The 57671-nt window shown below is 49.6% G+C and carries 50 protein-coding genes and 1 pseudogene (2 of these 51 cut by a window edge); 30 read left to right on the top strand and 21 right to left on the bottom strand.

Annotated elements, in window-relative coordinates; translation table 11 throughout:
- Positions 1-982: the 3' portion of a class II fumarate hydratase gene (locus tag RIG61_10410; protein ID MEQ9619572.1), read on the top strand. 425 nt of this gene lie to the left of the window's left edge; 982 of the gene's 1407 nt are visible here — the last part of the coding sequence; its start codon lies beyond the left edge, outside the window; its stop codon occupies positions 980-982.
- Between the two features lie 100 nt (positions 983-1082).
- Positions 1083-1868, top strand: a complete 786-nt coding sequence (locus RIG61_10405; protein ID MEQ9619571.1) for a glucose 1-dehydrogenase — start codon at positions 1083-1085, stop codon at positions 1866-1868.
- Between the two features lie 6 nt (positions 1869-1874).
- On the opposite strand, the gene RIG61_10400 is transcribed toward RIG61_10405, so the two are convergent.
- A complete protein-coding gene (locus RIG61_10400) occupies positions 1875-2564 on the bottom strand; it encodes a DUF4336 domain-containing protein (protein ID MEQ9619570.1) in 690 nt (229 codons plus the stop codon).
- Between the two features lie 44 nt (positions 2565-2608).
- Positions 2609-3202 carry a CDP-alcohol phosphatidyltransferase family protein gene (locus RIG61_10395; GenBank protein MEQ9619569.1) on the bottom strand — a complete coding sequence of 198 codons (594 nt, stop codon included), beginning with the start codon at positions 3200-3202 and terminating at the stop codon, positions 2609-2611.
- A 376-nt stretch (positions 3203-3578) separates the two neighbouring features.
- Here RIG61_10395 and RIG61_10390 point away from each other — a divergent pair, with 376 nt between their 5' ends.
- From RIG61_10390 to RIG61_10380, 3 genes are all read left to right on the top strand, one after another.
- The gene (locus tag RIG61_10390) at positions 3579-4016 is read left to right on the top strand and encodes a hypothetical protein (protein MEQ9619568.1); all 438 of its coding nucleotides are present in this window, start codon (positions 3579-3581) and stop codon (positions 4014-4016) included.
- Positions 4017-4260: 244 nt separating this feature from the next.
- A complete protein-coding gene (locus RIG61_10385; protein MEQ9619567.1) occupies positions 4261-4542 on the top strand; it encodes a hypothetical protein in 282 nt (93 codons plus the stop codon).
- A gap of 65 nt (positions 4543-4607) precedes the next feature.
- The gene (locus RIG61_10380) at positions 4608-5018 is read left to right on the top strand and encodes a cupredoxin domain-containing protein (protein MEQ9619566.1); all 411 of its coding nucleotides are present in this window, start codon (positions 4608-4610) and stop codon (positions 5016-5018) included.
- Positions 5019-5048: 30 nt separating this feature from the next.
- Here RIG61_10380 and RIG61_10375 read toward each other — a convergent pair.
- The 4 genes and pseudogenes from RIG61_10375 to RIG61_10360 form a co-directional block, all read right to left on the bottom strand.
- Positions 5049-5171: pseudogene (locus RIG61_10375) on the bottom strand (hypothetical protein).
- Positions 5172-5421: 250 nt separating this feature from the next.
- Positions 5422-6933 (bottom strand): DUF3943 domain-containing protein, encoded by a 1512-nt coding sequence (locus RIG61_10370; GenBank protein ID MEQ9619565.1) that lies wholly within the window; start codon positions 6931-6933, stop codon positions 5422-5424.
- 175 nt (positions 6934-7108) lie between these two features.
- Positions 7109-8623, bottom strand: a complete 1515-nt coding sequence (locus RIG61_10365; protein ID MEQ9619564.1) for a DUF3943 domain-containing protein — start codon at positions 8621-8623, stop codon at positions 7109-7111.
- Positions 8624-8705: 82 nt separating this feature from the next.
- Positions 8706-9848, bottom strand: coding sequence for a glycosyltransferase (locus RIG61_10360; protein ID MEQ9619563.1), 1143 nt, complete (start codon positions 9846-9848; stop codon positions 8706-8708).
- 224 nt (positions 9849-10072) lie between these two features.
- Here RIG61_10360 and hisS point away from each other — a divergent pair, with 224 nt between their 5' ends.
- Positions 10073-11332 (top strand): histidine--tRNA ligase, encoded by a 1260-nt coding sequence (gene hisS, locus RIG61_10355; GenBank protein MEQ9619562.1) that lies wholly within the window; start codon positions 10073-10075, stop codon positions 11330-11332.
- A gap of 39 nt (positions 11333-11371) precedes the next feature.
- Here the strand turns inward: hisS and RIG61_10350 are convergent, their stop codons facing one another.
- A complete protein-coding gene (locus RIG61_10350; GenBank protein ID MEQ9619561.1) occupies positions 11372-11899 on the bottom strand; it encodes a hypothetical protein in 528 nt (175 codons plus the stop codon).
- Between the two features lie 351 nt (positions 11900-12250).
- Positions 12251-12685 carry a hypothetical protein gene (locus RIG61_10345; GenBank protein MEQ9619560.1) on the bottom strand — a complete coding sequence of 145 codons (435 nt, stop codon included), beginning with the start codon at positions 12683-12685 and terminating at the stop codon, positions 12251-12253.
- Between the two features lie 357 nt (positions 12686-13042).
- On the opposite strand from RIG61_10345, the gene RIG61_10340 reads away from it, so the two are divergent.
- From RIG61_10340 to RIG61_10330, 3 genes are all read left to right on the top strand, one after another.
- Positions 13043-15520 (top strand): HEAT repeat domain-containing protein, encoded by a 2478-nt coding sequence (locus RIG61_10340; protein MEQ9619559.1) that lies wholly within the window; start codon positions 13043-13045, stop codon positions 15518-15520.
- Between the two features lie 172 nt (positions 15521-15692).
- On the top strand, positions 15693-16946 hold the full coding sequence (locus RIG61_10335) for an MFS transporter (GenBank protein MEQ9619558.1): 1254 nt from the start codon (positions 15693-15695) through the stop codon (positions 16944-16946).
- 90 nt (positions 16947-17036) lie between these two features.
- On the top strand, positions 17037-18512 hold the full coding sequence (locus RIG61_10330) for a hypothetical protein (GenBank protein MEQ9619557.1): 1476 nt from the start codon (positions 17037-17039) through the stop codon (positions 18510-18512).
- Positions 18513-18673: 161 nt separating this feature from the next.
- Here the strand turns inward: RIG61_10330 and RIG61_10325 are convergent, their stop codons facing one another.
- Positions 18674-19669, bottom strand: coding sequence for a zinc-binding dehydrogenase (locus RIG61_10325; protein MEQ9619556.1), 996 nt, complete (start codon positions 19667-19669; stop codon positions 18674-18676).
- A 181-nt stretch (positions 19670-19850) separates the two neighbouring features.
- Here RIG61_10325 and RIG61_10320 point away from each other — a divergent pair, with 181 nt between their 5' ends.
- A complete protein-coding gene (locus tag RIG61_10320) occupies positions 19851-20132 on the top strand; it encodes a twin-arginine translocase TatA/TatE family subunit (protein MEQ9619555.1) in 282 nt (93 codons plus the stop codon).
- Between the two features lie 61 nt (positions 20133-20193).
- A complete protein-coding gene (locus tag RIG61_10315) occupies positions 20194-20793 on the top strand; it encodes a 50S ribosomal protein L11 methyltransferase (protein ID MEQ9619554.1) in 600 nt (199 codons plus the stop codon).
- Positions 20794-20804: 11 nt separating this feature from the next.
- Here the strand turns inward: RIG61_10315 and bamA are convergent, their stop codons facing one another.
- On the bottom strand, positions 20805-22700 hold the full coding sequence (gene bamA / locus RIG61_10310) for an outer membrane protein assembly factor BamA (protein MEQ9619553.1): 1896 nt from the start codon (positions 22698-22700) through the stop codon (positions 20805-20807).
- A gap of 235 nt (positions 22701-22935) precedes the next feature.
- Here bamA and coxB point away from each other — a divergent pair, with 235 nt between their 5' ends.
- The 7 genes from coxB to RIG61_10275 are packed head-to-tail and all read left to right on the top strand — an operon-like array spanning position 22936 to position 29323.
- Positions 22936-23874: a cytochrome c oxidase subunit II gene (gene coxB / locus RIG61_10305; protein ID MEQ9619552.1), complete on the top strand. Its 939-nt coding sequence runs from the start codon at positions 22936-22938 to the stop codon at positions 23872-23874.
- Complete coding sequence (gene ctaD, locus RIG61_10300) at positions 23871-25541, top strand: cytochrome c oxidase subunit I (GenBank protein MEQ9619551.1); 1671 nt, start codon at positions 23871-23873, stop codon at positions 25539-25541. Before coxB ends, ctaD begins: the two co-directional genes overlap by 4 nt.
- 11 nt (positions 25542-25552) lie before the next feature.
- Positions 25553-26104 carry a heme-copper oxidase subunit III gene (locus tag RIG61_10295; GenBank protein MEQ9619550.1) on the top strand — a complete coding sequence of 184 codons (552 nt, stop codon included), beginning with the start codon at positions 25553-25555 and terminating at the stop codon, positions 26102-26104.
- Between the two features lie 33 nt (positions 26105-26137).
- Positions 26138-26995 (top strand): cytochrome c oxidase assembly protein, encoded by an 858-nt coding sequence (locus RIG61_10290; protein ID MEQ9619549.1) that lies wholly within the window; start codon positions 26138-26140, stop codon positions 26993-26995.
- Between the two features lie 55 nt (positions 26996-27050).
- On the top strand, positions 27051-27371 hold the full coding sequence (locus tag RIG61_10285; GenBank protein ID MEQ9619548.1) for a hypothetical protein: 321 nt from the start codon (positions 27051-27053) through the stop codon (positions 27369-27371).
- A complete protein-coding gene (locus RIG61_10280) occupies positions 27346-27855 on the top strand; it encodes a Rieske (2Fe-2S) protein (GenBank protein MEQ9619547.1) in 510 nt (169 codons plus the stop codon). Before RIG61_10285 ends, RIG61_10280 begins: the two co-directional genes overlap by 26 nt.
- Positions 27856-27904: 49 nt before the next feature.
- On the top strand, positions 27905-29323 hold the full coding sequence (locus tag RIG61_10275) for a cytochrome b N-terminal domain-containing protein (protein MEQ9619546.1): 1419 nt from the start codon (positions 27905-27907) through the stop codon (positions 29321-29323).
- Here RIG61_10275 and RIG61_10270 read toward each other — a convergent pair whose 3' ends face one another.
- Together RIG61_10270 and RIG61_10265 are read right to left on the bottom strand one after the other, a co-directional pair.
- Positions 29324-30643 carry an NAD(P)/FAD-dependent oxidoreductase gene (locus RIG61_10270; GenBank protein ID MEQ9619545.1) on the bottom strand — a complete coding sequence of 440 codons (1320 nt, stop codon included), beginning with the start codon at positions 30641-30643 and terminating at the stop codon, positions 29324-29326.
- 168 nt (positions 30644-30811) lie between these two features.
- Positions 30812-32380 (bottom strand): DegQ family serine endoprotease, encoded by a 1569-nt coding sequence (locus RIG61_10265; protein ID MEQ9619544.1) that lies wholly within the window; start codon positions 32378-32380, stop codon positions 30812-30814.
- Positions 32381-32593: 213 nt separating this feature from the next.
- Here RIG61_10265 and RIG61_10260 point away from each other — a divergent pair, with 213 nt between their 5' ends.
- From RIG61_10260 to RIG61_10230, 7 genes are all read left to right on the top strand, one after another.
- Positions 32594-33223, top strand: a complete 630-nt coding sequence (locus RIG61_10260) for a MarC family protein (protein ID MEQ9619543.1) — start codon at positions 32594-32596, stop codon at positions 33221-33223.
- A 225-nt stretch (positions 33224-33448) separates the two neighbouring features.
- The gene (locus tag RIG61_10255) at positions 33449-34021 is read left to right on the top strand and encodes a sigma-70 family RNA polymerase sigma factor (GenBank protein ID MEQ9619542.1); all 573 of its coding nucleotides are present in this window, start codon (positions 33449-33451) and stop codon (positions 34019-34021) included.
- A 1-nt stretch (position 34022) separates the two neighbouring features.
- Positions 34023-34880, top strand: coding sequence for an anti-sigma factor (locus RIG61_10250; protein ID MEQ9619541.1), 858 nt, complete (start codon positions 34023-34025; stop codon positions 34878-34880).
- Between the two features lie 84 nt (positions 34881-34964).
- Positions 34965-36314, top strand: coding sequence for a hypothetical protein (locus RIG61_10245; GenBank protein MEQ9619540.1), 1350 nt, complete (start codon positions 34965-34967; stop codon positions 36312-36314).
- Positions 36315-36401: 87 nt separating this feature from the next.
- The gene (locus tag RIG61_10240; GenBank protein ID MEQ9619539.1) at positions 36402-37193 is read left to right on the top strand and encodes a DUF547 domain-containing protein; all 792 of its coding nucleotides are present in this window, start codon (positions 36402-36404) and stop codon (positions 37191-37193) included.
- 78 nt (positions 37194-37271) lie between these two features.
- Positions 37272-39665, top strand: coding sequence for an NAD(P)-binding domain-containing protein (locus RIG61_10235; GenBank protein MEQ9619538.1), 2394 nt, complete (start codon positions 37272-37274; stop codon positions 39663-39665).
- A 151-nt stretch (positions 39666-39816) separates the two neighbouring features.
- Positions 39817-40512: a glycosyltransferase family 2 protein gene (locus RIG61_10230; GenBank protein ID MEQ9619537.1), complete on the top strand. Its 696-nt coding sequence runs from the start codon at positions 39817-39819 to the stop codon at positions 40510-40512.
- Positions 40513-41227: 715 nt separating this feature from the next.
- Here RIG61_10230 and RIG61_10225 read toward each other — a convergent pair.
- The 3 genes from RIG61_10225 to RIG61_10215 all read right to left on the bottom strand — a co-directional run bounded on the left by RIG61_10225 (position 41228) and on the right by RIG61_10215 (position 45327).
- Positions 41228-42307, bottom strand: a complete 1080-nt coding sequence (locus RIG61_10225) for an HlyD family secretion protein (GenBank protein ID MEQ9619536.1) — start codon at positions 42305-42307, stop codon at positions 41228-41230.
- Between the two features lie 113 nt (positions 42308-42420).
- Positions 42421-42828, bottom strand: coding sequence for a hypothetical protein (locus tag RIG61_10220; protein ID MEQ9619535.1), 408 nt, complete (start codon positions 42826-42828; stop codon positions 42421-42423).
- 243 nt (positions 42829-43071) lie between these two features.
- Entirely contained in the window at positions 43072-45327 is a 2256-nt protein-coding gene (locus RIG61_10215) for an FUSC family protein (GenBank protein MEQ9619534.1), read from the bottom strand.
- Positions 45328-45479: 152 nt separating this feature from the next.
- Here RIG61_10215 and RIG61_10210 point away from each other — a divergent pair, with 152 nt between their 5' ends.
- Positions 45480-46304 (top strand): DUF4396 domain-containing protein, encoded by an 825-nt coding sequence (locus RIG61_10210; protein ID MEQ9619533.1) that lies wholly within the window; start codon positions 45480-45482, stop codon positions 46302-46304.
- 102 nt (positions 46305-46406) lie between these two features.
- Here RIG61_10210 and RIG61_10205 read toward each other — a convergent pair whose 3' ends face one another.
- The gene (locus tag RIG61_10205; protein MEQ9619532.1) at positions 46407-48161 is read right to left on the bottom strand and encodes a hypothetical protein; all 1755 of its coding nucleotides are present in this window, start codon (positions 48159-48161) and stop codon (positions 46407-46409) included.
- Positions 48162-48428: 267 nt separating this feature from the next.
- Between RIG61_10205 and RIG61_10200 the strand changes: the two genes are divergently transcribed.
- Positions 48429-49079, top strand: coding sequence for a hypothetical protein (locus RIG61_10200; protein ID MEQ9619531.1), 651 nt, complete (start codon positions 48429-48431; stop codon positions 49077-49079).
- Entirely contained in the window at positions 49076-50152 is a 1077-nt protein-coding gene (locus RIG61_10195; protein MEQ9619530.1) for a calcium/sodium antiporter, read from the top strand. The genes RIG61_10200 and RIG61_10195 overlap by 4 nt, the downstream gene beginning before the upstream one ends.
- A 7-nt stretch (positions 50153-50159) precedes the next feature.
- On the opposite strand, the gene RIG61_10190 is transcribed toward RIG61_10195, so the two are convergent.
- Positions 50160-50366, bottom strand: a complete 207-nt coding sequence (locus tag RIG61_10190) for a hypothetical protein (protein MEQ9619529.1) — start codon at positions 50364-50366, stop codon at positions 50160-50162.
- A gap of 23 nt (positions 50367-50389) precedes the next feature.
- Positions 50390-51058, bottom strand: a complete 669-nt coding sequence (locus RIG61_10185; GenBank protein MEQ9619528.1) for a PIG-L deacetylase family protein — start codon at positions 51056-51058, stop codon at positions 50390-50392.
- 70 nt (positions 51059-51128) lie between these two features.
- Between RIG61_10185 and gatB the strand changes: the two genes are divergently transcribed.
- On the top strand, positions 51129-52556 hold the full coding sequence (gene gatB, locus RIG61_10180) for an Asp-tRNA(Asn)/Glu-tRNA(Gln) amidotransferase subunit GatB (protein MEQ9619527.1): 1428 nt from the start codon (positions 51129-51131) through the stop codon (positions 52554-52556).
- Positions 52557-52601: 45 nt separating this feature from the next.
- Here the strand turns inward: gatB and RIG61_10175 are convergent, their stop codons facing one another.
- Entirely contained in the window at positions 52602-53708 is a 1107-nt protein-coding gene (locus tag RIG61_10175) for a response regulator (protein MEQ9619526.1), read from the bottom strand.
- Between the two features lie 203 nt (positions 53709-53911).
- Here RIG61_10175 and carA point away from each other — a divergent pair, with 203 nt between their 5' ends.
- Entirely contained in the window at positions 53912-55063 is a 1152-nt protein-coding gene (gene carA / locus RIG61_10170) for a glutamine-hydrolyzing carbamoyl-phosphate synthase small subunit (protein ID MEQ9619525.1), read from the top strand.
- A gap of 111 nt (positions 55064-55174) precedes the next feature.
- Here the strand turns inward: carA and RIG61_10165 are convergent, their stop codons facing one another.
- Positions 55175-56779 carry an indolepyruvate oxidoreductase subunit beta family protein gene (locus RIG61_10165; protein MEQ9619524.1) on the bottom strand — a complete coding sequence of 535 codons (1605 nt, stop codon included), beginning with the start codon at positions 56777-56779 and terminating at the stop codon, positions 55175-55177.
- Between the two features lie 187 nt (positions 56780-56966).
- Positions 56967-57671 carry the final stretch of an indolepyruvate ferredoxin oxidoreductase subunit alpha gene (locus RIG61_10160; protein ID MEQ9619523.1) on the bottom strand. It continues 1425 nt past the right edge of the window, so 705 of the gene's 2130 nt are visible here — the last part of the coding sequence; the start codon falls outside the window, past its right edge; its stop codon occupies positions 56967-56969.

The following is a 57671-nucleotide window of genomic DNA, read 5'->3' as shown; positions in this document are numbered from 1 at the left end:
TAACGACGTGTACCCGACGGCGCTCCACGTCTCGGCAATACTGGCTATTGATTCCACCCTCCTGCCCGGACTCAAAACCCTGGAGAAAGCGCTTTCAGCGAAAGCCCGTCAATTCGACAAGATAGTAAAGATAGGCCGCACACACCTGCAGGACGCGACCCCGGTCAGACTCGGCCAGGAATTCGGCGGATACGCGAGCATGATCAAGCACGGCATCGGCAGGGTACAGCACGCAAGAGAAGAGCTCTCAGAGCTCGCTATCGGGGGCACGGCCGTCGGGACGGGTATCAATACGCACCCCAGGTTTGCCAGGCTCGTAGTAAGAAGGCTCGGCAAAATGGCCGGTGCGAAGCTGAGAGAAGCCGAAAACCATTTCGAGGCTCAGGGCTCTAAAGACGCAATAGTGGAAGCGAGCGGCTCACTCAAGACGCTCGCCGTGAGCCTGATGAAAATAGCTAACGACATAAGGTGGCTCGGTAGCGGGCCTCGCTGCGGAATCGGAGAAATCATTGTACCGGCGGTTCAGCCCGGATCATCTATCATGCCCGGAAAGGTAAATCCGGTCATTCCCGAAGCCGTGTGCCAGGTCGCAGCGCAGGTCATAGGAAACGACCTCACGATAACCATAGGAGGGCAGCTGGGGAATTTCGAGCTCAACGTCATGATGCCCGTTAAAGGCCATAACCTGCTTCAATCTATCGACCTGCTCGGAAGGTCGTCACAGGTATTCGCCGAGAAGTGCATCAAAGGCATCAAGGCGGACAAAAAGCGCTGTGAGGAGATGATCGAAAAGAGCCTCGCGATGTGCACCAGTCTCGCCCCCGTAATCGGATACGACAACGCGGCCAAGATAGCAAAAGAGGCCTATGAGACAGGCAGGACGGTGAGGGAGGTAGCTCTTGAGAAAGAGGTGCTTCCGGCAAAGAAACTGAACGAGCTGCTGGACCCGTGGTCGATGACAGAACCCGGAACCAAAAAGTAAAATCGTCTATTCAATCAACAGACGGAAAAAAGTTAAAGCCCGTTGAGCCCGAATGGATTTCAGCGGGCTTGTGTTATTCTTTTGGCAGAGGAGACACAAAATGAATGTAATGGAATTATTCGACCTCTCCGGCAAAACGGCGGTTGTTACGGGAGGCTACACCGGGATAGGTAGACAGATGGCGCTCGGTCTCGCCGAGGCGGGTGCGGACGTTGTAATTTCCGCGAGAAATCTGGACGGTTGTGTCCAGACCGCCAGGGAAATAAATGAGCTCACCGGCGTCAGAGCGCTCCCTGTAAAATGCGACGTCTCAAAGCCCGGCGACGTGAGAAACATGGTCGGGGAGACCGTCTCGAAGTTCGGCAAGATTGACGTTCTTGTCAATAACGCCGGTATAGCGGTGGGGGCCCTACCTCATGAAATGAGCGACGAGGACTGGGAGAGCATACTGAGCGTGAATCTGACGGGGACGTTTCTCTGCTGCAGAGAAGCCGGCAAGGAGATGATCAAGGCCGGGAGCGGAAAGATTATAAACGTATCCTCCATAATGGGATATCAAACCACCCGCCTTGTGAGCGCCCCTTCCTACGTGGCGTCCAAAGGCGGGGTTATCGCCCTTACCAAGGACCTTGCCGTAAGATGGATCCCCCACAACATAAACGTAAACGCGCTCGCCCCCGGCTGGTTCCCCACGAATATGACCGAGCCCGTTTTAAGCCCCGAGTTCATGGACAAGGGAAAAGAAATGCTTGATTCCATTCCTGCAGGGAGATTCGGAGGCGGGGACGATCTAAAAGGGGCGGTAGTCCTGCTCGCCTCGAGGGCCTCGGATTACATGGTGGGAGAAGTGCTTGTAATTGACGGGGGAGCCACGTCGAGATACTGACACCTACTACCCGAAACACCCAAGCGCCTTTCTGACCGCCTCATAACCGCCCTTCTCAACCATATCCTTGTGAGCGACAAGCACCCGGTCAAAATCCCACGAGAGAATTCTGTCCGCTGATTTTCTCGCCTTCTCCCTGTTTTTAAGGAACAGAAGGCGTGTCAGCCTCGAGACCCGGGGTTCCATATACACATCGTCGATTCGGGCAAAAATCCTTTGAGCGGTCGAGAGGTCATGAGAGAAATTAAAAATCAGATCGGCAAGTATCAACGTAGCGCTTTCAGGGTGAAAAAATACAACCTCGTTCAATAGAGGGATACCGCCGAATAAGAGATGCTCGACCTCGTCTCCCCATCCGTACTCAGTCCCGTCCGAAAGCACACCCGTAAATTTAATATCCCTCCGCTTCTCGGGCAGTCCGGGCGCAGCGTAAAGCTCCGCCTCCGGATAAGCCTTCACATAATCTCCGACATTTAAATGGTGAAACCTGTTGGGGGCAACGAGGTGCTTAACATTTCCAAGAGCGTTCAGCTCTTCACGGAGACTATCCGTTAAACGCACCGGGGAATGGAGAAACAAATCCCCCGATGCAAGCCTTATCACGGTCATGCGGCCCCCGAAGTCGATACCTAGAAGTGTGTGAGAGCTTTGGATGCTCCATATATCTTCGGCCAGTGCCGTAAGTTTTTTATTCAACCAGTTCTTCACCTTCCAGAACAATAGATATAGAGAAGGAGAATTTATGAAAGCCTTCCTTCCCTGTAAACATAAATTATCGATTTCATATGCTCGTCCACCCTTGAGCAAAAAAGCTGAAGAACAAGGGCTTCTACCGACGAGACTGTCAGCACGACAAATGCGATGTAGAAAAGTATCTCGTTGTACCCGAACATGAAAGCGAGAACGACGAATATGTAACCAGCGACACCGGCGGCTTTCGCGGAATAGAGATGGAGGTTTGCTATACGCCTGAATTTTATCCAGCCTACGATAATCGATAAGGCCTCTGCAACTATCCAGAGCGTAACGAGCACCCGGTGATCGAGGAATATTTCAGGCCTGAGTAAAACAATCCAGAAAACAGCCGAAATCACGACCGATGTGTCCGCGATTGAATCGAGCTTGCTTCCGTATTCGGTCACTGTCCCCGTTTTCCGCGCTATAAATCCGTCCAGAGCATCCGTCATGCCGGCTATCAGCAGCCCCGCGCCTACGTACCGAGGCAAATTCAAAAAAGCCGGGACCCACAGGACCGCAACCAGCAGGAGTCTCAGCACGCTCAGCAGGTTGGGAACGGTTTTTAACTCGTCAGGGTTCATTGTATTAACCTTCATCGCCAAAAAGCGTATTTAATTGCTGAAATTGCCCGGTGATTATTTTAATCGACTTTCCGATCGAAAAAAATTCAGTAAATAGAAAGCTGTTCTGCGGGTTTCCGGCGGAAGAGCAGTCTCTTGGCCGCACCGGACGAGAAACCGGGGAATCAGGCGGGATTTGCAGGTGCCAAGGGGCCTAACCTTCTTAAATAATTCTCAAATTTACCGCCCCTGGGAAAATATTAGCAGGTGCACCTCCCATTATTCCTTCGTCACACCTATATGCCTATAATCAAAGAATAATTTTTTTGTGCAATTGCGTACAAAAACCCTTGACATCCGTCTAAAGCTGATTATATTGTTCTTAAATCAAAATAAGTCAGGAGGTTGTACAATGTCTGAAACGACAAAAAAAGTAGCTTCAAAGGTAAAGGAGTTCTCAGAGCCGGCAAAAGAATTTTCCGGACTCGTAAAAGAAAATTATTTAAACGGCCTGGATTTCTCATTTTCGCTCTTTGAGCAGAATGTAAAGGTTTTCAATTCCCAGGTAGAGCATCTTTTTGGTTTAGAAAAAGAGTTTCTATCGAATGTCGGGGAGTTCTACAAGGACTTTCCAAAAGACCTTCCTTTCGCCAAAGACCTTCCGTACGAGGGTGGCGTAGAAAAAGCAACCGAGCAGCTTGACCGCTATATTTCCTACCGCAAAGAACATTTTGACACAGTTAAGTCAATGACCGAAAAATTCACGAAAGATGCGCGCGCGATTGCCCAGGAAAATGCTGAAAAGGCTTTCTCTGCATTCGGTGAATATTTCAAGGTATTCGGTATCTAACCGGGATTTGGAAGCTAAAGCTCCGGTCTTAAATATTCTTAAGAGATGATGGAATTCCAGGCGTGTGAAACCTTCACTCGCCTGGAATATCCCCCCGTTTGACCTCCAGTATCGAGACAGCCTAACCCTTTCACCTCGGAATGAAGATCCCCCCTCTTCAAGAAATTAGCGGCTCCTGTCAAAATCAATTATAATGTAATTTAAATTCATGCAACGGCTACAAATCCAGTTCCGGGGGTAAAACGTGATCCGCCTATTATCAATTACTTTCATAACCTTATTTTTAATCTTTCCTGTCCTGAGCTGCAGCACACTCAAAACCGGCAAGGACATCGCAATAGACAATCCGATTGATGAGTCGAGAAAGAAAAAATCGCTCAGCGAAGCGAGGCAGGAAGTGGAAAAGTCGAGAAGAATACTGGATCAATGTCTCGAAAATAATTCCGGTGACGAATCCAGATGCGAGAGCCAAAAAGCGAGCTACGACAAAGACGTCGAGGACTACGTCTCTCTTCAGACCAACTAATCAGGCGGCATGATAAATTCAGGATAAGCGGCATAAAGCTAAAAAACCGGAGAAGCGGAAAAACCATGAAAACAAAAATTATCATTAGTATTCTGGCTTTATTTTTATCTCACATGCATCCGGCTCTCGGAGCCGACGCCGAACCGCCTCCTCAAGCGGAGAACCGGGACATGGCTGCACAGAAAATAGAGATAGTAGTAGACAGCTATTCATTCACACCCGAGCACATAACCGCTACCGCCGGGATACCCGTTGAGATTACACTGAGGAGCGTTACCTCCCTTATCCCCCACAATTTCACTATAAACGACCCCGATTCCGGGCTCGACATAGATATAGACGTCCCTTCGGGTAAGGACGTAACCGTCACGTTTACTCCGTCAGAAAAAGGAAAATTTCAATTTTACTGTAACAAAAAGGGTATATTCGGCTCTCACATTAAAAAGGGCATGAAAGGATACATCGAAGTTCAATAGAAACTTACGGTGGCCGGTTTAAGTAAAGCCCTATTCTTCCCTGTCAGCCGCAAGCGAGGGAATACCCCCCAATTGCTGAAGTAAGCCTGATCTGTCCCGGTTTATCCGGACTTCGACAATCTTTCCTTCCGCGAAACGGTAGATTGAAATTCCCCTAACCGCAACCCCTTATTTACAGGCTTCATGCCCATGAATGCGTCTTTGTAGGTTAACCGTATGGTCCGTCCGGTTATGGATTTTCATTCTTTCACGGAGAATGTCGCTGTCAATCGACCAATGGAGGAAAGGAACATGGACTTTATTTCAAATATCCTGAAAACGCTTTATGCATCGCCTCGAATATGCTCTGTTTTTCAAAGCTCGCTTTAGCGGAAAATTTTTAGGGCCGCGCCCGGAGTCTGATTCAGAACCTGAGCTGAAAATCCAAAATGAAGTCAACATCGGACACGTCGGTTGTCGGACCCTCCACAGGAAACTGAACCGCGAAACCCGGGCTGTATTTCTTGCCGAATCTTATTCCCGGAGTGATAAATAAATCCGTTTTGTCCGAAGTGTCATCGGTGGTTATAGTGAAACCGTCGAATTCAAAATACACAACAGGGGACGCGGGCATGGGAACGTTTACCGCCACCGCAGCCTGGTAGCCTATCCTGAATTCAAAGTCATCTCCTTCGAAGTTCTTGGCGTTGAATATGAAATCGCTCCCGACGCTCCCCTGCATGCTCAGAGCCCCCCTCCAGAGGCCGAAAGAGATATAGGGAGAAGCCGTTACGGCGCGGAAAAGATAGTCCGGAAAGTCCCTCCTGTATTTTATCACCTGCTTGAGCCTGTCCTGACTGTCTGTAAAAGCGGTCGGGAAAAGCACCTCGACGCCACCCGTGACTGCCGCGTTTTCCGACTCAAACGCAACCCTCTTGACCCCGACTACGAGATTCCCCAATTCGAACCCGTCCCTGACTTTAACATCCCCTTCCTTAACATTATTGACACCGCCGTAGGGAATATCGAGATACACTCCCCACAACTTGCTTTCCGAGGGGAATTCGAGTCTTATCGGATACAGAATAAGCTCCCCGCCCAGATCCTTTTTAAGGTTGATTATCTCAAAGTCGATTCCAACCCTGCCGAGCGGGAGCGGGGGCTCGAAAAAAAGCGGGTACCCGAGCTCTATCGCGCGCTCCTTACTCGTAGAGATAGTAAAAGGACCATGGAACTCGAATGACCCTGACACGGGGTTCAGAATACCGATATTTCTGTTCTTAACGAAAAGCCTCATAGGATTGGCAACGTAAGCCGCAGCCTGCGCCGCCTTACTGTCCTGCTCTATCAGCCACTCGGAAAGCTTTTCCATTGTCCATCCGAGAGGAACACCCAGTGCCGGAGTGACCACGAGATCGACACCCGACGGTTCTATTACGGTTCCCTCAATTGCATACTCGAAAAGGGTGCTCTGAATCACCGAGCCGAGCGCCGAAGCCCAGAAGCTGTGTCCTCTCGCCCTGTAAAACTGATATGAAAGCATCCCGAAAAAAGGATGCAACACCCAGTTTACGGCGAAATCATCCCCGTCGTCCCATACGGGCTTACTCTTCAGGTTATGCCACCATTTCGAGAAAGACGCATCGAAAATTTTCTGATTCTTATCCCTTACGTACCAGAGCCTTCCAGCCCACTGTACCCCGTACCAGATAGTAGTATCGTACATATACTCCTTAAAACCGGCGGGCCTGAGGTCGGGTTCCCGGGAGACGCTGTCTTCATTACCCACCGGAATTACGACATCCTCCGAATCCACAGGCGCGTTCTTATCTTCGGACGAGAAGAGGTAGACAGGCTGGTCCGCGGCCGTTACCGGTCCTGCAGATAATATATAAAATAAAGTCAGCAGGGTAAGAAAAGAAACCCGTGTTTTCAAACCATCCCCCCTTTGGTTTTGAAAAAGAAAGTTACAACCTAATTGCAAGCTTAATATAAAAATCAGGTCATCATCGCTTATCAGCAATACTAACAAAAAAATCCTGAAATCAAAGAAAAATCTCAACAGGGCTTAATAAAGTCAATCCCGAAAGTGTGAGTGGCCTCTCAAAAAATTAGAATCTCACCTGGAAATCAAACAGATAGCTGAACCTGTCGACATCTTTATCCGGACCGGACAGAGGGAACTGCACTACGAATCCGGGGCTGTATTTCCTGCCGAATCTTATGCCTGAAGATGCGAACAGATCGGTCTTTTCGGACGTATCGGCGGTTAGCAGCGAATAGCCGTTAAACTCGGCGAATAACACCGGGGAGGCAACGACAGGGAAGTTCGCGCCGACGGCAGCGCCGTAGTCCAGTCTGAACTCGAAATCATTTCCTTCGAGATTACTCGCATTCAACACCCAGTCAGTGGCCACCATCCCCTGAAAGCTGAATATACCCTTCCACGCAGCTCCCGTAATATAGGGGGTTAACGTCCACGCTCCTTTCAGGTTGACCGGGAAATTCCTTTTAAAAAGCAGCACAGTCTGAAGTCGGTCGATGTTGTCTTTAAAAGCGGTCGGAAGCGTGACGCCCATCCCGCCCGAGAGCGCCGCATTCGACGCCTCATAAAGAAGAAATTTTCCGCCCACGACCAGATTCGAAAACTCGTACCCGTCTTTTATGTTGTCACCGTTTACCACTACTTCGTTAGTGCCCGACTGGGCAATCTGCACATAAACGCCCCACAGCCCGCTTGATGACGGAACGTCTATCCTTACCGAATAGAAAATAAACTGCCCGCCCAGGTCCTTCTTCAGGTTGACGACTTCGAGATCGGCCCTGAATCTGCCAAGCGGTAACGGCTCCTCGAGGAACAACGGATACGCGAGATCGACCGCCTCTTTCTTGCCGGGGGTAAATTCGAGAGGTCCGCTTACAGACATGAATGTTTTCGAAAACGGGTTATAGACACCGATCTGCCTGTCGTGAATGAAATTCCGCATAGGGTTCAGGATATGTCCGAGTATCTTGGCGGGTACGAAGCCGGTGGAAATAAGCCAGTCCGAGGATTCTTCGAGCGCCACACCAATGGGAACCCCCACAGCGGTAGTCGAAATGAGATCGGCGAGGGAAGGGGTCTCCACCAGACCTTCTATTGTATATTCGAACAGGACATTCTGAACCAGCGCCCCCAGCGCAGATCCCCAGAAACCGTGCCCCATTTGCCTGTAGTAAAGGTACTGTATGGAACCTATAATGGGATGCGTTACCCAGTTTGTAAAAAACGAATCACCGTCATCAAATTCAGGCCACTGTGTTATGTTGTCCCACCACTTAGATAACGAGGTATCGAATATTCTGCTGTTCTTGTTCCTTACATAAAAAAACCTTGCGGCCCATACAAAAGCATATGAGATTGCCGTGTCGCGTACAAATTCCTTTGTCCCTAAACGGTACTGCTGCGGATCATCGTATGTAAACCCGTTGTTTTCACCGGCGTTTTCCATTTCTTCGTAATCAGTATTTTCCGCCAGTGTGTAGTTGTTAAAAAGGTCTTCCGTCCTGAAATCCTCCTGTGCGGACGCCTGCGCCGAGAGTATAAAAAATAAGACTATACAGAAGAACCTGTTTATAATCCTCAACTAAAAACCCTTTATCTAAAATTTTTAATATAGATGGAAACCGAGCAGAAAAGATACCCTAAAAATTATATAATCAAAACATTTATGGGAGGTTAAGTAATTTTTTGGCTCTCTCCTCCCATGTGTATCCTCGAACGTCCTCTAAAGCCCTGACTGCCAATCTGTCGGCCAGAGCCGGGTTCTCAAGAATCTTTTTGATCCCCCCATGCAATTTATCGGAGCTGTCCGGCCTCACAAGCACTGCATTCACGCCGTCCTCGAGAATTTCACAAACGGAGGGAATCGCCGTAGCTACAATGGGGCGGCGGGATGCCATATACTCGAATAATTTTATTGGAGAAGTAAAATCCCTCGCTACCGTCCCCCCCCTGATCGTCATTCCGGATGTGTAAGGCATAACGAGAAGGTCAGAGGCGGAGAGATAAAGAGGTACAATTCGGTGATGAACAAAACCCTTTAAAATGAAATTTCCGGCCTGCTTTCGACGAGCTATTTCCCCGTAGCGCGCGACATCCCGTTCACGACCCCCCACAATAAGAAAAAGTACATCTTTCATCGTGAGCGAAACGTCGATTAAATACTCGATGCCCCTGCCTTCATATATATTCCCCGCGTAGCAGACTATGTTTTTATCCGAGGGAAGGCCGAGCTCCGCTCTGGCTTCTTCTTTTGAAGGGAGCCTATTAAAAGGGGCCGGATCTACGCCGTTGTGGGCAATTACGAGTTTTTCAGGCGGCAGTCCCTCCTCCAGATATATTTCGCCGAGACCTCGCGAGTTAGCCGTAAATCTGATCAGGCTCTTCGAGTCCTTAAAAGAATTGAACAGAAAACGCGCTCCCTTGACGAGAGGATGATGGGCGTCATAAACGGTTGGAATCCCGAATAACGAGGTCGCAAAATACGTAAATACGATATTCCTGGTCACCGCAATATCAAATCCGCCCCTCTTAAATCCCGCGTAAAGAGAGCCAAGCAGGCCGTGGACGATATTTCTCGCGCTCGAATTCCTGAAGTAGGGGAAAGAGGTAATCCTGAAGTTGGACTCCACTCCGTAATATTCCAGAATTTCTCCGTGCTTTTTGTTCGAGGCAATGGCAAGCTCGGTCGAAACCCCCAGCCGCCCCATGGCCTGACACATTTTCATTATGTGTATGGCGCTCGCCCCTTTGGAAAAGAGTTCCGGGCTCCCTACATACAACACCCTTAATGGCTTTTCATTCGTCATTTATTAACACGCGGCCCGTAAAAGCATATCGGTACATATTGCAGAGTGGTTATAGAATATTGACTAATCACTACGGAGTAAATACTTTGTATTCCGGAAACGCGAATTAGAAATAGAGTTGAGCTTAAGATATAATTAGCGGGAATTTAAGTAAGCTTGGAAAAACCGTCCGTCCGCATCGAAACGAATATTATAGGATCAAGCGCCGAGATCAGGGGAGTTAAATGAAAGTAAGATCGATCAGGGGATTCCACGACATTCTGCCCGATGATATCAAAAGATGGCAGCACGTCGAGGAAAAGGCCAAAACCGTATTCGAGCTGTACGGGTTTTCCGAGATAAGAATACCGGCGATCGAATTCACCGAGGTATTCGCGAGAAGCCTGGGTACTACAACCGACATAGTAGAGAAAGAAATGTACACATTTACCGACAGGGACGGCTCCTCCCTCACGCTCAGGCCTGAAGGGACGGCCGGGGTCGTAAGGGCGTACATCGAGAACTCCATGTATGCGAAGTCACCCGTCACCAAGCTCTACTACGGGGGAATGATGTTCAGACACGAACGCCCCCAGAAAGGCCGCTACAGGGGATTTTACCAGATCGGGGCCGAGGTCTTCGGAGCTGAAGAGCCGTATTCGGACGCGGAAATTATAGCGATGCTGTGGAGGTTCTTTGATGAGATCGGACTCGCCTCCCGCCTGAAGCTCGAATTGAGCTCGCTAGGGGACGGAAACTGCAGGCCGCAGTACAAAGAAAAGTTAATCGAATTCTTCGCGCCGAAGAAAGACGAGCTCTGTGAAGACTGCAAGAGAAGGCTCGAATCGAACCCGCTCAGGATTCTCGACTGCAAGCAAAAGGGCTGCCGTCAGATAGCGGAGAAAGCGCCCGTCATGCTGGAGAACCTGTGCGCTGAGTGCAACGAGCATTTCGAAAGCGTAAAGGAGAACCTGGAATCCGTAGGCGTTCCCTACACCATAAACCCGAAGATCGTAAGGGGTCTCGATTACTACACGAGGACGGTTTTTGAAATTACCACTGAGGAGCTCGGAGCACAGAACGCGGTGGCGGCCGGGGGAAGGTATGACGGACTCGTTGAAGAGCTCGGCGGGCCCTCAACGCCGGCGGCAGGTTTCGCGCTGGGCATGGAAAGACTCGTACTCCTTCACCAAAAAGCGGTACCTGGAGGGTTTGAAAAAGAGGTACGGGTCTTTATAGCTCACCTGGGAGACGAAGCCAGGGCAAAAGCATTCTCACTCGCTTTTGAGCTCAGGCAGAGCGGCGTCCCTACCGAGATTGACTACGGGAGCAAGAGCCTCAAGAGCCAGCTCAAGCGCGCCGACAAATCGGGGACAGAGTACACATACATAATCGGCGAAGACGAGCTTGCGAGGGGAAAGGTGAAAGTAAGGGATATGCTCGAAAGCTCTGAAGAAGAGATTGATTTTGACGGCGCCGTAAAACTGCCCCTAAAAAGATCGTGATCACTCAGCATGGAACCAGCGGGCAAAGTCGTAGAGGCCTCAGTTTTGCCCCTTATCCGCCTTACCCGAATTTACGGACAGATAATCCTCGATGAACATATCCGTTAGCTCCGACAAATTCGTGCCTACACAAATTTTTAGCCCGTCCGTTCTGCACGAAAGGAGTTTTCCGACCGACCAGGTAGCGGCTGCCGTGGTAATGTTCCGACCGAGTTTTTTACCGAAAAGCACTACCGTCTGGTAAAGCTCGACATCGAGGAAGACAGCGTAATAATCGGCACTTGCGGATTTGCTGGCAATTACCTTTATCAGGAGATAAGATCCACCGAAAACCTCGAACCATTTACGCTCCTCAAGGAGCATAATGTTTGCCTTATCGAGCTTGCTCTCGACCAAAGCCTTTATATCCTCTTTTTTAAGGCCGTCCTCTACGGCGCTTGCCGAAAGCTCATCGACAATAACCGCAACCCCTGTAACATCCGAAAGCGTATCCTTTCCCGCGCCGTATGCGGAGAAGCTCTGAAATATAATAATAATTAAAAGATGGAAGAAGCATAAAGTTCTCAAACCGTCTATAAATATATTGTGAATCGGCGAGAATGTAAAAACACGAGGTTCGAAGCCGCTGACTATCCCCGGATGATCGCGAGAGAAACCCGGGCACGGTTTGCAGACTCAGGAAGCGAGGATCGTGGAATTCTCCACGCAGAACCCGCGTAGCAGCTCCGGCTTTTTAGCGACTCCTTCTATCAGAGAATATTGAGGCCCGGCAGCATGAAACCTAAAGCCGCACTGCATCAAGATCAATAGACAGATCCAATAATTATTACAATTTAGACCCGATAGTTAAACGAGGCAATCAGGGAAGAATGAGTTGTCGAGCCCGGAAGCGGAAATCCATCCGGCGCTTTACCCCCTTCACCGCTCTACTTTTTTAAAGCACCTGCCGCAGAAGCTGGTCCCCTCAAAAATTTCGGCCCCGCAATCGCAAACACCCACTACACGAGGCTTGGCCAGAGCCATGACACTGCCGAGCGCCTTCCGGGCGTTTAAATGAACGAGCCTCAGTTCCTCCTCCCACTGCTCGATCTCGGCCTCAATCTTCTCTATATCAGAGCACTTCGCCTCAATATTTTCAGGATTAATTTCCCCTTTGTGCTTGTATGTTCTGTAAATAGCACTCCCCATCTCATACACTGTATTTCTTCTATTCTTCCTGAGCTGCCTGATTGTATTTTTGATTTTGAGAGTGTCGTACGCCTCTTTCGATCTTATATTAACTATTCTTAAACCTTTATTTATTCCGGTTTTGAACCTGTCAACTATTTCGCGCGTATCCAGAAGTTCAGCCATTAATACCCTCCTTAAGCCTTTTGATCTCTTTTGTTTTCACTTTATGGAAAAACCCTGATAAAAAGATACTCGAATATTGTGGAAGGTTAAACGTAAATTGCGGCATACCTGCTGAAAGCTCAAACACACTGCAATTTTACGCTGCGGCTTAAAATAGATTGACTGCCGTTAATGATAAGATAATCTTTTCTGAATTCGGATTTTTATGTGAGTTTGGCAATCGATTTTTATTAAAGGAGTCATTACAGGATTCGGTTATATAATTATAGCTTCTGATAAACCGTGCGCTCCGATATCCAGGGAAGGCGAATTCCATAGTTAATTCCAATTTTTCATGAAGCCCAGGGGAGATATTGTATGAATTTAATAAAGAGGAAGACTCACAGGTCTCAGACGGCGAAGCCCGGTTTTAAAGAGATATTGTTATGCTTTTCATTACTATTAATAATCGCAGTCGGTTCAGCAACAGATTCGGCAACCGCTGAACCCGCCGCGCGGGAAAATCCCTTTACGGCGAATGAAAGCGCCGTGGTTTATGAAGAATGGGAGATTGAATCACTAAAGGGAGCGCTCGATGATCCCGATCCCCGCGTCAGGGCGGAAGCAATCCGGAGTCTGGCCAAGTCCGGAGACGCCGACAATATCCCACAGCTTGAGAAACTAATTAAGGATAAAAATCTCGGGGTCAGAAAAGCTGCCCTTTATGCAGTCGGCAGCATGGACAATATACCGGACAATCTGACTCCGCTCTTGATTGAAAATCTCGGGAACGAAGATTCCAATGTCAGGTTCAGTGCAGTTTCAGCACTGATGAAAACGGGAAATCCGGATAGCCGGCAGATGGATTCCATTATTCTGCTTTTAAGGGACGATTCAAACAGAGTCAGGATGGGGGCGACGACCCTGATAGCGGAAAACGCCGGAATTTTCAAGGAGAAAACCCCCGCAATACTTGAAATGCTCGAAGATGAAAACCCGAATGTTCGCTCCGCCGCCGTTCGCACGCTCGGCAGGATGGGGCAGCCCGCGGAAAAGCACATAACACAAATTTCCAAACTGTTAAACGATGAGGACAGCCGGGTAAAGGCAAGCGCTGCTTTTGCGCTCGGCGATTTTGGAAAACCCGCGGCGAAACAGTCAAAAGAAATAGCGAAATTATTAGAGGATGAGAATGCTAACAATAATGTAAAAGCCGCGGCGTTAAAATCATTGGGGGGGATCGGGGATATCCCAAAAGAGGAACGAGAGCTGGTGGTACAGTATATAAATAGCAATAACCAAAAGCTCGCCCGCGCGGCCCTTAATGCGACCGGAAGTATTGGCAAACAAAACAGTGCAATTATCGAGTCGGTTAGTCTTCTTTTGGGCGATCCTGATCCGGGTACAAGAAAAAACGCTCTCAGAGCTCTCGGAGAGATTGGGGAGGCGGCCGGGAACAAGGCTCCTGAAGTCGCCGGGCTGCTGAGTGATTCAGAACCCTCCGTGCGGATTACCGCAGCCTACACACTCGCCAAACTGGGCGATGCGGGGAAGAAACAAGCTCCCAAGGTAGAAGAGCTCATAAATGACAAAAACAAGCAGGTTGTAAGAAGCGCTATTAAAACAATGAACGAAATGGGTTATGTCCCGAAAGAATCGCTTGACACTATAACCAAGCTCCTTGTAGGCGGTGACAGGTTTACACGGATAGACGTCGTTTATGCCGTGAAAAACGCCGGGGACGAGGCGATACCCCATATGCCTTATGTAGTCGATTTATTGAAAAACAAAAATATTAAATACCGCAATACGGCAATTTTCTTACTTGGAGAGATGGGAGAAAATGCGCGTGAAATTGCCCCTGCAGTGGCCGAGCTTCTAAACGACCCCAACCCCGTCATACGCTCCTCCGCTCTCCGCGCCCTGGGGAACATGGGAGCCACCGCCGATGAGCAGGCGCAAAAAATATCGGAGAGATTAAAAGATTCCGATCCGGACGTACGCGCGGACGCCGTGGATGCCCTGGGGAAAACCGGAGTGTCCGCCGAAGCCTATGTTCCGGAAATATCAAAACTTTTGAAGGATAGCTCCAAAAAAGTACGCATCAAAGCTCTCCGTACCCTCGGCAGCATCGGAGACGAGGCGGGTAATCAGGCCCCCGAGATTGCATCACTTCTCAAGGATGAGGACAAAATCGTCAGGTCAAGCGCCGCGCTTGCTCTCGGCAACATGGGTGAAAACTCCAAAGCACAAATACCGCAGCTGGCCGCCTATATCAAAGAACTAAACAAAGATCAGTCCGGAAACCAGAAGAACTTGCTTGCGGCCCTCGACGCAATGGGGAAAATCGGAAACGGATCAAGCGAGGGAGCCGAAGCCGTGGTCGAGATTCTATACGGAGAAGACCCGATGCTTCGAACTGCGGCCAGACAAACCCTGCGCGATATGAGCCCCCTCGGTAAAGAGGCGGTAGTAAGGATTCTGGGATCTACATATTATTATCCTTCCAGCACCGCTGACCTCAGATTACTCGCATATTACGCGGCGGGAGGGGATGAGGAACTGGAAACTATTATCAAATGGGCCGGCAAGGATGCGGGGGAAGCGCCATCCGAAATGGACAGGGCAAATAGTATCGAGACGCTTGAGATTTATCTCGACAACTGGAGGCTTGCGAATGGAAACGAGAAAATGCAAGAGGATTTCGCGGACAGAATAACCGGGGTAGTTCAGGCGGGAAATTGGACAGGCGACGACCTGCCGCTTCTCCAGAAAGCCCATGATACCCTTCTGGTCGGAGAATATACCGACCGGGCAGACTTGATAATTGAAGAAATCGTTCAAATCAAGCGTTGAACGGTAACGGAAATAACGGTTTCCTCAGATCCGGTAAATGCGCGCGTTTTAAAAACCTTATTTATTTTCAGGTAACATACCTCTTTAACCTGTGACGGTTTAAATATTTGAACTCTACTAAACCTTTGGCCAAACGGTCTATTCTAACAATCCTGCGGAGAAGGTATATCGAATGTTCGGGAAAAAAATATTTTACGGCTGGTACATAGTTGCAGCCTCTCTCGTAATCATCATCTTGGACGGACTTCTCCTTTATTCCTTCGGTGTTTTTCTGCCTTATTTGAATGAGGACTTCGGGCTAAGCCGGGCAACCGGATCATCCCTGTTTTCCTTCAGATCCCTGGTCCAGGCGCCGGGATTCATCCTGGCCGGAAGGCTTATAGACAAGTTCGATCCGAGAGCGGTCATATTCGGAGGAGGTTTAATCGCGGCGCTCGGAATGTTTTTTTCGGGAGTAGCGACCAGTAGCTGGGAGCTCTACGTATCGTACGGATTTTTTGTGGGACTCGGAGACGCGGTATTGTACATTACCTGCGTCGCCGTCGTCAGCAGGTGGTTCGTCCGCAGAAGGGCACTGGCCATAGGCATTATCACAACAGGGGTTCCCCTGAGCGGTTTGATAACAAACCCACTTACCGCCTGGCTCATAAACGGCTTCGGCGTCAGAAATGCCCTCTTCGCTCTTGGCGGCATTATGATTGTCGCACTTCTCGCCGCGTTCGTGCTAAGGGCACGCCCGGAGGATAAGAACCTCAAGCCCTACGGGGAGGAAAATGACGGGCATGAAGACAAAAAGAACCTTGCCAATGAAATGGACGAAAGGGATTGGACGGCCCGCGAAGCCCTATCGACTCCGGGATACTGGCTCATGTACTCTATGTACTTTCTCGGATTTACAACTTTTCTAATAATAGTGACGCAGTTCTATAATTTCGAGATCGACCTCAAGATCCCCGCAATCGCGGCAGCCGGCCCCGCAGCCGCGATTGGCCTCGGCAGTATAATCGGGAGGACTATTCTGTCATCGATACTCGCAGAAGTGCTGGAATACAGAAAAGTGATATTATTCTGCTTCCTGGCGCAGGGAAGCTCAATAATACTGCTTCTGATATTCGAGAACATCTGGGCGTTTTATATTTTCGGATTTCTATTCGGGTTCTTCTACAGCGCGTGGGTGCCGTTCTTCCCCACGCTTCTGGGTAAATTTTACGGCCTCGGCGCGTTGGGAACAATATACGGAATATTCGGCACCTCCTACTCGATTGCGGCAATCGGCGGACCCCTGATCGCGGGGTACGTTCACGACATTACAGGAAGTTATTTCTATCCTTTCCTCTTTACGGTATTCTGCTGTTACCTGGCGGCGGCAGGCGCCCTTTTTATTAAGGCCCCGGTTCATAAACCCGGCAAAACCGCAAGAGCCTGATCTTCGCAAAACAATCGCATTTTAATGGACCGGTCATTATTATATTTATGGCCCGTTCCCGGTTAATTTAACGGATAGGAAGGATAAAGAGTGAATACCGCTCAGGAAATCAGATCAAGGGGAGAGAAGCTTCTCACGAGCTTACTCCGGGAGCGCTTTCTGAATCTCACCGGTATAAAACACGGTTCGGACTCGGCGGCTATTTTCAGCTCCAACAGGGACTTCGAAGAACCCGGGCTTTTTCATTCCCTGAACGAAATACCGGCGGAGGGCCGGGAGATCAGGACACGCAATCATCTCCTCCGCGCTTTCCTGGCAAATTCGTTTATAGGCGCCGGGACTTCGGCAGCCACAGACAAAATACTCACGTTCTGGGCCGCAGAGTCAATCCGGGCCGGAAGAAAAACAATACCTCTCAGATCCGCAGAGGCGGAAATAATAAACGAGCCGAAAAAACACAGAAGGGATGAGATAGCTCTCGGACGGGAGCAAAAACTGAATCAGATCATGCCCGCCTACCGCCTGAGGCTCGACACCGTTTCCATGTGCTCGGAGACGCTGGGGTTCCCGGATTACAATGCGCTGAGGGCCGCAATCGACAGACTCAATCCGGATTATCTGACCGGGCAGGCCGGACAATTTCTAAAGAACACGGATTATATCTCAAATGATATGCTGGGCTGGTTTTTCTCAAGAAAAATGAACATCGATATCGAGGACGCAACATTCTTCGATATGGCTTATCTGTTTAACTCGGAGGAATTAAGAGGATATTTCCCCAAAAGGGATTTGATGTCTCTTGCGATGCCTATCCTGGAGGAGATTGGGCTGAAGACGGCTATGAACATAAGGCTCGACACTGTGAAAAGGAAGGGGAAAACAGTTGACGGTCTCTTTTTCCCGCTTAACCCTCCTCTCGAAGCAGCGGTCTCAATATACCCCGTGGGGAGCGTACGTGATTATGAATCGTTTCTCGATTCCCTGGGGGCATCTTTATGTTACGGGTTTACGGAGCCGGACCAGGACTTTGAAATTAAATTTCTCAGGGAAGACGCCCTCGTCCGGACATTTTCCGAGCTGTTTAAGAATCTTTTATTCGAACCAAAATGGCTCAAGAAGTATCTGAGGCTCGACTCGGACAGGGACTTTATATCCTTCCTTTATCTCAGGCGACTGATATCTGTAAGGGTTAACGCGGGCAGGGTTCTGTACGAAGCCGAGCTTTACAGAAATCCGGGTTCAGGCGACCTGCCCGGCGCGTACAGTCAGATAATCGGGAACGCCGCCCGCTGCTCGGTGAGCGAAAACGACTATCTGAGCGATATCGATATCTGCTCCGCCTCGGCTTCACGTTTTAAAGGCGTACTTGCCGGGATCAATCTAGGCGGTTATCTCAGGGAAACCTTCGACGAGGAGTGGTGGAGGGTGCCGGCGGCGGCAGAATTCCTGAAGAGCGTCTGGCGGGAAGGCGGCCTCATGACTACTAAACATTTATCAGACAAAATCAGGAGGGATAATCCGAATGAAGAACTACTATCCCGCGTCTTCGAGCAGGTATTGAGCTAAACTTACCTGTCGTTTCAATTTATCCGCCGGCTTGAAAAGATCGCCCCGCATCGATTACGGCAGGAATTTACACCGTGGAAAAAGGTGCTTCATCCGCCTGAATAGAGCATGTAATTTTAAACTGCGTGCCGCACAGCCGTCCCGTACCCGCGTTTATATTCCTACGGATTTAATACGACTTTTCCGAACTGGCTTCTGTCCTCGAGCATTTTTTGAGCCTGCGCCGCCTCCGATAGTGGAAACGTCTTGTCAATCACAGGTTTTATTCTTCCAAGCGAAACCAGATTGATCGCGTTTATGAGATTACTGCGAGGCGCGTTGAATACCGTAACACCCAGAATCGAGAGGTCTCTCACAATGACAGGTCCGAAATTAAAAGTAGTCTGTCCTCCGCCCACGACGCCTACAAGGAGAATCCGTCCGTTGCCCTTGAGAGACTTCAGATTGTTTTCCCATGCGGAAGCGCCTACCTGATCGAAGATCAGGTCAACACCCTTATTATCTGTAATCTTCTTTACCTCTTCCGCAAAATCGGAAGTATTGTAATTTATCGTAGCGTCCGCTCCGAGCTTTTTAACTTTCTCAAGCTTCTCATCGCTTCCTGCAGTCGCTATCACCGTAGCCCCGCCTTCCTTGGCGACCTGCACGGCCGCGCTTCCGGTACCGCTCCCGGCGGCGTGAACAAGGACAGTTTCGTCCTTCTGCAGGTTGCCCCTGTCGAAGAGACCGTACCAGGCGGTAACATAACAAATGGGAAGCGCCGAAGCATCGTCATAAGACAGTTCATCCGGAATCGGCACGACGTTAGCCGCGGGCACTTTAACGAATTCGGCAAAACCTCCGTAGAAATTAACCCCCATTACGGAAGGGCCTTTGCCGGTTTTGACCGTAGGATCTATAACGACCCTTGTTCCGGGGGTGATATCCTTGACATTTTTCCCGACTTTTTCCACATCGCCCGCGGCGTCCACGCCGCCGATGTGAGGGAGGTCAACCGGCCTGGGTGATTTCCCGGACCTGAGCCTCAAATCCAGGTGATTAAGGGATGCGGCTTTTACCCTGACCAGCACCTCATCATCACCGATCTCGGGTTCAGCCACGTCTTCGTATTTCAGTACATCCACTTCACCGAATTCATGATAACGTATCGCTTTCATATCTGGCTCCTTAATAACCGGGAATTTAATTACAATGGAATTAATTTTACTATATCCGATAAAAATGTGTAAGGGAAAAAGGATGCACCCCGTCAATCGGACTTTGTTGAAGATACAGGCTAATTGAGGTAGCCTTTCTGAAAGGCTGGCCGAATCGATAAGCGGCCCAAAGAGATATAATATGTTCGGAATCGGAACGAGCGAAATTTTAATAATTCTCCTTATAGCCCTGCTTGTACTCGGGCCCAAAGAGATACCAAAGATTGCAAAAACCCTGGGCAGAGGTATGAGGGAGCTCGAGAGGGCGAAAAACGAATTAAGACAGTCCATAGAGTTTGAAGAGGAGCAGGATGAGACGTCCGCCAAATCTTCCCCGGACGCCGAAGATCCCAATGAGGAGAAAACGGATAGCCGGGAGGATGATTTAAAGGATATAAATGATCTGCCCTCGAAACATGTTTGATTAAAATCTCCCCGAATTCAGGCAGCTTTCATGCTTCCCCGACAATATAAAGAGAAAAGAAATGAGCAAGGTCCCGGTTTTCGAATACTATCCTGACACTTCAGAAATCCCGCTAAGGCTTCCCGACGGGGGTAATATAACCATAGAGATCAATCCCGGATGGGCGTTCGGAAAGGGTTTTCACCCGACCACAAAGCTTTGCATTAACGCGCTCGAAAAACTGTTCGCCGAACATGAATCAGGTTCTGAAAAAATAGAGACAGTGCTCGACGTCGGGTGCGGCACGGGGGTGCTCACGATCTCTGCGGCCGCTCTCGGAGCCGGGAAAGTAATTGGTATCGACATCGATAACACCATTGTTCTGGAAGCCCGGTCGAATTTGGAGAAAAACGGGGTTTTTGGCAAGGCGGACGTAATTTTAGGCTCGATCGAAGATGCCCGGGGCCTGTTTGATTTGATAGTGGCAAATATACTGGCGGGATCCATACTCGCGATCAGCGGCCAATTTGAAGAAAAGCTGAAGCCGGGCGGACTGCTTCTTCTCTCAGGGATCAAGGACGGGGAAAAAGCACAAGTGATCGAGAGATTCAACGAACTTGGTTTTTCCAGGATGGGGGAATCGGCGGAAAAAGGCTGGGTTTCACTCATTTTCAGGCTTTAACAGAGGACAAATCAGAACGCCTGTCCGATACTGATAAAGAACTGGACTCTCCTTATTCCCGGCTCGGGATTAAGCGCATACCCAACGTCAAACCTCACAGGCCCGATAATCGTATCATATCTAAGACCCACGCCGGGCGCGTATTTTAAATCGTCCAGCATGAAAGCCCATTGGCCCGGAAAAACATTTCCGTAGTCCAGGAAAACAACTCCGCCGAAATCACCGTAGATCGGGTACCTCGCCTCGAAACTACCCACTATGAGGGTATTACCGCCGAGCGGATCATTGTTATCGTCCAGCGGGCCGAGCTTCTGGAACGGAAACCCCCTCATGCTCGTGCTGCCGCCGGCAAAAAATCTTTTGAAAATCGGAATATCGAAAGTCCCCGTAGAGCCGAAAGGCTGAATGACGCCCAGGGTCAGCTTTTTGGCGAATACTGTTCTGAAGTATTTCTTGTAACCCCTTAACTCAAGGGTCCCCTTCAGATAATTGACATCGGAGAGAAGGGGTCTGAACGATGATTCGAGACCAGTCGATACTACAAAACCGCGCGTTGGATTGAGGATACTGTCGGTCGTATCCCTCTCGAGCCCCATATTGAAGAATGTAAGAAAGAAATTTTCCCTGCTCTCGTCCTCAGGCGTTCTGCTCGCGCTTTTCTGGACTCTTGAGAACTGAATGTTGAACGATCCGAATGCAGAGTAATATCTGGCAAAATCCTTTTGAATCTGCGCCGTCGTCAGAAAACTTTCTCCCTCGAAGCTCGGCACGTCGTCTCTCTGAAAATTCAGCGTCCCCGAAAGCTCTGAGTCCGGCCCCAATATGAAAGGCTGAATAACGCTCGTCTCCACCCTCTGGGTGATAAACGAGAATTTACCCGCTACTTCCAACCTTCGCCCGCCGCCGAAAAAGTTCCTTTTAGTCCAGATCACCTGTCCCCTCAGCTTGTCCTCGGTCCCGAATCCGAAACCTACCTTTACGGAACCCTGTTTCCTCTCTTTCACGATTATATTAATAGCGGCGATCTGATCCTTTTCGTTATAGACCGGGTCGATTACTACGGACCTGAAAAGACCCAGCTGAAATATATTGGCCTGTGTCTCGTTTATCTCCGTTAGTGAATAAACTTCTCCCTCTTTGAAGGTTGCTTCCCTCCTGATTATATAGCTCTCGACCTTTTCATTTCCCTCCACGGTGATTTTACCGAATCTGTAAATGAGTCCCGGTTTTATCACGAACTTGGCCCTTGCCCACTTTTCCTTCCTGTTTACCAGAGCCTCGCCTTCTATTTCCGCCTTCGGGTATCCCTCGTCCGAAAGAATATCGGAAATAGCGCCTTTTGTTTGCTGATAGCCTTCGGGAGAGAATATTTTACCGACCTTAAGCGGAATGGCCTTCTCTATATCCTTCTTAGTCTTATCGTTTATGTCCCCTTCGTAGTCCAGATTAAGCTCGGTAAGCTTGACAGGTTTCCCCTCATCGATGCTTATTTTAATTTCAACTCCTGTTTCATCCTTGTTGTACTTAAGCTCGTAGGTGGCTACGGCATCGTAGTACCCGTTACTCGCATAGAGCCTCTGAATCCTGATCATATCGTCCTTCAATACTTCCTCGTTAAACTCGGGCTTCTTGACCCAGAACTTTATGGATGGGAACTCTGTCCCTATGCTTTGCTCTATTTCCTGTTTGGTAACCGCTTTTGCGCCTTTTATTTTAATTTTGGAAATACGGACGACGGAGGTATCCGCCTCGTCAGTTTCTTCAGCTTTATCCGTTTCCTTTACGTCTCCGGTTCCGGCCTCCCGAGAGACTTCATCCGGCTCCTGAGAAAGGGAAAATTCGGGGCTGTTAGCTAAAGCAAAATACAAAACCAAAAATAATAAGAATATCCGAACAAGTTTATTCATTTAGAGGACAAGACTGCGTTTTCAGATTGTATCAAGAATAATATCAGGTTCTATTATGCTGAGCCTGCTTCACTATGCAACATAATACCACAAATTTCGGCAGTATATATGTAAAAATTCCGGCAAGTTAGATGTTTAATTTTATCGAGGGGTTGACAATGAAGGAACTAAGTCTTTATAATGGCTAAAGGCTTATAACTTGCTGTCTTACTAGATATTCACACTACTTGCCATAATGGAAAAATTAGGCGGCCTTTTCAATCCGAGTTCTCTCGAAATGGATGCCATGACCGATTTAACGGTCTACATCATAGTCATTTCGGCGGCCATACTGGGTATTATAGCATTTGCGGTAGCTTACATAATTATTCGGTACAGAAAAAAACCTGGCGATGACACGGAACCCTATCAGGATTTCGGAAGTTTAAAGCTCGAAATAGTATGGACCGCCATACCTGTGGCTATAGTAGCGGTGCTCTTTCTTCTGACCTGCAGCACAATGAATGTCATACAACCCCCGGTAAAAGATCACGAGCCCGATCTCGTAATTACCGGGCATCAGTGGTGGTGGGAGATTTATTATCCCAAGTCAGGCGTAGTGACCGCCAACGAACTCCATATTCCTCTTGGCAAATATCTGCTCATACGTCTCGAATCCATAGACGTTATACACGACTTCTGGGTTCCGGAGCTTGCGAGGAAAATAGACGCTGTCCCCGGACACCCGAACTATATGTGGATTGAAGCGACCAAACCGGGGGTCTATCTGGGGGCCTGCGCCGAGTTTTGCGGAGCACAGCACGCAAATATGCGCATAAGGGTGATTGTGGAGAACGAAGAGGAATTTAAGGAATGGGAAAAACAGCAGCTGGTAATTCCCGCTACACCCAGAGCCGGCCTTGCAGGAGAGGGGGCAAAATTATTCCAGGAAAAGGCGTGCATGAATTGTCACACTATCATGGGCACAGCCGCCGCAGCCAATGTGGGGCCCAACCTGACTCATCTGAACAAGCGCCAGACTATAGGGGCCGGGGTGCTTACAAACAGCCCGGAGAACCTCGCAAAATGGCTCACCAACCCGCAGAAATATAAACAGGGATCATTAATGCCGAACATGAAGCTTTCGGATAACGATGTGCAGGCGTTAGTAGCGTACTTGGAGGCTCTAAAATGAGCAGCAGGATTCCCATAGTTCCGGAAAACACCGAACCCCTGCCAAGGCTTAGGGAAAACGAAGGGATGCTGAGCTGGGTGGCATCCGTGGACCACAAACAGATAGGTATCATGTACCTCATCTGCTGTATGGTTTTCTTTCTGATCGGGGGGCTTGAAGCTCTATTAATACGTATACAGCTTGCTCAGCCAGAATTCGGCTTCCTTTCGCCCGAAGTATACAATCAGATGTTCACAATGCACGGGACCACGATGATATTTTTTGTCGTCATGCCTTTTCTGATAGGAGTGGGGGTCTACCTTGTGCCTCTAATGATAGGGGCGCGGGATATGGCTTTCCCGCGCTTAAACGCCCTCAGCTTCTGGTTATTCGTTTTCGGCGGAATACTCATATACTACAGCTTTCTCACACAGAGCGGAGCCCCGGATGTAGGATGGTTTGCCTACTCGCCGCTAAGCGAAAAGCCCTTCTCGCTCAATAAAGGCCCCACGTACTGGGCTTTGGGTCTGCTGGCGACAGGTATCGGCTCGGTCGCTTCAGGGCTAAACAACGTGGTTACTATCTTAACGATGAGAACGCCCGGGATGACAATGCGGAGGCTTCCTCTCTTTGTATGGATGATTCTCGTCACCTCTTTCCTACTCATTTTCGTAATCCCGATTATCACCTCGGCATTCGCCATGATGCTGCTTGACCGCCTCCTCGGGGCTACGTTTTTTACCCCGGCTCACGGAGGCTCCGCGATTCTCTGGCAGCATTTCTTCTGGGGTTTCGGGCACCCCGAGGTATATATCCTGATACTGCCGGCATTCGGCATCATTTCGGAAGTTATACCGGTCTTCTCCCGTAAACCCATCTACGGATACGAATTCGTCGCGGGCTCCACCGTCGCGATCGGCCTGCTGAGCCTTGGGGTATGGGTGCACCATATGTTCGCGGTAGGGCTGGGAGACGTAACCAATTTGTATTTTTCTTTCGCGAGCATGCTTATTGCCATTCCGACCGGCGTTAAAGTCCTCAACTGGGTCGCCACCATGTGGGGGGGAAAGATAATTTTCGCAACCCCCATGCTATTCGCAACGGCGTTCATTATAGAATTCGTAATCGGCGGCCTGACAGGAGTCGCCATAGCTTCGGTGCCTATAGACTGGGTCGTCACGGACAGCTACTTCATTGTGGCGCATTTCCACTATGCCCTATTCGGAGGCTCGCTCTTCGCAATCTTCGCGGGCGTCTACTACTGGTTCCCGAAATTTACGGGACGCATGATGTCTGAGACCCTGGGCAAGTGGCATTTCTGGCTTACGGTTATCGGATTCAATTTGACATTTTTCATTCAGCATTTCCTGGGCATGATGGGCATGCCGCGCCGTACATACACTTACCACGATTTCCCATATTGGGGCTCAATGAACCTGATATCCACAATCGGGGCAATAGTGCTCGCCGTGTCGGTTCTGGTTTTCGTATGGAACATACTTCAGAGCCTGAAGAGAGGAGAAAAAGCGGGCGGCAACCCCTGGAACGCATGGACGCTGGAGTGGGCTACTACATCGCCGCCGGCCGTCCACAATTTCGACCTTGTGCCGCCGGTCAGGGGAAGGCGGCCGCTATGGGACCTGGCTCACCCGGATATGCCCGACGAGCCTGACGCAAAAGTCGTTTAGGAGAATTCTTAATGGCCAACAATCTAATGCTGGTTAAATTTTTCATCGCTTCGGAATCGATCTTCTTTATAATGCTGATACTTGCGTATGTGAATTTTCACGGCTCCGTCACGGACGGCCCCACCGCGAAGTCGAGTCTGAACCCCTATGTGACGGGAATATTCAGCCTGTTCCTTCTGGCCAGCAGCTTCACCGTATGGCTTGCTGGCAAAAACCTGAGAAATAAAAACCACAGGATGATGAAGTTCTGGATACTGGCAACTATCCTCCTGGGAGCGACGTTCATATTCGGGCAGGGACTCGAATGGGCGGGCCTGATAGATAAAAACATCACTATAAGCCGCAATGTATTCGGCACGACCTTTTTCACTCTGACAGGCTTTCACGGTTTTCACGTCTGTGTGGGACTGCTCATGCTTACGCTATTGCTCGGCCTCGCGATGTTCGGGGATTTCAAGGGGCCCAGATCAGACGCGGTGGAGTGCGTATCGCTCTACTGGCATTTTGTCGACGGGGTCTGGATAGTGGTGTTTTCGGTCATATACCTGTGGGCGTTTTTGTAAGAGCGTGACGGGAAATAAAAAGAGGGGTGCATTATGAACATTTTAGAGTTTCTTACATCTACATGGACTTTTGAGCCCTGGGTTTTAATAACGGCTTTTCTTTTATTGATAACATACGGGGCGGCCTCCGGATTCCGTTTCACGCGAAAGACGGCTCTTTTGACGGCTGGAACCGCCTTAATGGTGATTGCGGTGGTGTCCCCTCTCGACTACCTCGGCCGCAACTATCTGTTCAGCGCCCATATGATTCAGCACATACTGCTGCTGCTTATAGTACCGCTTTTACTGCTTTTGGGCCTTCCCGAATCGGCCGCAAGAAAGGCCCTTGCCGTAAAGCCCCTCGGATCCATAATGGGTATTCTCGGGAATCCGGTAATCGCGTGGTCCCTCGGGGTGGGCTCCATGTGGGTGTGGCACATGCCGTCGCTGCATGACGCCGTTCTCCGGAACGAAACGTTATATATAGCTCAGCAGATAAGCTTCGTATTTATAGGCGCTATATTCTGGTGGCCTGTGTTCGCGCCCGTAAAGGAAAGAAGGCTTGAGCCGCTCAGGTCCACGCTCTACCTTGCCTCGGCGTGTCTGGGCTGCACCGTGCTCGGAATATTAATCACTTTTGCGGGAGCGGGGCTATACGCGGCATATCTCAGCCCTGTGGACTCAGCCGGAATACTTCCCTACCTAAGAAACGATTTATGTCTCACGCCCGGTGTCGATCAACAGATTGGAGGACTCACGATGTGGGTTCCGGGATGCCTGATTTACCTTACCGCCAGTATGATAACGATAGCGGAGTGGTACGGCTCCGCCGACTCCGGAGGGCTTACATCCGCGGGAGCGCGTTCGGGATCACGTGAAAGCGGACAAAACTTACAGCCGGCTGAACGGTGAATTTGGTTATGAGAAATAAGGCAGGCAGCAGACTTTATGATAAGGGGGTGGAGAATTGAGCACCGGCAAGGAGTTTCAGGCTCCGAAAAGCGTGACGCCTGAGAGTGACTTTCAGGCTATGGAAGCCCGCGCGGTAAAGGAGGGCATTCCTCCGGGATGGCACAGGCCGCTTCCCGAAAGGCTTCCGGGACCGGGGTACTGGTCGGCGATAATGGCTCTCGGCATCACCTTCATGCTCTGGGGGCTCGCCGTGGGCTTCAATGAGGTGGTAAGCACGATAATCATACTGTTTTTCATAGGACTTGTATTATTTTTAGTTGCGCTTGCAGGATGGATAGGAGACCTAAGAAATGAACGAAAAGACCAAAACGAGTGACGAATGCAGCAGAAGACAGTTTTTCACGCATTTGAGCATAACTTTGGGGAGTATAGCCGCTGTTATGATTGGAATTCCCATAATAGGCTCCATACTCGCTCCCATTGTCAAAAAGCCGAAACCGGACTGGAGACCGGTTGGTGCTGTGAAAAATTTTACGATAGGGGACACCGTAAAAGTGACCTTCGTTGACGCCTCGCCACTTCCATGGTCGGGCGTTACGGCGGAGACAGCCGCGTGGCTGCGCCGTACTCAGGAGGAAGAGTTCATGGCCTTTTCGGTAAATTGCGCCCACCTGGGCTGCCCCGTGAGGTGGGTTGCCGGCGCCAAGCTGTTCATGTGCCCGTGTCACGGCGGAGTATATTACTCGGACGGTTCGGTGGCGGCCGGGCCGCCGCCCAGAGGATTATACAAATACCCCGTCAGGGTAAAAAACGGGCAGGTCGAAATAAAAACGAGCCCTATCCCCATAACAACTGTATAAGAGAGCAGGATGAAACGAACGGGACTAATATGAAGACGGAGCATATTAAATGCGATTTTTAAGAAGCGCATGGTACTGGTTTGACGACCGGACGGGGATTGCGGGGGCGCTCGGGCCCATAGCGCAGCACGCCGTGCCCCGGAACTCCGCGTCATGGTTCTATGTATTCGGCAGCGCGACACTGTTCGCCTTTTTGCTTCAGGTAGCGACAGGCGTGACGCTCGCGTTCATGTACGTCCCTTCCGCGGGCGAAGCGTATCAAAGCCTCGAATTTATCACCAACCAGACCACTTTCGGCAGAATAGTGAGGGGAATGCACAACTGGGGGGCCTCGGCGATGATACTCCTGGTCGGAATCCATATGATACGCGTTTACATGACCGCCGCTTATAAATTCCCCCGCGAGATGCACTGGATCACGGGAGTGGTTTTGCTGGCGCTTACAGTAGTCATGGGCTTTACGGGACAGGTCGTGAGGTGGGATCAGACCGCCGTGTGGTCGACCATTGTAGCCTCGGAGCAGGCGGGGCGTATCCCGTTCATCGGCGCCTGGGTCGCGGATTTTATAATCGGGGGAGAAACGGTAGGGGGCACAACGCTAAGCCGCATGTTCGCCTACCATGTTTTCATCATCCCCGCCCTACTCTTTATTTTCATCGGGTTTCACCTCTATCTGGTAATCAAAAACGGCATTTCCGAGTTCCCAAAAGCCGGAGAGCCGGTAGACCCCGCAACGTACAGGGAAAAATACGAGTCCATGGTCAAGAGGGACGGCGTCGCGTTCTGGCCCGACGCCGCATGGCGCGACATGGTATTCGGCTTTATCGTCATAACCACTATACTGCTAATCGCAATCATCATAGGGCCGCCCAATCTGGGTCCGCCTCCCAACCCGTCCAACATCGACGCGCTCCCCGTGCCGGACTGGTATTTTATATTCTACTTCGCCTTCCTAGCGCTTATGCCGCCCTCCATGGAGACATACCTCATGGTGTTCGGGCCGCTTGTAGTCGGGCTTCTCCTGTTTATGCTGCCGTTTATATCGAACAGGGGGGAGAGGAGTCCTCTCCGCCGTCCCTGGGCCGTCGCCATAGTAGCACTCACGATAGCGTCAATATCGGGTCTCTGGGCGATAGGGATAAGTTCTCCATGGTCGCCTCATTTCCACGCTAAACCGCTCACCGTGGAAATAATCGGCGCCGACTCGGGCGCCATCTACAGAGGCGGTATGAATTTTAATGAAAAGGGATGCCTCTATTGCCATACGATAGACGGCCACGGAGGAGAAAGAGGACCCAATCTCAGCTATATAGGTGACAGACTCTCGACCAATGAGCTCACCTGGCGAATCATGAACGGAGGGCTTAACATGCCCGGATTCGGAGGTACGCTCAGCAATCAGGAATTAAACGATCTGGTAATTTTTCTCAAGACTAGAAAGAAGGGGAACGAAAACACCGGTCGGTAATCACTTCTTGTCGGCGCCGGTCGTCGCCCCTGAGCGGCGGGGTCTCATCAGAAATTTAAGCTGCACAAGGTCTTTCGGTAGAAATATATCCAGGAACCAGTCTATCGCTACGCGTATTTTTCTGTCCCAGCCGGGCATCTTCCCTAAATAGATACAGCGCCACAAAAACCAGGCAAAGAATCCGGAAAATTTGAGCCCCTTTATCTCTGCCACCGCTGACCTGTGTCCGAGCGGGGCGAGCATGCCCTGAGTTTTGTATATAAAGGGTCTTCTGTCCCCGTCTTTACCGCTTATTGCGGCCGCGACGTTGTAGGCGACCCTTTTCCCCTCCCTTGTGGCATGCTGAGCGGTCGGCGGATACGGTTTTCCCGTGTGCGGGTCGGGAATAACGGCGCAGTCACCCAGAGCCCATACTCCGGGATAGCCGGGCACCTCCATAAATTCATTTACCTCTATCCTGCCCTTTTTGTCCGCGCACGGGAGCTTCGCAACGACCGGCTGAGGGGACGTGCCCGCAGCCCAGATTGCAGTGTGAGTCTCTATCTGTTCCCCCTCAGCTGTCTCCACCAGGTCAGGTGTGACTCTGCCGATCCTTGTCTTCAAGCGGAACTCCATGTCCCTTTTCTTAAGTAGTTTCAGGCCGTAATCGGCGAGGCCCTCGCTCATTTCGTGCATTATTCTGTCTCCGGGATCTATCACAACCACTTTAACCTCACCGGGTTTCACATGCTTAAAAAACCTGCGGCTCGAATCCAGATAATCGTTTAGTTCAGCGGCCACCTCTATACCCGTGTACCCGCCTCCGATTACGGCGAAGGTCAGGAGCTTTTTTCTTACGTCATGGTCCTGTTCCAGCTCGGCCATTTCGAACATATCTATAACATGGCTCCTGAGCACCATGGCATCGGCGAGATTTTTCAGAGGAAAAGAATTATCTTCCGCCCCCTCGACCCCGTGGTAACCGGTAACGGACCCCATTGCCAGAACGAGGTAGTCGTAATCGAGAGTGAAACTTTCACAAGTATCCAGATGGTAGCAGGAAACCGTCTTTGAAGCGAGATCAATATCCTCGACGACCAGCTCCTTGAAGTTGGTCTTATTCAAGCATTCCCTGAGCGGGATAACGACGTGTTTGGCCTCGATACTGCTCGATACCACCTCAGCGAGCATAGAGGTAAAGATAAGGTAATTATCCTTGCTTACGAGCGTTATATCCACATCGTCGCTTTCCTTAAAAATTTTTTCGAGGGTCTGCGCGGCTTCCAGGCCCGCAAAGCCACCGCCGAGTATAACAATACGCTTAGAATCGGTACCGGACATCCGTTTAAGCCCTCCTCCAACTGTGATATAAGGGACTTGCAGTCAGTAACACCTGCCTCCCGGACAAACAGTATCCATTGTCGCATGAAATAACGCTGAATGTCAACAAACACCGGAAGCCGGGCGCAATCATCAAGCCTTAAACGGAAATTATATACCTGTTTCGGATTATTCGCCTTTTGTATCTTCCGCGTTTTTATCGTCTTCAGGCTGCTCGCTTTTTTCCAGCCTGAGCGCGGCATATATAGTGTTCTCTCCTCTCTTGACCAGAAAGAGAGTGGTGCCGCCGGGCCGAGCCTTGTCGAGAGCCTCTGTATAGTCCTCCAAATTGGTTATCTCTTTCTTATCCACTTCCAGCACCACATCGCCGGGTCTTAAACCCGCCTCGGCCGCAGCGCTCCCCCTCTCGACATTAGTTATTATTACTCCCTTGTCCATGTCGAGATTAAAGCGCTTTACAATCCTCGGGTTTAGCTCCGTTACCGTAATACCCAGCTTTTCCTGAACCTTCTCTTCTTCGCTCCGGACTTTTTCCTCTGGCATTTCCGATAGCTTGACCGTAAGGTCCTTTGTCTCGCCGTCATGCAGCAGTTTTATCTTCACTTCGGTTCCGGGGGGCGTGACACCCGCAAGGGTCGTAAGATCGGATACGTCGTCAATCCTGTTGCCGTCGAATTCTATGATGACGTCCCCTCTGGAAATGCCCGCCTCCTCCGCAGGACTGCCGGGAGTTACATCGCTAACGAGGGCGCCCTCGTCTTCCTTGAGATTTAAGCTCGTAGCAATTTCAGGGGTCAGCTTCTGCACATACACACCGAGCCATCCCCTTACGACTTTTCCTTCTTCCTTAAGCTGCTCTATTACGAATTCGGCCATAGTGATAGGTATTGCGAACCCTATCCCCTGCCCCCGGGCGACAATGGCGGTATTAACACCGACCACCTCGCCTTTGAGGTTAAACAGCGGGCCCCCGCTGTTTCCGGGATTAAGGGAAGCATCAGTCTGAATGAAATCGTCGTAAACACCTAGGCCCAGTGAGCGGCCCTTGGCGCTCACAATACCGGATGTCACCGTATAACCTAGCCCGAACGGATTGCCTATTGCAATCACCCAGTCCCCTATTCTCAGGTTATCGGAATCCCCCAATTCGACGGTTTGAAGCTTGCCCTCGGGCTCAAACTTTATAACCGCCAGGTCGGTTTTCGGATCCTTGCCTATGACCTTCGCCTCGTACTTGTCCCCGTTTTCCAATATTACACTTATGTCCTCGGCTTTTTCGACAACGTGATTGTTCGTAACCACGTAACCGTCTTCACTGATTATAAATCCCGAGCCAAGCCCCTGACGTTTGAACTGTTGCTCCGGCATATTTTCGAAAAACTTTTCAAAAAATTCTTCAAAAGGATCGTTTTGCTGAAATGGCGACCTCTGCTTCCTCTGCCTTGAGCTCCTGGGATTAACAACGCTCGTCGTGCTTATATTCACAACAGAAGGCTTGAGAACTTCCACAAGGTCCGCAAAAGAGGGAAATTCTTCCGTCTTTATATCTTCGACCGCTCTCTGATCTCTCTTCGCCTGAGCAGTATCTTGTTTCGGCGTACCGGCTATTTGAGGGGCGGCTTCTTCTTTGACCGAATCCGTGTCGGAAACCTTTGTTCCGTCGGACTTTTCACATCCCGCCGACAGAAAGGAAACCATAAGCGGGATAATTAGTATTAGGGCAAATGAACGCTTCATGCGAACCTCCTTGGTTGTTTCACTGATAGAAATAATATAGCCAGCAAAAACCCATATACAAGCTTATTAATTTACCATACTGCGCTTGACTCTTATTGTTCGGCGGAGACGGGGGAATATTGTCTTGGCTAAAGCCTTAAAAAGATCCGGCGGGCCCGGAGGAGGTTTGACTTTAGTATCGAAACGGTAATAATCAGGGACCAGGAAGGAGCGATGAGCGAAGCCCAAATAGCCACCTTTGCGGTTGCCATGCTGGCTATCACAAACCCCATCGGGAACCTTGCGATCTTCGCGGGACTCACGGGGGATAAAACCGCCGAAGAGAAGAAAAAAACCGCGTTTGTGGCCGGTCTGGCAATTCTTATAATCCTGATAATTGTCACATGGAGCGGGGAGCTCATATTAAAAGCCTTCGGAATTAATATCGCGGCATTTGAAACTGCGGGAGGATTAATAATCGCGCTTATCGGGCTCTCTATGCTTCACGCGAAGACGAGCGGGATACATCATTCCCCCGAGGAGCATGAAGAGGCGAAAACCAAGGACTCCGTAGCCGTAGTCCCGATAGCTATTCCCATAGTGGCGGGGCCGGGAGCTATTACGACTATTGTGGTTCAGGTGCAAAAATCCGGCACGATCGAGGACAAGATAGTAATTACAGTCGTTTCAATCGCCATATCGCTTCTTCTCTGGTTATGTTTTTACTTTTCGGGTCCCGTTAGCCGCCTCCTCGGTGTCACTGGCATAAATATAGTAACCCGTATAATGGGAATCATACTCGCCGCAATCGCTTTTCAGATGCTCGCAAGCGGTCTCAGAACCCTCTTCCCGGGTTGGGCCTAGATAATACCGGGCTTATGAAAAACTAAATCTCCCTCTTTTACGTATCACCGGATATTAAGGAAGACCCCGATACCCCATCCTATGAAAACGAGAGGATTTTTTACTTTAAACATAATTCGGGCCGGTGAAAACGGGCGGCGCACTCAGCACTACGCTTGATTAATACAAATTGACAAAAGCATTGATTTAACTACAATGGTTCATAAGTTCTCCGACTCATTAATCATGGAAAGAAATTCAGATATCAATCCTGATAAAGAATTAATGGCACTCGTAAAAAAGAGAGACAAAACCGCCTTCAGGGAGATATACTCCCGTTTTTCACAGGTCGTATTCAACCTTGTTTACAGAATTCTCAAGGACAGGCAGGAAGCCGAAGAAGTGGTTCAGGAGATATTTCTTCAGGTCTGGAACAAGGCCGATTCATACGACGCCCAAAGGGGCGCTCTCTCAACCTGGATTATCAATATATCGAGGAACAAATCCATAGACAGACTCAGAACCCGGAGTCATAAATTCCAAAATACCGAAATTAATGAAGAAAGATTGAACTCAAAATACGATTTCTCTCGTATATTAGAAAATAGGGAGGAAAGAAGGAAGGTTTTACAGGAAGCCCTTAATACGCTTCCTCAAGAACAGAGAACAGCGATAGAGATGGTCTATTTCGAGGGATTCACGCATGTAGAGACAGCCCAAAAGCTGAATGAACCCGTAGGGACCATAAAAACCAGGATCAGGCTCGGCGTAATGAAGTTAAAACAAAAAATCGCTCCCTATTTCGAGGAATTGAATTAATATGCCTCACAAAAAAGAATACGAAGATCAAATCGCGTTATACGCTCTTGGCCTCCTCGAAGGAGAAGAGTTAAGGGAGGTTGAAGAACACCTGGAATCAGGGTGCGCAATTTGCGAAGGCCTTCTTGAAGATAGCGGAGTTGTATTCAACAACCTTGCGTTCAGCCTGGAAGACTCCCCTCTGCCCGATAACCTCGAAAGCAAAATTTTTGACAGACTGGAAACTACTGAAGACTCAATTGACAGACCTGCGCAGAGCGGTTTCTGGCGGAACATCAAACCCGTGTGGCTCAATCTGGGGGCCGCGGTTTCATTCGCACTGATAGTGTTCCTGATCATATCCAACCTAAACATGAGGAGCAGGTTGTCCTCCCAGGAGGACACGCTCCAACAGCTTCAGGCTAGCCTCGGAGATAAAACAGAAGTGATTGAGAGTATGAAGAATAAATTATCATCTCAGGAAGATACACTTCAGCATCTTCAGGCGAGGCTCGGAGAAGAAACTGAAGTGGCGGAATTCATGATGAATCCGAGAGTCGAGATCGTAAAACTGTCGGATAAGATGACCGATAAAAAGGCTTCGGGAAGACTGTTAATGAACCCGGACACTCATCAAGCCATGTTGATAGTTTCCAACGTGCCTGCCCTGGAGGAAGGAAAAACCTATCAGCTCTGGATAATTAACGAGGGGAAGCCCGAAAGTATGGGCACATTTGATGTCGGGGCGGACGGCAATCAAGTGATGGAGATTAAAAGCATGCCAGAGCCCGTGGAAACGAGCCAGTTTGCGGTAACCCTTGAACCCGAAGGCGGGATGCCGCATCCAACTGGAGATATGTATTTGTTAGGTTCACTTTAAAAGACCGTATAATTTCATTAAAATCAGCCAATAAAGCGGACGGAACATTAGCGCGTATCGATAAAAACAGGGAGGCGCAATTATATGCCGAAAAAGAGCAAGGCGTTAACCGAGCTCAACGACAAGATATCGGAGCACATGAAAATTATTTTAAGGTGCACGAAAAAAACGAAAAAATACGGCACACTTCTTCTTGCATCCCCCCCGGAATCCCGCTATCCGTATGTTTATCCCAGAGACACGAGCTGCGCCGTGCAGCTCTTCAGACGGCTCGCGGGCTCTTCGAACGATTACGACGTTCGGGAAAAGGCATATGAGATAATGGAATCCATGGCTTATTTTATGAAAGGCGTTATTTCGCCCGAAGGCTGCTGGGGACAGCGTTACAGCCTGGACGGAGAGGACAAGAGCATCTACAAGCAGGAAGACAACGTCGCACACGGGATTGCCATAATATGCAACTATCTGCTTACGGCAAGATACCTAAAAAGAGAAGTCAAGGACATGGATAACTTCTTCGCCTGTATCAATAAAGCGCTTGATTACAGTTATAAAGTACTCTACGAGAAGGAACTGAATCTTTTCTATTCCACCACCTCCATACATGAATCGGCCATGGAGGAAGGCTATACTTGCTGGGTTAATTTCACATTCCTCTACGCCTATTCCCTTGCAAACGAGGTTGCGACTAAAAAGGATAAGAATAATATCATAAGGCCTGAATTCCTGAACTTCCGTCACCAGTTCCTCTATTCGGTAAGTGAGCTTTTCATGTCCGGAAACAGATATATCAGGAGGACCGACCCCAATGGAAGTATGGATATGAGGCCCGACTTCACCCTTTTAAGCCCTTTTTATTACGGCTTCCTTCATTATAAAACACAGATGGAAAACAGCGTGAGGTTTATCGAGAAGCAGCTTTGGGACCCGGAGCTCGGAATGATGATGCGCTACCTGCCGTTTTACAAGGATTTCTCAACGCACGTACACGCCGGGAACGGGCCCTGGCTCCAGTACACCGCCATCCTAGCCCAGTTTCACTACTGGAACGGGAATCAAAGCCGCGGGGATGAAATCCTGAGTTCCATAGATAAATACAGAAGCGAGAAGGGAGAGATACCCGAGCACCTGTCAACATGCCAGAGGTTCGAAGAGTTCATGGAAAGGGAGTGGAACACCGGAATCGACTTTCAGAAGGAGTTTTACAAAGAAATTTTGCTGGATAACGTCGACTTCAATAAAATACTCGAAGAAGCGAATAATATGCACCGCTCGTACACCGAGTGCGGAACCAGGTGTATTTTTAGAGACGACACTAGTGCGGAGGGCGGATATATCCAATTCGCCACACCTCTCATGTGGTCCCATGTCGAGTATGCAAGAGCGCTGCTGGTTCGCGCCGGTGACTGGTGGAAAATTCACAAGGAAGAATAGATTTAAGCCAACTGTTATTAAGTACAATATTATGAATCCTTTCACTTGTAACAGCGTCTATTCCTTATAGAAATCCGGAGCGTATATATGAATATCTATCGGGACTTCCTTAAATGCCTTTCTTTTTGCCTTCTCACAGCGGCTTTTTCATTTTTAATTTTCTCTATTTCGTACCGTGAAGCGGGAGCATTCGACCACACTCACAAGCTATACGGGAAAGTGCTCGAATCATACGAGAAAGACGGGCTTGTCGATTACAGGGGTCTCAAATCAGATTCGGGAGATTTAAGAGCTTATATAGAGCAGGCCTCAAGTGTGACGGGTGAAGAATTTGAAGGCTGGAGCCAAGCAGAGCAGCTCGCCTTTTTATTAAACCTCTACAATGCCCGCACGTTCCAGTTAATAATAGATAACTACCCCGTTGAAAGCATTAAGATGATAGCCGCCGACTCAAAAGGGCCGTGGGAGGAGCCCATCGTGCTTCTTTTCGGGGACAAAATTACGCTTAACGCCTTGGAGAACGATTTTATAAGAAAGAGCTACAAAGAACCCAGAATCCACTTCGCCCTCGTATGCGCGGCCAAAGGATGCCCTCCGCTACTCGGCAAACCCTATACAGGAAGTAAATTAAACGGTCAGCTCGAATCTCAAACCCGTAAATTTCTGGCGGACAAGGACAAAAATTATGTGGACTCGGCGAACGAAGTGATAAGGTTATCCCCCGTATTTCAATGGTTTGAAGGGGATTTTTCGGACAAGTCAGGGTCGGTCCAGGCTTTTGTCGAGCCCTACTTCGGACAAACAGAGCTTGATGATTACAAGATTGAATACACAAATTACGACTGGTCGTTAAACGATTTCTCGCCGCAAAATAATTAGAAAATTCCGCGCTTCATTTTTTATTAACATTGAGCCGGTATACATAAAAAGCAGGAAGCATCCCAAGGAGAATCGAATATGCCGGGAACTATATTCGAACCTGTAAGACGATACACTAGATGGCTTCATACGCAGTGGCCTGCCGGAATCGTGGAGAAGCTGCCGGAAGTCAGGGAAGACTATTCGACGAACGTACCCGGCCTCTATATTGTGGGTGATTTAACCGGTATTCCCCTTTTGAAATTTTCCTCCGACTCCGGGGCGAGAGCGGTACAGAACATAGTTCATGACAAGAATTTTGAGAGCAAGCGCTCTTCCGACACGGAGCACGGCATACTGGACCTCGTGATAGTGGGAGCGGGGGTTTCGGGAATGGCGGCCGCGCTCGAGGCGAAGAACCAGGGTCTTGACTTTGAGATATTTGAAGCAACGGAGCCGTTTTCCACTATCGTGAATTTCCCCAAGGGAAAACCTATCTATACGTACCCGACCGATATGGTACCGAAAGGTGACCTACAGTTTACCGCTGAGGTAAAAGAGCCTCTCGTGGAGGAGATCAAGGAGCAGACCCTGGGGAAGGGAATCGAGCCCAGAATTGCAAGGGTCGAGAGGGTTATCAGCAAGGGAGATTACTTTGAGATAGTTATACCGGACGGGGAGAACCTGAAGGCGCTCCGCGTGATAGTAGGCATAGGGCGCTCGGGTAATTTCAGAAAACTCGGGGTTCCCGGCGAAGATAAAGACAAGGTGTACAACAGGCTCCACGACCCCCGCGACTTCGAGGGGAAGAATGTGCTCGTCGTGGGCGGGGGGGACAGCGCGCTAGAAACCGCGATTGCGATTGCAAGGGCCGGAGGATACGTAACTCTTTCTTACAGAAAAGAGGAATTCTCCCGTCCCAAACCCGAAAACATAGAATGTGTTAACAAGCTCATGGCGGACCCGATGGCCGACGTCTCCGTGGAGACGCCCTCCTCCGAGCGAATCTCAACCAGCACGGGCGGGTATATGCCGGAGAAGCATGAGCCCGGCAAGATAAATATCCTCATGAAGAGCGAGGTCAAAGAAATCGAGGACGATGACGTAACGATAATCGACAGCGACGGCAATGAAATTACTTTCCCCAACGACGCAGTATTCAGTATGATAGGGCGGGAGGCGCCGCTCGACTTTTTCAGGCGAAGCGGAGTGAAAATAAGGGGCGAGGTGGGCGTCAAAGGCGTGACAGCCATGATTTTGTTCCTGCTACTCATGACGTTTATCTACAACTGGAAAGCGGGAGGCTCGCTAACCAAGCTGTTTCAGGAAAATAACTGGTTCCCGTTTAACCTGCCCGGACTTTTCAACAGTCTGGGCGCGTCATTCACGCAGATGGCAAACGACCCCTCTACTTTGATCGGGACCGTTACCATCACGCTGCAGGAACCCGGATTCTACTACGCGCTGGCATATTCCCTTCTGGTAATAATTTTCGGGATTCTCCGCATCAGGAGACGCAAGACTCCCTATATAACCGTGCAGACCATCACTCTTACGCTGGTGCAGGTGATACCGTTATTTCTGCTTCCCTACTTCGTGCTTCCGTACCTGGGGTACAACGGCATATTTGACGCCGGTTTCATGAAATCCGCGGGAGACGCCCTTTTCCCGCAGGTAGACTACGGCCACGGACGCGAATACTGGCGGGCTTTCGGCTTCATCCTCGCCTGGCCCCTTTTCATTTGGAACGTATTCAGCTCGGAGCCCCTCTGGACGTGGCTCATAATCAGCGTCGTTCAGACCTTCGTGCTTATACCCCTGATGATCTACTTCTGGGGCAAGGGGGCATACTGCGGGTGGATATGCTCCTGCGGCGCCATGGCCGAAACGCTCGGGGATACACAGAGGCACAAAATGCCTCACGGCGCCAAGTGGAACCGCGTAAATATGATGGGTCAGGCTATACTCCTGATCGCCTTCATAATACTGATAGCCAGGGTCCTGAGCTGGGCATTGCCGGACACCGGTTTCGGCCAGTGGCTCAACAGCCTGTACGCGGGCGCTCTCTATGACTGGAAAATATTCGGCATACAGTTTAACTACAAATGGGTGGTCGATCTCTTTTTCGCCGGCATCATAGGATACGGGCTCTATTTCTGGTACAGCGGCAGGGTGTGGTGCAGGTTCATGTGCCCCCTAGCAGCGCTGATGCACATTTACGCGAGGTTCAGCCGCTTCAGGATTCTGGCGGACAAGAAAAAGTGCATCTCTTGTAACGTGTGCACGTCCGTCTGCCATCAGGGAATCGACATCATGAACTTTGCGAACAAGGGGCTGCCTATGAACGACCCCGAATGCGTCCGATGCAGCGCATGCGTTCAGTCGTGTCCCACCGGCGTGCTACAGTTCGGCCAGATAAACCGCAAGACAGGCGAGGTGATTAAGATCGACGGACTCGCGGCTTCTCCGGTATTAATGAAAGAGAATAAATAGGGGTGTAATTTAACAAACGGAAGGATAGTTCTTACGAAAAAAATCCAGCGTGACGGGACGCTGCCCGAATAACACTGAAAAAACTTTTAATATTTCCATCAACAAACGTGGCGTGTACTATTAGTGAAATCCCGAATCCGCGTATAAGCCTATGTTACCCAAAATCCTCGTCATTATCCCGGCCTATAATGAAGAAGACTCTATCGGAAAAGTAATTGCGGATATTCCGAAGGAGCTTGCTTGCGAGACAGTCGTCGTCGATAACGGCTCAACAGACAGGACAGGTGAATTGGCAAGTGAAGCCGGAGCGATTGTGTTAAGGGAAGACCGGAGGGGATACGGACACGCGTGTCTCAGAGGTATAGATTACGCTAAATCCAAATCCCGCGGGGAGCGCCCGGAGATAATCGTTTTTCTCGACGGGGATTATTCGGACTACCCCGAGGAAATGAGAATGATAGTGAGGCCAATAATCGAGGACGATTTCGATATGGTGATAGGCTCTAGAACGAGCGGGAAAGCGGAGAAAGGCGCGCTCCTGCCGCAGGCGGTCTTCGGAAACGCGCTCGCGACGACTCTGATTAAATGGTTTTACGGGGCGAAGTTCACCGACCTCGGCCCCTTCCGCGCAATCAAGCTAGACAGGCTGATTGAGCTTGGAATGACGGATACCACGTACGGATGGACGGTTGAGATGCAGGTAAAGGCGGCAAAAAGGGGGCTCAGGTGCACGGAAGTCCCGGTGAGCTACAGGAAGAGAATCGGAACGTCCAAGATAACCGGTACGCTGAGCGGCTCCGTTAAAGCGGGGTATAAGATTCTCTGGACGATATTTAAGCTTATTTGAAATACCATTGCCCGCTGAACTGTAATGAAATGATACCCCCATCCTGACCTTCCCCCTGGGAGGGGGAAGGACTTGGATAAGGAATCGCGGCTGGAAGCCAGTCCTACAGATAAAGAGATGAAAGGCGGGATTCTGAAACAAGTTCAGAATGACAAATAATAGATTCCTCGCTTTGCTTCGAAATGACAAAGAGAAGGCAAAAATAGTTTCTTCATTTTCATGATAAAAGAAGCAAAAATCACCGACTGCACACACATAGTGTGATTTCTGAAAAGATGGCTGAAAATCTTCTGTAACCCTCCAATGTTTTAATTCCACCCCCAGTCCTAAAACATTTTTATGAATTAACAAGCGATTTTCTTAACGCCAATTCTGTAATGTCGGGAAAGGAAAAGGAGTTCGGCATGACGGATTTGAGATTGCCGCGCTTCGCTCGCAATGACAAGTAAGAAATAAGGAGGAGATTTCTCAGGGAGTTTAGCGAAGAGTTTGATATGATACCCCCATCCCGACCTTCCCCCTGGGAGGAGGAAGGAAATTAATGGTATAAGGTGGCGGAGAAGTGTGGGGAAAAGGTGGGCACCCTTCGATTGGACTCAGGGTGAGCGGGTTTGAGTGAGGGCACCGAGAATCTTCGCAAGAGTGCTGTAGAAATCGTATATGAGCACACAGTGTGTGCATGCTTCGACAGTTTCCTCATGTTGTAAGCGTGGTTCTAATAAACAAAGTCCACAACGGTGCCGATGCGGAGCCAGAGTTTCGCGAGGCTGTTTAATATCCAGTTGCCGTCACCCGTGAATACCGCCACACTCGCCGAGCCCCCGACTCTCAAATGATAAATGTCCGGATCGAGATTCGTGATTCTGAGCCTGACCGGGAAACGCTGGGCGAGCCGCACCCAGTTCTCCGGGTTTTCCACGTCGGGAAGCTCACCGGACGGCATCCCCTGCCCCGCGCTCACGCCCCGGTCCGTGGTTTCGACGACCGCTTTGAATATAGTCCCCGGATAGAGCGAAACGCTTATCTCGGCATTCTGACCGGGGCGAATCTGCCCGATGCTGTTCTCCCTGAAATTCGCTACCACCCACCAGTTGTCCGTATCCACGAATGTGAGAACCGCGTCACCGACACTGATATACGCGCCCACCACAAGCTGAAGGTTCGTAACTATTCCGTCGCTGGGAGCGTAAAAAGTACTCTGGTTCAAATTATACTCGGCATTGGCCAGATCAGCTTCCACCTCTTTTATTAATGCATACTCGCCGTCAATCTTATATTCCAGAGCCTGCCGCGCCTTCTCGTATTCGGCCCTGGCCCTGAGCAGAGCCGCCTTACCAGAGTTCAGCTGATCGGTTGCCTGATCCAGCTCGAGTTTCGCTATATAGTTCTTTTCGGCAAGGGGAACGAGGTCGTTATAGCGTTTCGTGGCGTATATCAAATCGGCCTCTGCCTCTTTAACTCCCTGTTCGGCGGCTACGATATCGCTCTTGAGCTCGTCTATTTGCTGGCGCGTCTGAACGAGCCTGGCGCGGAGCAGCTGTACCTGGTATTCATACGGTCTCGGGTCGAGGCTGAACAGCTTATCCCCCTTGTTGACGCGCTCGTTATTTTCGACATATACCCGTATCACCTGTCCGTCCACCTGAGGGGCCACCTGAAGGACATACGCCTGAATATACGCGTCGCCAGTATAGGGTGTGTACCTGTCCAGAAGCACATAATAGAAAATCAGCAGGATAATTATCGATATTATTGTAATTACCCAGAATTTGGCTGAAAAAGCGATTTTGTTCATCTCAATACAGGACCCGGAGTCCTCTATAAAACTTTAAGAAGAAAGAAAACCTGAAAGTTTTCAATAGCGAAGTTTACAGCCTGAAACTGATTTTAATCAATCAGCAGGAGGACTCACCAGCCCCAGGGTCCGCCCATCCAGCCCCAGTAACCGAAGCCGCCGAACTCCGCCTGCTCCGCCAGCATTGCAGTCTCTTGCTCCTGATTAACAAGGTTGGATTCATATACCATCCTCTCGTAGCGCTCGTAGGCCGCCTGGTCGCCCGTCCAGACGCACTTGCAGTTCTGAGGGTCCGCGTACCAGTAGAGGGGCTTATTATCCCTAACACTGAACTGGACCTTATAGGGTGTAAGGGAATTCAGCATCTCGACCTGCTTGGGGGTCTCCGCGGGCACCATCTGAAATCCGGCCGCACCGAGCATCTCTTCCGTACTCCTGGTCTCTTCACTTTGTATAGCCGCACAGCCGATCAACAGCGAAACCAGCAACAACACCGAAAACGCGTTTCTTACCTGTATCATAATTTTCCTCCTTTAATCCTGTCCTTATCGGATTTTGCATACCGAGGGATTCTAACTATTCGGGCGCCAAATTAAAACTAACATCTAAACAGCCGGAATTAAACCGCACATGAAAATATCGATTATTAAAATGCAGATGACGCCCGCAAGGGTAACTTTTAGCGCGCATTCGATTCGGAATATGTTGATACAGGTTTGATGATTCATTTGTGCCCGGACAGGAAAAAGAACACCCGGATAGTCTCAGCTTTCATGTTCCCCCGCTAATTTATAAGTTTGTTTGCCGGGGGAACTCTCCCCAATCGCTGCTACGGCCTCAGATATCTTTGCTACAGAGGATAAGATACCGTCTATGCTCGTAACCAGCAGTGAAAGTTTCTCCAGGTCTTCACTGCTGAATTGCAATGATGCGCCTGATTCGCGGAATTCGGCCCTCCCGGATTTCACCTGTTCACTGAGCTCGTTAATATCAACTCCCGCCGCCGGATTCGTACCGGCTTTGAGACGCTCTGCAAGCCTATCGAACACAGTGCCGATTTTCTCGTAATGAGGAGACATAAAAGAGATATATTGATTAATCAAATCACTCCCCGCATCTATATATATAGTTTTTCTCAGGTTCTCGAGCTCAGCGTAAATTATCTCCAGAGACTCTATCACCTGAATGTACTCTTTGGAACGCAGGTCCCTTTCGCCTATTACATAGTGCGCGTCTTTTAAAAGCGCAGCGCTTGTGGGTAATTCGGAAGCTACGGTCATTACCTGCGATTCTACGTTTTTTTCATCCTTCCTGTCCAGCCTGAGCAGTGTTTTGAATACGAGTCCTGATCTGTGGAGCGCTGCCGAGAGCCCTTCCCTGAGCCTCTCAAGCGGGTCGACAGGCCAGACAAAATGCACTATGACTAACGCAATGACTCCCCCTATAATTACTCCGACAAACCGCTGAACGGCAATGGTAAATGAAGTGGGCGGTCCGTCGGTACCGAGCAGAATCAGCGGAAGGACTATGCCCATCTGGAATCCGGCATACGAAACCCGCTCGCTGCCCGACGCCGTATATGCCCCCAGGAATAAACCCAGCCACAGCAACAATAAAAAAACTGAAAAGTGTGTAAGTTGAGAGACGATTAAAATAACTCCCAGGCTATAAAGCCCGCCTACTATTACGGCCAGGAAACGGAGCTTCTCCTTCAGATGAGCCTGGCCTATATTTGCTGGCGCGGCTGTGACCAGTACCGCGGTTATTAAAGTCTCCACACTCGCAGGCAGATCAAAATAGAGGTCCCCGAACACGACAATCATTATCGCAAGAACTACTTTAATACTCAGTCTCAATCTTACCGGGTCAAGATGAAACCCGGCTGCGTCTCTGTACCTTTGCGAGGCCGGATTCCCGCTTATTCTCCTCAGTTTCATTTCTTTATACGCTTCGGCGCTCTGAATCATATTGTGGCAGCTATCAATTGCGTCAACTTCCCGAGCTATGTCTTTAATTACCTCAATTAATGTTCCAAACACGGTAACTTCGCTGTAATAATCGAAGTCCATCCCGGGTTTGTCATGCATTTCACGATATCTGTTCTCTAAATAATCGATGTCGCCGCGGAAATTAACGGATAAAGAATCTACTTTTACCCCCTGCTCTACAGCTCGCCCGAGATCTTTATAATGCTCCGATAACTGCCTGAATACTCCGGTTAATACCGAGACAACATCCTCGTCCGATAAAAAAAACCGCCCGTCAGAGAGAGTCTCACGCAAGGCCTCGACCTTAAGGAATATATTTTTAAGCCGCGCGACTAATTTTACGTACATATCCTCCGGAAATTCCGTATCTTTCGTCGCGGCGGCGGCTCTTGAAATCTGGGCTAGAAGGCCGCTGAAACTGTTCAGGGAAATTCTATTGGCACCGTTCCTCCGTTCCGACAGGTTAATTTTCTCGTCGACGAAATATTGAACCATGTCGCTAAAATTTATAAAAACCGAAGACATCATTTGCTTTAATAATCTTTCATGACGGGGCGGCCAAAGGAGAAAATAAACCGCCAGGGCAACTACTATGCCGAGCGCGGTCTGTAAAATAAGATGAATCCCCATTGAAGGTACACCGCCCGGATCGCTCATAGCTGCGATCATAAGCCAGGACGAGAAAAGCCCGGCCTGAAGCGCCCCGAAGGAATAGCGCGGACTGGAAAACACGTACATGCAAAACAACAACCAGACAACCATTAATATCAAATAGACCGGCTTAAGCCCGGTGAGCAGGCTCATAAACAAATAGGCCACAAATACTCCGATAGCGCTCCCAAAAAAAACTATTATCCCCTGTTCAACAGTAGTTTCGGGAATCATTACCATCAATATAAAAACATTGATCACGGCAAAAAACCCGTACTGGAAGTCTCCGAGGGCGTTTATGATTACGCAGATTATCGAAGCGAGCGCAACCTTGAGAGCCTTCTTTACACGGAACGAATTAAGTTGATCCTGGAATGTCATGTGAGCCTAGAACGTCCGCTTACTATTATCGCGTTTGAAAAGAGCTCCTGTCAACAAAGTGGAATCATTGACAACTTCCAATGTTTTATGGAATAATGGCGACGGGGACAAGGAACGGGAATTTCCAAAAACAGCACACAAAAGGAAAGACTATGATAATTCCGGAAACGATGGCGGGAGGGGCTCTGGTATTATGGTTTATACTTACCGGTCTATCTCTCATATACCTCATATATGATCTAGAAACAAACACCCCCTCCATGTGGGTGATGAAGCTCGCATGGATTCTGATCGTACTGTATATGGGCCCCGTGGGGCTTTTTATATATTTGCTCTCCTGCCGCCAGCCCTTGCCCGAAACGCACGACGATTATATAGCCCCGCACTGGAAACAGTCCGTCGGGTCGATGATGCACTGTGTCGCCGGGGACGCGACCGGGATAATTCTGGCGGCTGTCGTCACGTTCCACCTGGGGCTTCCGAACGGTCTCGACCTGATAATCGAATACTCCACGGCATTCGTTGTGGGACTGCTGATATTTCAGGCGCTCTTCATGAAGTCGATGATGGGGGGAAATTACCTGAAGGCCATCGAAAAGACATTCTTCGCCGAGACGGTTTCTATGAACTTCGTGATGGTGGGGATGATCCCGGTAATGGCGATAATGAGGGCCAGGATAGAGGGAGGGGACGATCCAAAGGGGCTCATGTTCTGGGGGATATCGTCTATCGCGGCTATAGCGGGTACCATGACCGCCTATCCTATAAATTCGTGGCTCGTCGGGAGCGGTCTCAAGCACGGGATGATGACCGCGGCATCGAGCAAGCCCACCATGCCGGGTACGTCGGGCGGGGGGCATCATGAGGAGCCGGATGTATCGCTTACGAAGAAATTCAGCGTTTTTCTACTCTCGGCGGCCTGCCTGATCGCGGCCGTATGGATTACCTCTTGGTTTGTCGAGCTTAGGGTTCGTTAACCGGGTGAGCGATAAAAAAAACCCGCCGCGCAAGTGATAAAATGCCCGGCGGGTTTACACAATAATGTCGTTTTTTAATTCGCGTATAAAAGGAACCCGAGTTTATTCATCCCGGTCAAACAACTCCCTCAGCTCTGTTTCACCTATCTGCTTAATGTTGGGAGGCGGGTTAGACGTACCCGGGGTAACGACGTCGGGAGCCTCCGGCAGAGAGACGCGACCGCCCTTCAGAATGAAGCTAAAGTCCGCTCCGCCCAACTGAGCGCTTCCGTGGCAGCCCATACAACCGCCCATGTTATATGTATCGGTCAGGTTTCCCTCCTCATCGAAGTCAAGCACGTTTTGATACGTCTGTCTCGACGGATCAAAATTGTCGAAGTTCGCCGGGAAAACCGTAGGCGGGCCCTGCGCTGACAGCTGTCCTGTGAAGAACGTGAGCGCATAGTCCGTTTCGATTGTGATGTCGTTCAGAAAATACGTTGAGATATTCCTGTCGCTATCCGGGTCGTCATCTATCTCCGTAATATCGAAAGGCTCCCACTGTACGTTCGTCAGTCTGTAGTGCTGCCATACGGAGGACTCGATACCGTTTTCTATGTTATACGCTTCTATGGATTCGTGCGCTTCTTTGTTCACCTGAATAACGACGTCCGGTATGGGATTGTCCCGGTAATTCTGGCAGATAAATCCGCCCTGGGGCAGCTCTCCGAAAATCTCCATATAGTAAAGACGGGAGCCGATATCCTCGCAGTAAGTGTTGCCGACTATATCGAGAGTAGGCGGGTCGCCGTCCATATAAACAAGCTCGGGCGTGGTGGACGCGCCGGAGGGCTGATTGATCACATTCCCGTCATCGTCCTCTACCGGCTGACCGTTCTGGGTGAGCAGGTTGTCGGCCTGCTCGAACGTGGCGAAGATAAAGTTGGGAGCGGTAGGGGTTTTATGGATTATATGCAGTCCGGTGAGCCCCCATACTGCTTCTCTGTAACATGCCTTATCCGGATCCGAATCATCCTGTTCGTAATACCTTACAACAGTGGTGTAAAACCTGCCGCTGTTTTTTTCAGCATCAGTGAGCTCCCTGAAAGCCGCTTTAACCTCGATCATACCATCCGGGAATTCGATAACGGGACCCGGCAGAGTCGAGGGGTCTCCGTTGCCGTCGGCAACAGCGGTGAAATTATCAACGAGGTCCCAATAGGGCTCGTCCGAAGGCGAAGATGTATGGTTCCAGAGCGAGAGCACCGGATCCACTACATAAACGTAATGCTCACGATTCCCCTTTGCCAGGAAGCGGATCAACTGCGGCGAGCCGTTGACGTCGGATTGGGAAGGAGACGCTCCGGCGAACATGCTGTCAAGACCGATTTGAGAAATCTCATCCAGATTTACCCATGCCGGGGAGTTAACCGGAGCCTGACCGTCGCAAGGATCCACTTCCCCGTCTTCGTAAACGTATTGCGGAGGCACGGTGTTGTAACCGAAATCCTGAGCCGGGTTATTAACAAACCCCGGAGGGTTGCCGCTGCCCGGGTAAATCTCGACTTTATGCCGGTATGTCTGCCAGACAAGAGGACCTTCAAAGCCGGGCTCGCCAAAGAAAAGATTATTATCGGGCGTATCCCTTGTCCCTGAAAGGGCGGGCCAGTTAAGCGCGATGAACTCCTGCCATGCGAAGATCGCCGCTTCCCTGAGGTCCGCATTCTGAGAACCCCCGGGTATGTCGGAAGGTGTTTCCGAATTTACAACTACAGTCCGCTGCGAACGATTGTTATTATTGTTGCAACCGCCGATACTCCCCAGAACAATAAAAATAAACAAAAAGCTTACAAACACTAAGTTATTTGCCCTTAGCATCATCATCCTCCTGAACTTTTTTATAAATTTTTCAATATTATAGCATCAGTTTAGGGTCAGCGTTCCAAAAAAATCCTGCCCGGCGCCGAGAAAGATTCCGCCCGCGAATGAATTGTCGATAGAAAGAAAGGGGCGGTTCCGGGAACTGTGTCTTTACCGGGGATTATCGGATTTACGTTATCAACAACCGTTTATTAAAAAACAATTTGTCCCTCGGCCATTGTAAAGAGCGTTGTTAAGAAACCCGGAGATGATAGAATTACCCTCATGGTAAGCCATGAAGCAGCTGAAGAGCTGAGAGCGGAGTACTCCCGGCGAAAAGATTCCATAAAAGAACAGCTGGATGAGTTTCAGAAAGTCCGCGAGGGAAGTGACGACGGGAGGGTTTTCGAGGAGCTCGTCTTTTGTATTCTGACCTCGGCTGTCGGACCCAGGGTCGGGCTTAAATCCTTAGACGCGGTAAGGGAGGTGTTGATGGAGGGCAGCGAGGAAGAAATCTACGCCAGACTCGAAGGAGTGCACAAGTACCCGGAAAAATCAGCCTACATAGTTCACACGCGCGATTATCTCAAGAAGGAATACGATCTAAAGCTGAGCAAGCTAATCGACTCCTTTACCGACCCGCTCGAGAGAAGGGAATTTTTCGCGCTCAATAAAAACATAAAAGGCCTCGGTTTTACGCAGGCGAGCCACTTTCTGAGGAACGCCGGTTTTAAGGGCTACGCGATACTCGACAGGAACGTGGTGAAAATGCTGTTCGACCTGGGCGTAATAGAGTCGCCGAAGCCGCCCTCCTCGAAGAAAAAATACCTGGACATAGAGGGCAGGATGAAAGAACTCGCGGAGGAAATCGGAATCGAAATCGACGAGCTCGACATGCTTCTATGGAGCATGAGAACGGGCCGTATCCCGTTATGACAACACTTTTATTTATCTTAGGGCTGGTAATTTTGATCATTGGAGCGGAATCGCTCGTGAGAGGAGCGTCAAGATTAGCCGCATCACTCGGGATTTCCCCGCTTATAATAGGCCTCACAGTGGTGGCGTTTGGCACGAGCTCGCCCGAGATGGCCGTAAGCGTTATCTCAAGCATAAACCATCAGGCGGACATAAGCCTTGGGAACGTAATTGGCAGCAATATATTCAACGTGCTGTTCATACTCGGGTTATCCGCCCTGATAGCGCCCCTTCTGGTATCCCGGCAGCTGATAAGGCTCGATGTGCCCATAATGATAGGATGCTCCTTTTTGGTGCTCCTGATGAGCCTGGGAGGGAATATAAGCAGGCTCGACGGAATAATATTGCTCGCGGGAATTATCGCTTATACGGCATTTTTAGTCCGGGAGGGCAAAAAAGAGAAAAAAGCGCCAGCAGACGAGTTTGCACGCGAATACGGGCAAAAGGGGAAGAAAACCGTAATTTTCGATATCCTGCTCGTCATGGCGGGGCTCGCAATGCTGGTTCTGGGTTCCCGGTGGCTTGTGAACGGGGCCGTGTATTTCGCGCAATATTTCGGGGTAAGTGAATTGATAATAGGACTGACTATAGTCGCAGTCGGGACGTCGCTCCCCGAAGTCGCCACCTCCGTAGTAGCGAGCGCGAGAGGAGAACGCGATATAGCCGTTGGCAATATCGTGGGGAGCAATATTTTTAACCTGCTTGCAGTGCTCGGTCTCGCCGGCATATTCTCGCCGGAGGGGATTCAGGTGTCGAAATCGGTCCTGAATTTCGACATGCCGGTCATGATCGCTGTCGCTGCCGCGTGCCTTCCGATCTTCTTTACCGGCAATATTATCGCCCGCTGGGAAGGGGGGCTTTTTCTCGTTTACTATATCGCCTACACGCTCTATATCGTTCTGTCAGCGACAAATAATTATCTTATCAGAACTTTTGTCCCCGTTATGATATGGTTTGTAATGCCTTTGACCGCTCTGACGCTTATTGTTTTATTCCTTCGCTCCGCCCGTAAAAACCGCGTGGAGAAATTGTAACGGTTCGTTAATCAGCCGAGATCATTGTTTTACCTTCCCAGCAGGGGCAATTCTCGCCTTCGTTGAAATGTACATCCTGACCGGGCGGATAAGGAGGAGCATGTCCGGCAGAATTCTCGTCGCGCGGGTGATTACATCTCCCCCAGAAGCTGCTGCACCCCTGGGGAAGCAGCTCCCAGTATTTGCAAGTACCGCATATTCTGTCCATATTCATTTTCGCCGCTCCAATTGCAAGCATCAGAGCTTTATCTCTATGAAGACCTCGGCATAATCCATAATCGTCACTCCGGAGGTCTCGTTGAAAACGGCCCTGTATCTGTTGAGGCCCGAGATGCCCTCGGTATAGTTCTTATACTCGACCTGGCTCCTGTGGGCTTCTATAGCGGCGTTTTTCATATGCATTTGAAGAGATATATCCTCGATCCTGTCATAATTCGGAAACGGGGTCCAGACCTCATAGCACCAGAGTTTAAAGCCCTTGGACAGCTCACCCGGCGGAATCTCTTTCATTGTTTCAAGAACCATCTGTGAGACCGTTCTGTGAGTCGGGTGCTTGTCAATTTCCGGGTGAGGCATATAAACCTCTCCTGGCTTGAACCTGGCAAACGCGGCTTTTAATTCGTTTTTGAATTTCTCCTGACTTCCTCCGCTTTTAACGTCATCTAATCCAAGGAGTATCAGAAAGTCGATACCGAGTATTCCCACGGCCTCTCTTGCCTCGGATTCCCTTACCTGAACCATCTCCTCCTCGCTGAGCCCGTACACGCTCGTACTCCTCCTGCCGTCGGTGACTACGAAGGATATAACGTTTACTCCGGCGTCTATGAGCCTGGCGACCGTGCCCCCCATACCTATTTCCATATCGTCCGGATGAGGGGAAATAACGAGCGCGTTCTTCTCTTCCATTATTTTGGCCATCCTTGACAATTCACTCTTTTCAATCACCATTAATTTAACTGAAAGGAGAATTAAGGAAATGGAATACGAACCGGTTATCGGACTCGAAGTCCACGCGCAGCTGCTCACAAAATCGAAAATCTTTTCGCCCGCATCGACAGAATTCGGCGCCCCGCCGAACTCACAGGTAACCCCCATATGCCTCGGCATGCCCGGAGTTCTCCCCGTGCTCAACAAGAAGGCGCTCGAATACGCTGTAAAGGCCGCCCTCGCTCTCAACTGCAAGATTCACAGCCGCTCCAGATTCGCCCGCAAAAACTACTTCTACCCGGACCTGCCGAAGGGCTATCAGATCTCCCAGTATGAAGAGCCGTTCTCGACGGACGGGTGGCTCGAAATCGGGACAAACGGGTCTGTCAAGAAAATAAGGATTACGAGGATCCATATGGAAGAGGACGCGGGGAAACTGATACACGACAACAGAGGAAATTCGAGCTTCGTCGATCTCAACCGCGCCGGGGTCCCGCTTATCGAAATCGTAAGCGAACCCGATATCAGAAGCCCGGAAGAGGCGGTCGAGTACATGAAAAAAATGCGCTCGATACTAAGATACATAGGCGTCTGCGACGGGAACATGGAGGAGGGAAGCCTGAGGTGCGACGCGAATGTATCCGTTCGTCCCGCGGGCACTAAGGAACTCGGCACAAAAGCGGAAATAAAAAACGTAAACTCGTTCAAGTTCGTTCAGAAAGCGATAGAGTATGAGATAAAGAGACAGATATCGCTCCTGGAGAGCGGGGAAAAGGTGGTTCAGGAAACTAGACTCTTTGATTCCGTAAAAGGGGCTACCTTCTCGATGAGAACCAAAGAGGAGGCGCACGATTACAGATATTTCCCGGACCCCGATCTTCTGCCCGTCGTCATAGAGGAGGAGAGGATCGGGGAAATAAGCAAATCGCTCCCCGAACTGCCGGACCGGAGGTATAAAAGGTTTATTGAAGAGTACAAATTACCCGAACACGACGCGTCGGTGCTTACCGCGTCAAAGGAAATCGCCGACTACTTCGAGCAGTGCGTGGGGGCGTATGAGAACCCTAAAACGGTGAGCAACTGGATTATGACCGAAGTCCTGAGAGAGGTTAAGGAAGGGAATGAAGCGGAGTCGATGCCCGTCACCTCGGAAAGGCTCGCCGAGCTGCTCATTCTTGTAGAAGAGGGGACTGTAAGCGGTAAGATCGCGAAGGACATATTCGCCGATATGGTATCGAGCGGGAAGTCCGCCGGGGAAATAGTAGAGGAAAAGGGGATAAAACAAATCTCTGACCGCTCGGAGCTTGAAGCCATAGTGGCGGATATTCTGAGTAAATACCCTGAGGAAATTTCCAGATACAAAGCCGGAGATCAAAAGCTTATCGGATTCTTTGTAGGGGAGATCATGAAAGCTACCCGGGGGAAGGCGAACCCGAAAGTCGTAAACGACATTCTCAGAAGCGAGCTTTCAAAATAAACACGGACTTTCGTGTCACCGACCGGCTTTCTTTCGGAAACAGGACTAGACCTCGAATTTGCTTAGCTCGTACATGAGATTTTTCAGATATTCAGAGCCTGTCGCACCGACCTTTTTTCTGATGGCCTGCCATTCCTCAATCGGAATTGTGAGAAAAACATCAACAACTTTCGGATCGAACTGCGAGCCCGAGGCTTTTTTAATTCTCTCTACGGCCACTTCAAAAGACATAGCATCTCGGTAAACCCTTTTGCTCGTCATCGCGTCAAGCGCGTCCACAATCGAAAATATCCTTGAGCCAATCGGTATCTTCTCACCTTCAATACCCCTGGGATAGCCGCTCCCGTCATAGAACTCATGGTGCGCGTGGACTATTTTTGACGATTCCTCCAGAAAATCGATTTTTTTCAGGAGATCGTAACCGAACCCGGCATGCTTCCTCATCAATTTCCACTCTTTGTCCGTGAGTTTATCGGGTTTGAGAAGTATATGATCCGGGACGCCGATCTTTCCAATGTCGTGTAAAAGAGCGCCCTTGGCGAGGACGGATAATTCCTCCCGGCTAAGGTTCATACGCCTTCCCAGGTTGAGAGCGTACTCCGTGACGCGGTAAGAATGATATCCCGTTTCATGTTCTCTGAGATCGAGCGCGAGAATCATGGCCTCGAGGGTGCCGGAGTAGAGCTTTATAAGCTCATGCGTCTGTTCGGTAACCCTCTTTTCAAGGTTTATTTGATAATCCTTGTTGGCTCTAATTAAACGCGCACGTTCAATGGCTCGCTTTATTACCAAATCCACGTCCATGACGTTAAAAGGCTTAAAAATATAATCATAGGCGCCTTCTTTCAGGGCATCTCGTACATTTTCAATCTCGCGGGAAGCCGAGACCATGATGATGGACATGTCGGGAGTGTACCTTTTCAGCTTTCTCAGAGTTTCTATGCCGTTGAGCTCCGGCATTTGAACATCCAGAAGCACGACGTCATAATTCCTGTCACTGGAAAATTTCTCAAGGCACTCGAGACCGTTCCGGGCGACGTCGCAGCTGTAGCCGAACTCTTCCAGAGCCTCTACAAATAGACTTCTGATAGCAGCCTCATCGTCTACAATCAGAATCCTCTCTTTATCCTCTGAGCCCGTTGCCTGTGTCAATTCATTAACCGATTGCATGTTACTAATTATTGATACAGCTTATATATGATAATTTCAAGCCGTAAATCCCCATCAAGAAACTTGCAAATCAAGTATTCCGCCTCGGGATGAGCCTGAAAGAATTTCGGTTATCAACGTTATTCATAATTTTATCACTATTTAAATCAGTATACTATAACAGGTTTGACACGAGCTTTTTTAGAATGTATTTTCCAACCGAATTTATGAAAAAGGCAACTCTGGTAATCGAGGACGGCACGGTATTCGAAGGCTACTGTTTCGGCGCGGAGGGCGAGGCTTATGGAGAGGTTGTTTTCAATACATCGATTACGGGATATCAGGAAATTCTGACCGACCCTTCTTACAACGGTCAGATAGTAACGATGACCTACCCCGAAATAGGAAATTACGGAGTAAACTCGGAAGACGTCGAGTCCGGAAGGCCGTTTTTAAGAGGCTTCGTCGTCAAGGAATACTGGAGAAATCCGAGTAACTGGCGCTCCGAGGATGATCTGGGATCCTATCTCTCAAAATACGGCGTCGTCGGAATAGAAGGCATAGACACGAGGGCGCTTACGAAGTTGATACGGTCAAAGGGGGCGCAGAAGGGGGTTATCTCGACCGTCGATGGAGACCCCAGAAGCCTTCTAAAAAAGGTACGTTCTTCTCAGGGAATAGTGGGGGTCGATCTGGTAACCGAGGTAAGCTGCGAGGATCCGTATTCATGGAACGTGGGCACAAGCGCCTGGAAACCGGCCAATGAAAAGCCTGTCAGGGAAAAGCAGGAAAACTTCAAAGTGGTGGCGTTTGACTACGGCCTTAAACGAAACATTTTGAGGAAGCTTGTCGATTACGGATGCGAAGTGTTGACAGTTCCTTCGAGGACGCCTCCCAATGAAATTTTGTCTATGGAACCGGACGGCATTTTTCTCTCCAACGGGCCGGGGGACCCGTCCGCCGTGGCATACGCGGTAGAAACCGTAGGCTCGCTCATAGGGGAAAAACCTATTTTCGGTATCTGCCTGGGGCATCAGATACTGGGCCTCGCGCTCGGGGGAAAGACGTACAAATTGAAATTCGGGCACAGGGGCGCGAATCAGCCCGTGAAAGATCTCAGGACCGGGAAGGTGGAAATTACATCACAGAACCACGGGTTTGCAGTTGACGCCGGCAGCCTGGGGAACGACGTTGAAGTGACTCATATAAATCTTAATGACGATACGGTGGAGGGACTCAAGCATAAAAACTATCCTGTTTTCTCGGTTCAGTATCATCCCGAGGCCTCTCCCGGGCCTCACGATTCTTCCTATCTGTTTGATGAATTCGTGGATTTGATGAAAAAATATAAACAGTAGCGCTCCGAAGCAAAATTAAATTATCCCAAATTTTATAATTAAGCACCCAGAACCGTTAGATATTCTCAGGATTGACGGCAAATTCAGATTGATTATTATCAGGGATATGTCCTACGCCGCTCTTTGCTCAAGCACGTCCCGGGCGAGCTTTTCGGCCTTGTCTATACCGTCGACGGACTCACCTGATATGATTTTCAGAGCTTCACCGCCTATCTCGATAGTGATATCAAAATTCTTTCTCTTTGCGGTTTCGAACTCGGCAAGCGGGAAAATAATGTTGTCTGCAAATCTGTAAAAAGAGTCCGTTGTCCTTCTTCTTACCTTTCCGTAACCCTTGACCATTGAGGCGCTTCGCGCAATGAGACAACCGAGGTTGTAATCGAGCATGGAGTAATGTTGAACCGACTCTATGTACTTCTTTATCAGCCTGTGCTCTTTTTTATATCTGAAAGAATGGCGCCTGAGGAATTTTATTTTGCTCAGAAACCAGAGCCTCGCATACCCCGTGAATGAAGTGGTGGTGGGTGTCTGACCGAAGGTGAGCGGCCTCTTCCTCTTCCATACCTTTTTGAACGCCCTGCTCTCCGTAAGACGAACTACAGGCGCCACAAGAACATAAGGAAGAAGCCCGTATACTTCCTCCGCATCCGGTTTCAGGTAATCAATTACCTTGAAAACCTGATCGTCCCTCAACCTCATCTCTTCCTTTATACGCTTGAATCTGTCCGATCTTATTTTGAGCTCGGCTACGCGTATGCCGTCCTCATAACTCATTAAAAGAGCGAGGTTTTTCGCGAAATCCTCCGTAAGCCTGCCCCCTCCCCCTTTCATCTTCCGGTCTATTTCATGGACCTCGCTTACATGCTCAATATACCTGTCAGCGTATTCCACATCCTGGTAATCGATAAGCCTGTAAATCGATTCCGCCACGATCTCCCTCACATTGGGGGGGAAGACTGTTTCGAGTCTGGAGATTCTGGCCAGATATTCCTCTCTTTCGTATTCTTCAAGCTTGTCCGCCCTCTCGCCTATGAAGTCCTCCCAGATTACGGAGGGTTTCGCGTCCATTTCCGATTTCTTTTTCGAGGCTACGAAATGCCACCCTACCTCAAAGGCCTTGAGGTTGGGTTTTACCGCTACTCCCACCTGCTCAATCGCGCTCAGGAAAGATTTCTTCTCGACTGGCATCGCGCCCGAAGCCGAAAGGGCCCCCAGCAAAATCGCGTTCACCGCAAGCTCATCCATGCCGTTTTGCTTGGAGAGCTCGAGCGCATCGAGCTCGATAAGTCTGGAGGAGAAGGCCGTAGCTATCTTTCTCAGATTTTCGTCAGAGTATATACCGCTGCCGATGGGCATTTTCTCAAGAGTGGAGTATATCCTGTGCGTGCTGGTAACAATGGTGGTTTTATCGGATCCGTAGCCGAGCTCAAGCGCCCTGCCCAATTCCAGAAACTCCTGCGAGACGATGATATCCACTTCTCCCGGCACCGGGAACTGCGCGAATATAATCTGTTCCTCACCGGAGTCCGATTTCGGATACGCTTCGAGGTAATAAACGGTAGAGCCGCCCCTCTGTGACAGACCGGGAAGACTGATACCCTGAACATCGTATTCCTCTATGAAGAACGCCTGCACAAGCCATTCTGTAAGCACACCTCCCCCCTGTCCGCCGACAGCGGGAATCAGAATCCTTATTAAGTCACTTTTACCCTGCATATCAGTTTTTACAACCCTTTATCCAAGACATAGTACTATAAATCAAGCCACTTTGGAAAGGAACCCGCCGAACAGGATTTACTCATATTAAAGAGAGTGCGGAAGGTAATATAACAAGCCGGTTTATAATCAGCCTCCTTATGAAACGGGCAGCCCGTTTAGCATCTGGACCACAGCGAAAAAACGTTCAACCGGGCCAGCCGTTACGCGAAATCATATGAAGCAAAGAGCGGTTTATCCTTGCTCCCAGTCTGTCGAAAATAGACGGGTTATCTATTATTTCGACTTTGTAGAACGAGGGACAAAGCACGGCGGCATGCGCAATCTCACCGCAAAGACCGCACCCCACACAGGAATGCTCAATGTGAGCCACGGGGTCGTCTCTGAGTATCGTTGGGCTGTCTTTAAGCGTAAGCGAAGGGCATCCGTTATACCTCATACAGGAATGATCCCCGGTGCAGACTTCAGGGTCGACGCCGAGTTTCTTCTGCACCATGCGTTTGCCTTTTTTAATATTCTTTTTCAAAACCACCTTTTCTCTTCTGGTCTTTTCAAGCTGGCACTCGCCCCTTGAAATTATGACTTTAAGCCCCTCCTCTTCCTCATACGCCTCGGTAAGCACATCGAGGGACTCCGTCAGGTCGTAGGGATTCACCGTCTTTATCCATCTGACGCCCGCGCCCCTCAGGGCTTTCTCGATGTCCATGCCCACACCTTCCTGCCTCATATTCTTCCCCGAGGCCGGGTTTTCATGGTGTCCTGTCATCGATGTCCAGAAATTCTCGAGTATAATCAGAATCGCGTTCTGATTGTTATAAACAGCGTTGGCTATACTGGTTGTGAGCCCGCTGTGCCAGAACGTGCCGTCTCCCATGAAGGAAATAAACCTCTT

This window comes from Deltaproteobacteria bacterium (assembly GCA_040223695.1).
Classification (GTDB): Bacteria; Desulfobacterota_D; UBA1144; order Nemesobacterales; family UBA2774; genus JAVKFU01.
Note: the sequence above shows the minus strand (reverse complement) of the source record. Positions and strands in the feature narration are given on the sequence as shown.

Bases quoted from the DNA above. Each gene is read 5' to 3' on its own strand.
- RIG61_10405 (MEQ9619571.1), top strand. From the start codon at position 1,083: ATGAATGTAATGGAATTATTCGACCTCTCCGGCAAAACGGCGGTTGTT.
- RIG61_10395 (MEQ9619569.1), bottom strand. From the start codon at position 3,202: ATGAAGGTTAATACAATGAACCCTGACGAGTTAAAAACCGTTCCCAAC.
- RIG61_10390 (MEQ9619568.1), top strand. From the start codon at position 3,579: ATGTCTGAAACGACAAAAAAAGTAGCTTCAAAGGTAAAGGAGTTCTCA.
- RIG61_10380 (MEQ9619566.1), top strand. From the start codon at position 4,608: ATGAAAACAAAAATTATCATTAGTATTCTGGCTTTATTTTTATCTCAC.
- RIG61_10360 (MEQ9619563.1), bottom strand. From the start codon at position 9,848: ATGACGAATGAAAAGCCATTAAGGGTGTTGTATGTAGGGAGCCCGGAA.
- hisS (MEQ9619562.1), top strand. From the start codon at position 10,073: ATGAAAGTAAGATCGATCAGGGGATTCCACGACATTCTGCCCGATGAT.
- RIG61_10345 (MEQ9619560.1), bottom strand. From the start codon at position 12,685: ATGGCTGAACTTCTGGATACGCGCGAAATAGTTGACAGGTTCAAAACC.
- RIG61_10340 (MEQ9619559.1), top strand. From the start codon at position 13,043: ATGAATTTAATAAAGAGGAAGACTCACAGGTCTCAGACGGCGAAGCCC.
- RIG61_10335 (MEQ9619558.1), top strand. From the start codon at position 15,693: ATGTTCGGGAAAAAAATATTTTACGGCTGGTACATAGTTGCAGCCTCT.
- RIG61_10325 (MEQ9619556.1), bottom strand. From the start codon at position 19,669: ATGAAAGCGATACGTTATCATGAATTCGGTGAAGTGGATGTACTGAAA.
- RIG61_10320 (MEQ9619555.1), top strand. From the start codon at position 19,851: ATGTTCGGAATCGGAACGAGCGAAATTTTAATAATTCTCCTTATAGCC.
- RIG61_10315 (MEQ9619554.1), top strand. From the start codon at position 20,194: ATGAGCAAGGTCCCGGTTTTCGAATACTATCCTGACACTTCAGAAATC.
- bamA (MEQ9619553.1), bottom strand. From the start codon at position 22,700: ATGAATAAACTTGTTCGGATATTCTTATTATTTTTGGTTTTGTATTTT.
- coxB (MEQ9619552.1), top strand. From the start codon at position 22,936: ATGGAAAAATTAGGCGGCCTTTTCAATCCGAGTTCTCTCGAAATGGAT.
- ctaD (MEQ9619551.1), top strand. From the start codon at position 23,871: ATGAGCAGCAGGATTCCCATAGTTCCGGAAAACACCGAACCCCTGCCA.
- RIG61_10295 (MEQ9619550.1), top strand. From the start codon at position 25,553: ATGGCCAACAATCTAATGCTGGTTAAATTTTTCATCGCTTCGGAATCG.
- RIG61_10290 (MEQ9619549.1), top strand. From the start codon at position 26,138: ATGAACATTTTAGAGTTTCTTACATCTACATGGACTTTTGAGCCCTGG.
- RIG61_10280 (MEQ9619547.1), top strand. From the start codon at position 27,346: ATGAACGAAAAGACCAAAACGAGTGACGAATGCAGCAGAAGACAGTTT.
- RIG61_10275 (MEQ9619546.1), top strand. From the start codon at position 27,905: ATGCGATTTTTAAGAAGCGCATGGTACTGGTTTGACGACCGGACGGGG.
- RIG61_10270 (MEQ9619545.1), bottom strand. From the start codon at position 30,643: ATGTCCGGTACCGATTCTAAGCGTATTGTTATACTCGGCGGTGGCTTT.
- RIG61_10265 (MEQ9619544.1), bottom strand. From the start codon at position 32,380: ATGAAGCGTTCATTTGCCCTAATACTAATTATCCCGCTTATGGTTTCC.
- RIG61_10260 (MEQ9619543.1), top strand. From the start codon at position 32,594: ATGAGCGAAGCCCAAATAGCCACCTTTGCGGTTGCCATGCTGGCTATC.
- RIG61_10255 (MEQ9619542.1), top strand. From the start codon at position 33,449: ATGGAAAGAAATTCAGATATCAATCCTGATAAAGAATTAATGGCACTC.
- RIG61_10250 (MEQ9619541.1), top strand. From the start codon at position 34,023: ATGCCTCACAAAAAAGAATACGAAGATCAAATCGCGTTATACGCTCTT.
- RIG61_10245 (MEQ9619540.1), top strand. From the start codon at position 34,965: ATGCCGAAAAAGAGCAAGGCGTTAACCGAGCTCAACGACAAGATATCG.
- RIG61_10240 (MEQ9619539.1), top strand. From the start codon at position 36,402: ATGAATATCTATCGGGACTTCCTTAAATGCCTTTCTTTTTGCCTTCTC.
- RIG61_10235 (MEQ9619538.1), top strand. From the start codon at position 37,272: ATGCCGGGAACTATATTCGAACCTGTAAGACGATACACTAGATGGCTT.
- RIG61_10230 (MEQ9619537.1), top strand. From the start codon at position 39,817: ATGTTACCCAAAATCCTCGTCATTATCCCGGCCTATAATGAAGAAGAC.
- RIG61_10225 (MEQ9619536.1), bottom strand. From the start codon at position 42,307: ATGAACAAAATCGCTTTTTCAGCCAAATTCTGGGTAATTACAATAATA.
- RIG61_10220 (MEQ9619535.1), bottom strand. From the start codon at position 42,828: ATGATACAGGTAAGAAACGCGTTTTCGGTGTTGTTGCTGGTTTCGCTG.
- RIG61_10215 (MEQ9619534.1), bottom strand. From the start codon at position 45,327: ATGACATTCCAGGATCAACTTAATTCGTTCCGTGTAAAGAAGGCTCTC.
- RIG61_10210 (MEQ9619533.1), top strand. From the start codon at position 45,480: ATGATAATTCCGGAAACGATGGCGGGAGGGGCTCTGGTATTATGGTTT.
- RIG61_10205 (MEQ9619532.1), bottom strand. From the start codon at position 48,161: ATGCTAAGGGCAAATAACTTAGTGTTTGTAAGCTTTTTGTTTATTTTT.
- RIG61_10200 (MEQ9619531.1), top strand. From the start codon at position 48,429: ATGGTAAGCCATGAAGCAGCTGAAGAGCTGAGAGCGGAGTACTCCCGG.
- RIG61_10195 (MEQ9619530.1), top strand. From the start codon at position 49,076: ATGACAACACTTTTATTTATCTTAGGGCTGGTAATTTTGATCATTGGA.
- RIG61_10190 (MEQ9619529.1), bottom strand. From the start codon at position 50,366: ATGAATATGGACAGAATATGCGGTACTTGCAAATACTGGGAGCTGCTT.
- RIG61_10185 (MEQ9619528.1), bottom strand. From the start codon at position 51,058: ATGGAAGAGAAGAACGCGCTCGTTATTTCCCCTCATCCGGACGATATG.
- gatB (MEQ9619527.1), top strand. From the start codon at position 51,129: ATGGAATACGAACCGGTTATCGGACTCGAAGTCCACGCGCAGCTGCTC.
- carA (MEQ9619525.1), top strand. From the start codon at position 53,912: ATGTATTTTCCAACCGAATTTATGAAAAAGGCAACTCTGGTAATCGAG.
- RIG61_10165 (MEQ9619524.1), bottom strand. From the start codon at position 56,779: ATGCAGGGTAAAAGTGACTTAATAAGGATTCTGATTCCCGCTGTCGGC.